Here is a 57671-nt window from a genome sequence, read left to right on the forward strand (position 1 = left end):
AACAAGCAACAAGCAACAAGCAACAAGCAACAAGCAACAAGCAACAAGCAACAAGCAACAAGCAACAAGCAACAAGCAACAAGCAACATGAAAATTACTTTAAACAGACTCAACGACGATTTTTTATTTGAATGTACCAATGCTCAGGGAAATTCAATTTTATTAGATAATACCTCTCAACCTGGTGCAAAAGGAGTTTCTCCTATGGAAAGCGTTTTGATGGCAGTTGCAGGTTGTAGTGGAATTGACGTGGTTTCAATTTTAAAAAAACAAAGGCAGGAAATCACAGGCTTTAAAGCTGAAGTGGAAGGTGAAAGAGTTCAGGTGGATGATGCAAAACCATTCAAATCAATTACGGTAAAGTTTTTATTGGAAGGAAATATCGACCCTAAAAAAGCTTTAAAAGCATCAGAATTATCTTTTGAAAAATACTGTTCGGTTTCAAAAACTTTAGAACCTAATGTAGAAATCGGGTACGAAGTTTTCGTAAACGGAGAGAAAGTTGAGCAATAGAGTGGGAGAGTTTTAGTGTTTGAGAGTTATTGAATAAGAAAATATTTTCAACAACTCTCAAACACTACTTCACTCAAACCCTCCAACTCAATTACGCCAGTCTCGGCTTCATCAGTTTTGCCACAGTTGCAGTCCATCCAGTTTGATGCGAAGCTCCAACTCCACGACCATTATCCCCGTGGAAATATTCATAAAATGTGATGTAATCTTTGAAGTGCGGGTCATAATTAAATTTATAATTCCCGCCGTTAAAAGCGCGTTGTCCGCTTTCATCTTTTAAGAAAATAGAGCAGAGCCTTCCACTGATATTTTGGGCAACTTCATCTAAGTTTTTCTTTTCACCACTTCCAGTAGGTAATTCTACTTTTAAACTATTTCCATAATAAAAATGGAAACGCTGTAGGCTTTCAACAATCAGGAAATTAATCGGAAACCAAATCGGACCGCGCCAATTGCTGTTTCCGCCAAACATTCTGCTGTCACTTTCTGCAGGCGTATAATAAACTACATTTTGGTTACCGTGCACCGTAAACACAAACGGATTTTCTTCATAAACCTTAGACATTGCACGAATTCCGTAAGAACTTAGAAATTCTTTTTCATCCAACATTCTTGTCAAAACTTTTGTAAGTCGGTTTTTACGGAGAATACTCATCAAATGTTTTCTGCCGCTCCCTTCTTCATCCCAGTGAGAAACTAAAGATGTCAGTTCAGGTTTATTTTTTAAAACCCATTCCATTCTCGCACGGAAATTTGGCATTTTGCTTAGCAGATGATGGTCGATAATTTCAACTGCAAATAAAGGAATCAGCCCTACGATACTTCTCAATCTTAAAGAAACACTTTCTCCGTTTGCCAACTGTAAAACATCGTAAAAGAATCCGTCTTCCTCATTCCAAAGACCTTCTTTGCCTTCACCCATGTTTTCCATGGCTTCAGCAATATAAAGATAATGCTCAAAAAATTTGATGGCCATATCTTCGTAAACCTGATAATATTGAGCCAATTCCATAGAAATTCGCATCATATTTAATGCGTACATTGCCATCCAGCTTGTTCCATCGGCTTGCTCAAGATGTTCACCGTCTTTCAGTTCCATATTTCGGTCAAAAGCACCAATGTTATCCAATCCTAAAAATCCGCCGCCAAAAATATTTTTACCGCTTTTATCTTTTCGGTTAACCCACCATGTAAAGTTGAGCAATAGTTTCTGGAAAACTTTTTCAAGGAATAAAAGGTCTGGTTTTCCGTTGGTTTTTTCATCAATTTTAAAAACTCTGAAGCACGACCACGCATGAACAGGCGGATTGACATCACTCAGATTCCATTCATAAGCAGGCATTTGTCCGTTCGGATGCATGTACCATTCTTTAGTAAGCAAAAGCAATTGATTTTTTGCAAAATCAGCATCAATAATTGAAAACGGAACACAGTGGAATGCCAAATCCCAAGTCGCATACCAAGGATATTCCCATTTATCGGGCATTGAGATGATGTCTTTATTGTGAAGATGTTCCCATTCTGTATTTCTTACATAATGATTAAAATCTCTCGGAGCTTCATAATTTGGGTCACCTTTTAACCATTTTCCTACGTTGTAATGATAGAATTGCTTGTTCCAAAGAAGCCCTGCAAAAGCCTGTCGCTGCACATTTTTTTCGTCATCATTAAATATATCCTGCTGAATTTCATCATAAAATTCATTCGCCTCATTCATTCTTGCGTTAAAGATATCATCAAACTGATAAAATGCATCATCCATATCATAAGGTGACAATCTGAATTCAAAAATTTCAGACTGACCTCCTTCGATGACTTCATCAATGATGAAAGCTGCTTTTGTCCCCTTTCTTTCAGGATTTACAGTGTTTTGTTGATGAATAATATAATCGTTGATTCCATCTTTATAGTAAGTATTTTCTACAGACGGAGTGCCATGAAGTTTGGGGTTATTGGTTTCATTTTCACAGAAAACCTGTTCTGCATTTTTATTTTTTGAATAAAACTTTTTAATGGGAAGACTGTCGTGAACCACGTTGATACAGCCTTCTTTTCCGCTTTCTACCTGACCTTTGTATTCATTATAGCCCCATTTCCAGTTATTTCTAAACCAAGTTGTAGGCAAAATAACAATCGGGGCAGCTTGGTTACTTCTGTTGCAGACAGTAACACGAATTAAAATATCGTGAGCGTCAGATTTACAGTATTCTATGAAAATATCAAAATATTCATCCTTATCAAAAATTCCTGTATCGAAAAGTTCATATTCAGGTTCTTTTTTGGTACGTCTTGCATTTTCTGCTACGATATCATCATAAGGAAATTCGGTGATAGGATACTTGTACACCATTTTCATATAGCTGTGAGTTGGTGTATTATCAAGATAGTAGAAAATTTCTTTAATATCTTCTCCGTGATTTCCTTGTGGATTGCTCAGCCCGAAAAGACGTTCTTTTATTCTTTTATCTTTTTTATTCCAAAATGAAAGAGCGAAGCAGAAAAGTTGCTTGGTATCCGAAATTCCAGCGATACCTTCTTCTCCCCAACGATACGTGTGGCTTTCTGCAATGTCGTGGTTGGCAAAATGCCAAGCATTTCCGTTGGGGCTGTAGTCTTCACGTACATTTCCCCATTGTCTGTTGCTTACATAGGGACCCCAGTTTTTCCAGTCTTTATCTTGTAATCTTTGCTTTTCGATATTCATTTTCAGCCATTTTCATTGCTAAGTTAATTTTTTTGATAAATAATTCCAATTTTTTTAATCTGAATAATTCTTAACAATCTTCTCAAAACCCTGCTGTGATTACGTTTTATATTATTTGTTAATTTTTTTTAATTTTTAAAATAAAAAGTTTTATCTTTGCACCATTCGTTCATTTACATATTGAAAATGTTATCAAGAAAGGTTGAGGGATATAGACCCTATGAAACCTTAGCAACCCTTTGCGCAAGCAGAGAAGGTGCTACGTTCTACCAAATAATTTATTTTGGACAGATAACTTACTGAAGTTCTTTTCAGCCATTCTCATGGCATTTTCAAATTTATTTTTAATAATATATAATTTGAAAACAGAACTGCAACATATTAATTTTTTGTACAAAACCGATTCTCTAAGAGAATATCATATCCCGTTAAGCTATCAGCTTTTTGGGAAAGAGCTTTTTTCAGCACCCATTATTTTGTTAAATCATGCCTTAACCGGAAACTCAAACGTTGCCGGAGAAAAAGGCTGGTGGAAACAACTGATTGGTGAAAATCAGGTAATTGATACAAGTAAATATACTGTACTCTGTTTCAATATTCCCGGAAATGGATATGACGATTTTTTTATTGACGAATATTCAGATTTTACTCCTTCAGATATTGCAAATATATTTCTGAAAGGCCTCGAATCTTTAAATATTAAAAACTTATACGCTCTGATTGGAGGATCTTTGGGTGGAGGAATTGGTTGGGAAATGCTTTCAAAAAAAGCAAATTTAGCCGAAATTTTTATTCCGATTGCCTGTGATTCTAAAACTCATGATTGGTTGCATGCTCAATGTCTCGTTCAGAAATTTTTATTAAATGGAAATGATGAACCACTTCAAAAAGCTAGAATCCATGCAATGTTGTGCTACAGAACTCCTCAGTCTTTAAACGAAAGATTTCAAAATAAATTCAACTCAGAAAAACAACAGCTAGAATCTGAAGACTGGCTGACTTATCATGGTAATTCTCTTGCCGAAAGATTTAGTTTAAAATCTTATCAACTGATGAATCATTTACTGATGAATATAAATACAAAGGAAAATATGTTGGAGAAAATTCAGGCACGAATGCACATGATCTCTGTAGATACAGATTTGTTTTTTCCTGCCTCTGAAATCAGAAACGGCTTTGAAAAGCTAAAGGAAAATAAAAGAGATGTTTTCTATCACGAGATCAAATCAGTTCATGGGCACGACGCCTTCTTAATGGAATACAGTCAATTAAATAATATCATAAATAACATTTTGTAGGAAAAAAGGAGTTAAAGGTAACTCTGTCTTATAAAAAAATTAAAAAAGGTTACAGATGAAAAGTAATGCAAACGAAATAAAATTTTTAAAGAACAGATCAATCATCAAATTTGAAGGAGAAGATTTTTTAGGTGAAATAGGGATTGATGGAAGAGTGTTTAAAGCGCTTACATTTGCGCGTATCAGTGTAGGAATAATTTCTCAGCAGGCGGTAGAAAACGGATTGTCAATTTTGGTACACGAAGATGATTCTGAAAAAGCAGTAAACTGTCTTATCGAAGAGTTTGCTACGGAAAGAAGATCAGGAAAAGTTACTCAGATTTACAGCATCAACAATGTTTCTGTCATTGGTTTTGTGGCAGAAGATTTAAATAAAATACTTTCAGAATTAGCAAGAAACAACGTTTTTCCATTGCTTTTAAACCAGAATTCAAGCGAGAAACGTATCAATATTGTTGTGACATCTTCTCAGGATGAGAAAACTAAAAATATCATTGAATCTGAAATTTTCAAAAAACCAAAAACAGTTCACTTGGCAATTATCGGTCACGGAAATGTGGGGAAGACTTTGATAGAGCAGGTTTTACATTCTTCGGAAGAAATTAAAAGAAGAAAAAATATACATCTTAAAGTCGTTGCTGTTGCCAATTCTAGAAAAATTGCTTTCAACAAAAAAGGTTTTGACAACCAATGGAGCAATGAGGTTTTTGCCTCTGAAAAAACTTCTAATGTAGATGAATTAATTAATTTCTCTAAAGAAAACCAGCTTGAAAATCTTATTGTTGTTGATAATACAGCAAGTACAGATTTTGTTAAAAACTACCATGCTTTGGCAGAAAATGGGTTCGATTTAGTTTCTTCAAATAAAATTTTCAACACTTTACCTATTGAAGAATACCGTAAACTAAGATATACGTTGAACAAAAATAACAAACGTTATTTGTATGAAACCAATGTTGGTGCAGGTTTACCGTTAATTGATACCATAAAACTTTTGCATCTTTCTGGTGAAAATATCACAAGAATTAAAGGTGTTTTTTCAGGAACATTAAGTTATGTATTCAACAATTTTTCTTTGAGAGATGATAAGTTTTCAACCATTGTTAATGAAGCCTTAGAAAAAGGTTTCACGGAGCCAGACCCAAGAGAAGATCTATCAGGGAACGATGTGGCGAGAAAATTATTGATCTTGGCGAGAGAATTAGATTTAATTAATGAGTTTAATGATATCAACATTCAAAACCTAGTTCCGGAAGCTTTATTGTCTATCTCAAAACAGGAATTCCTTTCAAGATTGGAAGACTTAGATGAAGAATACGATGAAATTAAGAAAAGCCAAGAGCCTGGCCACGTTTTAAGATATGTAGGAGATTTGCATGGAGATTTACAGAAAGAAAAAGGTAACCTCGATGTAAAACTAATCTCAGTGCCTGCAACTTCGGCTTTAGGACAGTTAAAAGGTTCAGATTCTATTTTTGAAATCTATACCGAAAGTTATGGTGAAAACCCAATTGTCATCATGGGAGCCGGAGCCGGAGCAAAAGTAACGGCAAGAGGAGTTTTCGGAGATATTTTAAGATTAAGTGAAACGAAATAAACACGTAGGATGCTGGAAGATGAAAGTTTGAAGTCTTTCATCGCCGAAAAGTCCCGAAGGGACGATTTAAATCAAGGTAGGATGAAATCCTATCAAAAATAACAAATCAAATTATAACAATATAGTAACATGTCAATTTAAAAATTTAAAAAAATCATAATTAAATTGATGCATTACTAAAAAGATAAATAAGTTTATGAGCGATAATAATCAACCAAAAACTAACAACGAGCAACTGTTAACAAACTTCGAGACTCTTGCCATTCGCTCTCAAACCGAAAGATCTCAGTTTGACGAGCATTCTACACCTTTATATCTTACTTCAAGCTTTGTTTTTGAAGATGCAGAAGATATGAGAGCGAGCTTTGCAGAAGAAAAATCAAAAAACTTGTACAGCCGATTTTCAAATCCGAATGTTACAGAATTTACTGACAAAATCGTTAAAATGGAAGGCGCAGAAGCTGGTTATGCTTTTGCAACGGGAATGGCGGCAATTTATTCAACTTTTGCCACTTTGCTAAATACAGGAGATCATATTGTAAGCTGTCAGTCGGTTTTCGGATCTACGCATACGTTGTTTACCAAGTATTTCCCAAAATGGAATATTGAAACCACTTATTTCAAAGCAGAAGATGCTGAAAATGTAGAACAATACATTCAACCCAATACAAAAATCTTGTACTTGGAAACGCCAACCAATCCGGCGATTGAAGTATTAGATTTAGAATTTTTCGGACAAATTGCAAAGAAACACAATCTAATTTTCATTGTGGATAACTGTTTCGCAACGCCATATTTACAACAGCCAATAAAATACGGTGCAGATATCGTTGTTCACTCGGCTACAAAATTAATTGACGGTCAAGGTCGTGTTTTAGGTGGAGTTGCGGTTGGAAGAGAAGATTTGATTCGCGAGATTTATCTTTTTGCAAGAAATACAGGTCCTGCAATGTCACCTTTCAACGCTTGGGTTTTGTCTAAAAGTTTAGAAACTTTGGCAATCCGAGTAGAAAAACATTGTGAAAATGCTTTAAAAGTTGCAGAATTTTTAGAAAGCCATCCGAATGTAGAACTAACGAAATATCCTTTCTTGCCGTCTCATCCGAGTTATGAAATAGCTAAAAAACAAATGAAACTGGGCGGAAATATTGTAGCATTCGAAATCAAAGGAGGTATCGAAGGGGGAAGAAACTTTTTAGATAAAATAAAAATGTGCTCACTTTCTGCCAATCTTGGCGATACCAGAACGATTGTTACGCATCCCGCATCAACAACGCATTCCAAGTTGTCTGATGAAGAAAGAAATGAAGTGGGAATTACCGCAGGTTTGGTTCGTTGCTCGGTAGGTTTGGAGAACGTGGAAGATATTATTGCAGATTTAAAGCAGGCTTTGGATTAATTCAATAGCAACGGGCTTTAACCCGTTTTAGTGGATGAGTTGAGTATAAGGCTTTAGCCGAAACTTAATTATTTGGGCAGCTTTTCCGCCTTCCACTCCCGCTTTTTTGCCTCCGCTTCGCTCCGGCAAAAAGAGCTCCGCTCAAGTCGGGCCGCAAAGATTCAGCGTAAAAGTCAGCCTTGTCAAGGTTCAAAACCTTGACAAGGCTTAGAAATAAAAAGTTTGAAATAAATAAAAGAGTCCTGCAAGGACGATTTAAATCAGAATAGGATAAAATCCTATTAAAATGAAAAGAACAATTTCAAAAAAAGTAAAATGAAAAATTCAGAACAACTATACAAAGCATTATCCGAAAGAATTTTAATTCTCGATGGAGCAATGGGAACGATGCTTCAGCGATACAAATTTGAAGAAGAAGATTACCGAGGCGAACGTTTCAAAGACTGGGAACACCCGGTAAAAGGAAATAATGACTTACTTTCTTTGACTCAACCCGAAGCCATTGAAGAAGTTCACAGAAAATACCTAGAATCAGGAGCCGATATTTTGGAAACCAATACATTTTCAGGAACTACGATTGCGATGGCAGATTACCACATGGAAGACTTGGTCTACGAACTGAATTACGAGTCTGCAAAAATTGCCAGAAAAGTTTGTGATGAGTTTACCGCTAAAAATCCGGATAAACCAAGATTTGTTGCAGGTTCTATTGGGCCCACCAACAGAACAGCAAGTTTAAGTCCGGATGTAAATGACCCTGGTTTTCGTGCGATTACTTTTGAAGAATTAAGACTAGCTTACAAACAACAGTCTGAAGCTTTATTAGATGGCGGTTCAGACATTCTTTTGGTAGAAACAATTTTCGATACTTTGAATGCAAAAGCCGCATTATTTGCAATTGATGAAATTCAGGAAGAAAGAGGAATTGAAATTCCGATCATGGTTTCGGGAACGATTACGGATGCTTCAGGAAGAACGTTGAGTGGACAAACCGCAGAAGCTTTTTTGATTTCCGTTTCGCATTTAAATTTATTAAGTGTCGGGTTCAATTGTGCTTTGGGAGCAAACCAATTAACGCCTTATTTGGAAACATTAGCGCATAACTCAGACTTTTTTGTTTCGGCATATCCTAACGCAGGTTTACCAAATGCTTTCGGGCAATATGACGAATCTCCCGAATTTATGGCTGAGCAGATTAGAGAATATGTAGAAAAAGGATTAATCAATATTATTGGTGGATGTTGTGGTACAACGCCGGAACATATCAAAGCAATCGCTGATTTAGTAGATAAATACGAACCAAGAAAGTTGTCGGTTGTTAGTTGATGGTTGTCGGTGTAAATATGAAAATAAATATGGAATATACAAGTTTGGAAGTATGGATAGAATCGCGAAAATTAACCAATTTAGTTTACGAAAAAACTAAAAAATTTCCCAAAGAAGAACTTTTTGGATTAACTAATCAAATCAGAAGATGCTCCGTCTCAATACCATCAAATATTGCAGAAGGTTGTGGCAGAAGAACTTCTAATGATACAATACAGTTTTTGCATATTGCAAAAGGTTCTTTATTTGAATTGGAAACACAGATCTACTTATCATTGGATCAAAACTATATTTCTGAATTCGAATTTAATGAAGTTTCAAACCAAGTTTTAGTTTGCAAAAAATTAATCAACGGTTTTATTAACTATTATAAAAAGTTGAACAATGGAAAATAACAGTATAAATCTGACAACCGACAACCAACAACCAACAACCAAATATCTTCGTTTGTCAGGCCTCGAGCCTTTAATTATAACTCCGGAATCAAATTTCATCAACGTTGGTGAAAGAACGAATGTTGCCGGATCTAAAAAGTTTTTAAGATTAATAAAGGAAGAAAAATTTTCTGAAGCTTTAGATATTGCCCGTGATCAGGTCGATGGAGGCGCTCAGATTCTTGATGTTAATTTTGACGACGGTTTGATCGATGGAAAAGCTTCTATGATCAAATTCCTTAACCTGATCGGTTCTGAACCGGATATTTCTAAAATTCCAATCATGGTTGATTCTTCCAAATGGGAGATTTTGGAAGCAGGTCTTCAGGTTGTACAAGGGAAATGTGTAGTCAATTCTATCAGTTTAAAAGAAGGAAAAGAAGAGTTTGTAAAACACGCCAAAGCAATCAAAAGATACGGAGCAGCTGTTATTGTAATGGCTTTTGATGAGATTGGGCAAGCTGATAATTACGAAAGAAGACTTGAGATTACCAAACGTTCTTATGATATTTTGGTTGATGAGGTTAAGTTTCCTGCAGAAGATATTATTTTCGATTTAAATATATTTCCGGTAGCAACCGGGATGGAAGAACACCGAAGAAACGCAATCGATTTCATCGAAGCAACACGTTGGGTTCGTCAAAATCTTCCTTATGCTTCGGTGAGTGGAGGAGTTTCTAATGTTTCGTTTTCTTTCCGAGGAAACGATACAGTGCGAGAAGCGATGCACTCGGTTTTTCTTTATCATGCCATCCAGGCGGGGATGAATATCGGAATTGTAAACCCGGCAATGCTCGAGGTTTATGATCAAATCAATAAAGAACTTTTAGAACTTGTTGAAGATGTAATTCTTGATAAAAGGGATGATGCAACGGAACGTCTTTTAGATTATTCTGAACGAAATAAATCGGTAAAGAAAGAAAAAGTTGAAGAATTAGAATGGCGTACCCATCCATTGCAGGAGAGAATTACACATTCTTTGGTAAAAGGAATCGATCGTTTTATTGAAGAAGATGTAGAAGAGGCAAGGTTAGAATCTGCAAGGCCTCTTCATGTTATCGAAGTTAATCTAATGACGGGAATGGGTGTTGTTGGAGATCTATTTGGTGCCGGAAAAATGTTTCTTCCTCAGGTTGTAAAATCTGCCCGTGTTATGAAAAAAGCGGTGGCTTATCTTCAACCATTTATTGAAGCTGAAAAAGACGAAAAACAAAAAGCTAACGGGAAAATTTTAATGGCGACGGTAAAAGGAGACGTGCATGATATCGGAAAAAATATTGTGAGTGTGGTTTTGGGTTGTAACAATTACGAAATTGTCGATTTAGGTGTAATGGTTCCTGCCGAAAAAATTATACAAGCTGCAATTGAACATAAAGTTGATGTTATTGGTTTAAGTGGATTGATTACACCAAGTTTGGATGAAATGGTATACATCGCATCAGAACTAGAACGTCAGAATCTTAATTTTCCTTTATTGATAGGTGGTGCAACGACTTCAAAAGCGCATACTGCAGTTAAGATTGATTTAAAATATAAAAATGCGGTCGTTCATGTGAATGATGCTTCTCGTGCGGTAAATGTTGTAAGTTCTCTTTTGGGAGACCGAAATAAAGAATATGTAGATGACCTTAAAAATGACTACTCAGATTTTCGTGAAAAGTTTTTGAACAGACAGGTTGATAAAGAGTACGTTTCTCTGGAACAGGCAAGAGCTGATAAATTTAAAATCGATTGGGAAAATGAAGAAATATTCACTCCAAATCAATTAGGAATTCAGGTTTTTGAAAATCAGGATCTAGCAGAATTGATTCCGTTCATCGATTGGTCTCCATTTTTCAGAAGTTGGGATCTGCATGGGAAATATCCGAATATTCTTGAAGATGAGGTGGTAGGTGAGCAAGCCAAAGAACTATTTGCAGACGGACAGAAAATTCTAAAGAAAATTGTTGATGAGAAGTTATTAACAGCAAAAGCAATCTTCGGAATTTTTAAAGCTAATTCAAACGAAACCGATGATATTTTTATTTATGATGAAAATGATCAGGAGCAAGTTAAATTTTTAACGCTAAGACAGCAGGTTCAAAAGTCAAAAGGTAAAGATTACTTGGCATTAAGTGATTTTATTGCCCCAAAAAGTACAGGAAAAACGGATTACATGGGTGCTTTTTGTGTTTGTACAGGCTTTGGAACTGATGAACTATCAGATCAATATGAAAAAGATAATGACGACTACAACGGCATTATGGTAAAAGCTATTGCCGATCGTTTTGCAGAAGCTTATGCTGAATTTTTACATAAAAAAGTGCGTACAGAATATTGGGGCTATACCAATCAGGAAAATTTAAGCAATGAAGAATTGATTGCAGAAAAATATAAAGGAATCCGTCCTGCTCCCGGTTATCCTGCGTGTCCGGATCACTTAGAAAAACATGCGATTTGGAATCTTTTGAAAGTGAAAGAAAATATTGGAGTTTACCTTACCGAAAGTTTAGCGATGTTTCCTACAGCGGCAGTTTCCGGATATTATTTTGGAAGTCCACATGCAAAGTATTTTGGTTTAGGAAAAATCACAGAAGAGCAGGTGAAAGAATATTCAGAAAGAAAAGGAATTTCTTTAAGAGAGGCGAAGAAATGGTTATCTCCAAATTTAGCAGATGGAATTTAATGTTTTAGTTTTTTGGTGGCAACGGTAAAAAACTAAAATTCAATTCAAAAAAATTAAAACTTACTATTATTAAATGAAAATCACAGACCATATAAAAAACGCAAACGGAAAAGCTTTATTTTCCCTGGAAGTTGTTCCGCCTCAAAAAGGAATTGGGATTGAAGATCTATATAAAAATATCGACCCTTTAATGGAATTTAAACCTCCATTTATTGATGTTACAACTTCTCGTGAAGAATATATTTATATCGACAAAGGAAATGGTTTGATGGAGCGCCGAATCACCAGAATGCGCCCGGGAACTTTAGGTATCTGTGCCGCTATTCAGCATAAATATAATGTAGATACTGTTCCACATCTGCTTTGTGGAGGTTTTACGAAAGAAGAAACAGAATATCTTCTGGTCGACTGTATGTACTTAGGAATTGATAATATTATGGCGCTTCGTGGCGATGCCATGAAAGGACATCAGTATTTTGAACCAACATTGGGTGGTCATGCAAGTGCAATGGATTTAGTAGGTCAAATCAATAATTTAGGACGTGGGAAATATCTTCATAATGATGAGCAGATTTGTGACGAGCACAATAAGTTTTGCATTGGTGTTGCCGGTTATCCTGAAAAACATATGGAAGCCCCTTCAATGAACTATGATTTGAAATGGTTGAAACAAAAAGTAGATGCAGGAGCAGATTATATCGTTACCCAAATGTTTTTTGATAATAAAAAGTATATCGAGTTTGTTACTAAAGCTCGTGAAATGGGTATCACAGTTCCTATTATTCCTGGTATCAAACCTATTGCAACAAAGAATCACCTGAAGCTTTTACCACAAGTTTTTAAAATAGATTTGCCTGAAGATTTAATTAATGCTGTTGAAGGTGCAAAAAATAATGAAGCCGTAAAACAAATTGGGATTGAATGGGCGATCAGTCAATGTCGAGAATTATTAGATTTTCAAGTGCCTGTCCTACATTTTTATTCAATGGGGAAAAGTGATAATATTAAGAAAGTGGCGGGAGAGCTGTTTTAAATAAAGTAATATTTGATTTGAAGCCTTGTTAAAAAAAAACAAGGCTTTCTTGTTTGTAGTTTTGGGTTTTAATTGAAATATAAAACTACAATTCCGGATGCCTTTCAAATTCTTTATTCCTATCAAACAAATACCGATAAGTTGCCAATTTTCGAGTAACTGTAGTATCAAGATTTTCTGCAATTTTTATCATTTTAGGATTAAAATCACCGATCCATTGCAGCTCAGTGGTTTTGAAGTCGGTATGTTTTCTTAAATGTTGAGTACCTTCCCAGATCATGTATCCTTCAAGACCTTTTTTCTGCCATTCTGGGACAACACCGAAAACGAGACCTACCATTTTCTCATTCTTTTTGAACTTTTTAACCCACAAAAATTTTAATTTTTCAATAATCCCGAATTTTCCGTTCAGATATTTGAACCATTGATTAAGGTCAGGAATATTCATCCACATGGCAACAGGTTTTTCATTTTCATACACAAACCATGAGATATGTTCATTGATAATGGGCTTCATTGTCTTAAACATTTTTATGGTTTTAGATTCGTCTAAACATTTTCCTTGACCGTGTGAAGCCCAGGCTTTATTGTAAACCTCAGTAAAATCCTTTGCAAATTTCTCCAGATTATTCTTCTTCATGGGTTTTGCCGAAATCTCAGGATTTTTGCTGTGCTTTGCATGCATCACGGTGAAAACTCTCGAAACTTCTGCAAAAATAGGTCTCGAAAAACAAAGCTGTTCAAAATATATTTTAAATCCATAATTTACAAAAAGCTCTTTGTAATAAGGAAAATTGTAATTCATGCAATATAAAGGTTCAATAAAACCTTCTGTCAGAAGTCCCCAGAATTTATCACGCTCTCCGAAGTTAATTGGGCCATCCATCGCTTCGATTTCTCTTTCCTGAAGCCAGTTTTTACAGTAATCAAAAATGAAATTGGCAGTTTCCTGATTGTCGATGCAATCAAAAAATCCAATTCCGCCAGTGGGCTGGTCTTGTTCGTAAGATTTGTTAATAAAAACGGCAATTTTTCCAACGGTTTCAGATTTTTTTTTAAATAAAAGTCTTACACATTCTCCGTTTTTATAGAATTTATTTTTTTCAGAATTAAAAACTTCGTTGATGTCTTTGTCTAAAGGTCTGATGTAATTTTTGTCATGTTGATAAAGTCTTGCCGGGAAATCGAGAAACTCCTTTTTTTGTTGGGTATTTTGTACTTCTTCAACCGTGATCATAACTTTTTAGCAGAATAAAACCGAAAGGTAATATTTTTAAGGATAAATTGAAATAGCCGAAAAGATTTTATCCGTATTTTTGTTGAAAAATTATTTAAAATGGTTGATTTTACCGATAACGATGATGATATTTTTACAGGGAAAGAGCATACGCCGATCCGTGAAGATGCTTTTGAGAAATCGCCACAGGAAAAAATAGAAAAAATTACCGAGCTTTTTGGTGAGATTATGGAAACTTTAGGTCTTGATATGACCGACGATTCTTTAAAAGATTCTCCAAAAAGAGTTGCGAAAATGTATGTGAACGAAATTTTCGGAGGACTTCTTCCTGAAAATAAACCTGGAATTTCTACCTTTTCAAATAAATATAAATACCGCCAAATGTTGGTGGAAAAAGATATTACGGTGTACTCATTCTGTGAACATCATTTTTTACCGATCATAGGAAGAGCACACGTTGCTTATATTTCTAGCGGTGAAGTAATAGGTCTTTCAAAAATCAACAGAATTGTTGATTATTATGCAAAAAGACCGCAGGTACAGGAAAGACTGACCATGCAAATCGTGGATGCACTAAAAGATGCACTGGGAACACAGAATGTGGCCTGTATTATTGATGCAAAACATCTTTGCGTAAACTGCAGAGGAATAAAAGATACCGCAAGTTCTACGATCACAGCAGAATTGAGCGGAATTTTCAGAACCAATCCTATTACAAGACAAGAGTTTCTACATTATGTAGGAAGTCATGCGAAATTGGATTATTAAAATGGAAAAAAATGGAATTATTCTTTATGAAAAAGCTAATAACTTTATATTTGATTTCCTAGTTAAAGAAATTTTAAATCCTTATAAAGGGGTTTTAATTGAGAAGATAGACGACGGTTTCGATACAAAATATTATGATTTTAGTATAGATAAATATTTTTTTACTTTACATCAGACTCCAATGTTAGGAATTTTATTTTTCCCAACGGAGAACAAAAGTTTGAAAGAAGATTTTAGTTTTTACGAGGAGCTTTCATCTTTACTTAAAAATAGATTAAATGATAAAATTTAGAAAAGTTTCAACACAGATTTTCATCACAACAATTATTTGTTGTGGATAGTTTTTATCATGAAGAAATCTCAAATTTCAAACCTCAAACCTCAAACCTCAAATTTCAAATCAAATTATGCAACTAAAAATATACAACTCGCTTGCGGGAGAAAAAGAAATATTTAAACCAATTTTAGAAGGAAATGTAGGAATGTACGTTTGTGGACCAACTGTTTACAGCAATGTGCATTTGGGAAATGTGCGAACTTTTCTTTCTTTCGATTTTATTTACAGAAGTTTAACGCATCTTGGGTATAAGGTAAGATATGTAAGAAATATTACCGATGCAGGTCACCTTACCGATGATGGAGATGTAAATAACGACCGTTTTGTAAAGCAAACCCGTCTTGAAAAGTTAGAACCTATGGAAATTGTGCAGAAATATACTGTAGATTTTCACAAGGTTTTAGATATGTTCAATCTATTACCTCCAAATATTGAACCTACTGCAACTGGTCACATCGTTGAGCAGATTGAGCTGACTCAAAAATTAATTGAAACAGGTTTCGCTTACGAAAGCAATGGTTCTGTTTATTTTGATGTTTTGGAATATAATGCAAGAGGTTTAAATTACGGTGAACTTTCAAAACGTAATATTGAAGAGCTTTTTGCCAACACAAGAGATTTAGACGGACAAGGAGAAAAGAAGAATCCTCAGGATTTTGCATTGTGGAAAAAAGCTTCTCCTGCACACATTATGCGTTGGAATTCGCCTTGGGGAGAAGGTTTCCCGGGATGGCATCTTGAATGTACTGCAATGAGCACGAAATATTTAGGTGAAACTTTCGATATTCACGGTGGCGGAATGGATTTGAAATTTCCGCATCACGAGTGTGAAATTGCACAGGGAAAAGCTTGCAACGGAGCTTCTCCGGTAAATTACTGGATGCATGCTAATATGTTGACAATGAATGCTCAGCGTATGAGTAAGTCAACAGGGAATTATATTTTACCAATGCAATTGGTTTCTGGTGAGAATGATTTTTTTGAAAAACCTTTCCATCCTGCTATCGTTCGTTTTTGCTTTTTACAGGCACATTACAGAAGTGTTTTAGATATTTCTAATGATGCAATGTTGGCGAGCGAAAAAGGATTCAGCCGCTTAATGGAAGCATTAAAAATATTAAATTCAATCACTCCGAATGACGAAAAACAATCTGGTTTTAGTTTGGAAGATTGGAAAACAAAATGTTATGATGCTTTAACGGATGATTTTAATTCACCTGTTCTGATTGCTCATTTATTTGAAGCAGTAAAGTTTATTTTTGCTTTAAAAGACGAAAAAGAAACGATTTCTGCTAAAGATCTGGAAGATTTAAAATCTATACTAAATGCTTTTGTTTTTGATGTTTTAGGATTGCAGAATATCGAAGAAAATAATAATGAAAAACTTGATCAGACGTTACAGGTTTTAATTGAATTGAGAAATCAGGCAAGAAAATCTAAGAACTTCGACCTATCAGACCAGATCAGAGATAAACTTTTAGCAGAAGGAATTGAGCTAAAAGACGGAAGAGAAGGCACAACGTACTCTATTTCTTGATCTTATTATTCATAAAATTTACATCCCTTTCAAATTAATCATTTGAAAGGGATTTTTTATTAACTTTGAAAACATCCATTAAAACTATTAACTATGATAAAAAAACTATCTTCTTTTATTCTTGTGTTCTTTTCATATCTGGTATTGTTTTCTCAATTTAGTTGGTCAAAAATGAACACATTATATCCTTCGAGTGTCGATAATGTTTCTATTCATTACAGTATTGTTAACGAGCAGGTTATTTGGGCTAATTATTGGAATACTAATGGTAGGGTAGCTTTCACAAAAAGTACGAATGGAGGAACTACATGGAATATGATACCCACGGTATTTCAATACAATGACTATAATTTTTCAGTTACAGATTTTTTTGCAGCTTCAGAAAATGTTGCCTTTTTAGCAACCACTTATCAAAATAACATTGGAAGAGGGCGTTTGTACAAAACCACAGATGGTGGTAATACTTGGAATTCAATAAAAGATTTTACCACAGGTTTAAGTTACGTTCATTTTTGGGATACAAATGTTGGGATTGTTGTTTGCTATCCAGATATGAGCAACAGCGGGCCAAAAAAAATCGAGATATTTAAAACTACAGATGGTGGAGCGACATGGATTCCGAAAGGAGGTGCTTTGCTTACGAATTCAAAACCTAATCAAATTCCTAGATATATAAAAGATGAATTGGGTGATTCTTTTTGGTTTGGTTCTAGTGATGGAGAGATTATTAAAACTAATGATAAGGGTACGACTTGGACGGTAACACAAAGTCCTTACACTACATCTCATTATGAGCTTGACAGCAAAAGTTTAGGACATTTTGCAATTATTAATTCTAATACGGCATATTTTACAGACTATAATACTGGAAAACTATATAAAACGACGGATGGTTTTTTAACAGAGCAATATGTAAGTGATCCAGGGTTTGGTAGACAAACCTTTATAGAAAAAATACCAAATACTGATATTTTAATTGCTGTATCTGGAAGCTACAATCCGGGAAGTTCAAGAGGTTCAAAATTCAGTAAGGATGGTGGTCTTACTTGGGTTCTTATTAATAATGTAGGTAGAGCACTTGTGAAGTCTAAAGGAATTGATGCTACCTTTGCATTTGGATGGGATGGTTTAGGAGGAGATGGTGATTATTGGAGAATCGTAAAATTAGCTGGAAGACCAATTGAACCTCAGAATCCTCAGAATCCGGGGACTCCCCAAAATCCGGGCAATCCTCAAACGGGGTCAGGAAGTGATTCTGATATTTTTGCAATTTATCCTATTCCTACAGGTGATTATCTGCATATTAAATCAAAAGTACTACTAGATTCTTTTTCTATTTGGGATTTTTCCGGAAGATTGATTTGGAAGGGAAAAAGTGCAGATAATAGAATAAATGTTTCAGGACTTAGCAAAGGCGTTTATTCAGTTTCTGTATTGCATCAAGGGATGCATCATTATAGAAAATTTATCAAAGAATAAATATCTTCATCAAAAAAAACACTCTCATTACTTTTGTTTTGAGAGTGTTTTTTTTATTTACTTATTCAAGAAAATTATTTAACTTAGTAAGACTAAAACAATTACAAATAAAAATTAACACATGAAAAAACATTTATTCCCTATTATCTTATTATTACTTGGAAATACAGTTAGTGCACAGCAGGATTTTTTTGCATTGGCAGGAAAAGATTCTCCAAGAATTGAGTTCAATGATTTCCGTGCGATGAATTCAGACGGAACTTCCGGTGAAAGTATTTTTACGGTTTCTTCGGAAGCAAAAGTAATTTCTCAATCAAGAAAAGCCTCGATTACTGAAGACAAAAACTCTTACAATCATGCTCAGTCTATGACTTTGGCTGCATTAGCGTATGATCCTTCAGGTAATAATCTGGTGTATATGCCTATGTTTTCATCTAATATTTATGTTTTAAATCAGAAAACAAAAGAAATCACTTTAGTTGAAAATACCGTTGCAAGAGTTACATCTTGTGATATCAATTCGCATATTACAAGAATGACAACTGGTTATGATGGAAATATTTACGCCATTAACAATGCAGGAACACAATTTATTCAAATCAGTAAAAAAAATAATCAGTACGTTGTAAATGATCTTGGCATCATTAAAGACGATGCTTCAAACAGTAAAAATTCGTTCACTGCAATGGAAACTGGTTTTGGTGGCGATATGATTGCTGATGCAGATAATAATTTCTACGTTTTTGCAGCTTCTGGAAATGTATTTAAAATTTCAACGAAAGAATTAAAGGCAAAATTTTTAGGTAAAATCACAGGTTTACCCGATAATTATTCTGTAAATGGAGCAGCGGTAAATTCTAAAGGAAAAGTAGTAATTGCAAGCGCAAAAGGAGCTGCTTTGTATGAATTGAATCTTAATAATCTGGAAGCAAAACAACTTCCTGGTGAACAGAATCTGCATATTTATGATTTGGCAAGTAAATATTTTGCGAATGACAGAGTTGCTGTTGCAAACACATTGGCAAATATTGACGTTTATCCAACAAAAGTTGATGAGCAGACAATTACCGTAAATGTAAATGATAAAGCTATTAAAGGAAATATTAAAGTGAATGTTTTCGATGCTTCTGGGAAATCAGTGATGTCAACAACTTTATCTGTAAAAGACGGAAATCTTAATCAGCAGATTCAACTTAGAAATCTGGTAACCGGAACTTATGTGGTGAGCGTCGCAGAAGAATCTGGAAAAAACTTATTGTCTAAGAAAATTTTGGTTACTAAATAAATTGACTTTTTTATAATATTTAAAGACCTTTTCTCTGTATTGAGGAAAGGTTTTTTAACGAATATTTGACATTGCAACAGCTTGTTTTTCAATTTTTAAGCGTATTTTTAAAGAAAATAGACATCGATGAAATTATATTTTAATATTGAATATCATGCAAGATCCGGCGAAAAACTAGAGTTGCTTATTGATGAAAAAGATTCTGCCAATCGAAGTTACATGATGTTTTACTCTGACAACTTATGGAAATGTGAGGTAGATTTTTTTTCTAAAACAATAGCTTACAAATATCAGCTTAAAGATGAGAGAGGAAATGTTTTGCGTGAAGAATTTGTTAAGCATCATTTAAATTTCTCTCATAATTATAAAGAGTTTTTAATTTTTGATGAATGGAACAGTAAAAATTTTCCTGAAAACTATCTGAACAATAAAATTCTCAGAAACAAACTTTCTCAATTAGTTCCAAGGAAAATTTCGGTCTTAAAAAAACATACTCATTTATTTAGAATTGAAGCACCGGTTTATAATCCGGACTGGGAAATTGTTTTAATAGGAAATACCCCTTCTTTAGGGAATTGGAGTTCTGATAATTCAATTCCTTTATCTCAGACTGATTTCGGAATTTGGGAAGCTTCTGTTGATATTCCGGAAATCCAGCTTATTCAATATAAATACGCAATTTTTGATACAATTGAAGGAAAAGTAATTGATATAGAAAGTGGTGAAAATAGGTCGACAATGCCTAATCAACAAAAAGATGTTTTGCAAATCATAGCAAATCATTATTTCAGGTTTAGATCTTACCAAATGTATCATGATGCAGGGGTTGCGGTTCCTGTTTTTTCTTTAAGAACTGAAGATGGTTTTGGTGTAGGAGAATTTTCTGATTTAAAAAAGCTGGCAGATTGGGCAGATAAAGCTTCATTAGGAATTATTCAGATCTTACCAATCAATGATACTTCTGCCAATTATTCATGGACAGATTCTTATCCTTATGCGACAATTTCGGTGTATGCTTTACATCCCCAATATATTTCTATAGAAAATCTTGATTTTGAATTACCGAAAGAATTAGTTGAAGGGTTTCTTGCGGAAAAATCAGAATTAAATTCTTTAGAGTTAATTGATTACGAAAAGATGATTTCTGCAAAATGGAAATACTTAAAAGCTATTTTCAATACCGAAAAAGAGAAGATTTATAAAGACAGAAGCTTCAAAAAATTCATTAAAGATAATGAAGAATGGCTTTTACCGTATTCTGCATTTTGTGTTTTGAGAGACAAATACAAAACACCAAATTTCAACGAGTGGAAAGCCCATAAAAAATATATTGCAGGTAAGATTGCACCTTTTTTCTCAGCAAAAAATAAAGACTATGATGCTTCGATGCTTCATGCATGGGTACAGTTTCAGCTTCATAAACAATTGAAAGATGCCGTTGATTATACTCATGGTTTAGGGATTTCGTTGAAAGGAGATTTACCGATTGGAATTTATAGGCATTCTGTTGAAGCATGGGCGGAACCAGATCTATTTGGAATGGATTTTCAGGCAGGTGCACCTCCTGATCAGTTTACAGAGATCGGGCAGAATTGGGAATTTCCAACTTACAACTGGGAAGCGATGAAAGCAGATGATTACAGGTGGTGGAAAAACAGGTTTAAAGCATTAGAACAGTATTTTGATGCAATGAGGATCGATCATATTTTAGGATTTTTCAGGATCTGGAGAATGCCGATTTCGGCAACTCAGGGTATTTTAGGATATTTTTATCCTGCAGTTCCGGTAGTTTTGGATGAATTTAAAGCGAGACATATCCCTTTTGATTTTGAAAGATATTGCAAGCCTTTTATTAATGATGAAATTCTATGGAAATATTTTGGGGAAGAAACTTTTAACGCTTTACAGTTTATCAATAAAAATTCAGACGGAACTTATCAATTTAAAGAAGAATTCAATACGCAAAGAAAGATTGCTAATCATTTTAAAGATAAACCTGTGGATATTTCTAAAAAATTAATTTCGCTTTGTGCGAATGTTTTGTTCTTGACTGAAGAAAAAAACGACGAAACGGTTTATCATCCGAGATTTAACATTTTTAAAACTGAATCTTACCAATATCTTTCTGATTGGGAAAGGAAATCTATTTACGAGCTTTATCAGGATTATTTCTTTAAAAGGCAGGATGAATTGTGGAAAGAAAACGCAATAGAAAAGCTTCCGGTAATTTTAAATGCCACAAATATGTTGATCTGCGGTGAAGATTTGGGGATGATTCCTGATTGTGTACCTGAAGTGATGGATGAATTGGCGATTGTCGCATTGAAAGTTCAACGTATGCCTTCCGGAAATATTTCTTTCTATAACCCTAAAAAAGCAGATTATATGAATGTGGTGACGGCTTCTTCGCACGACAGTTCAACGCTTCGTCAATGGTGGAAAGAAGATCCTCAGTTAACGCAAACTTATTTTAATCAACAATTGAATCAAAATGGAAAAGCGCCCAATAATTTAGAACCTTATTTAGCCGAAATTATAATGAAACAGCATCTTTACAACGATGCAATGTTAGCAATTTTCCCTATTCAGGATTTCTTTGCAATCGATAAAAATTTAGTCAATTCGAAGATTGAGAATGAGAGAATTAATAATCCTGCAGTGTTTCCGCACTATTGGTGTTATAGAATGCATGTAAACATTGAAAATTTAACAGAAAATGTAGAATTTAATCAAAAGATTTCAAAATGGATTAATGAAAGTGGTAGAAGTTGATTAAAATTATTGTGTTGAAAATCAATTATTTAAAAATATTTATGAAGAAGTTTTATCTGTTGATTTAACTTCTTTTTTTTATCTACATCCAAAAGACAAGAATGAAAGTTCTGGATTAACCAATTAACGATCAATAAAATGAAAAATATATTTATAGGATTTGCATTAAGTTTAGCAACGTTATCTTTTGCTCAGCAATATCCAAATAACGGAGGATATAATGATGGGTATTATGGAAATAATGACGGCTACTACAGTGATGATGATGACAGGAATTATTTTCCGGATGATTATTACTACAATTATCCACAAGATTATTATCCTACAGATTATTACCAGAGTTATTACAATGATTACAGACAGAGTATCATCAATGTCAACTGGAACGGATTTTTTGCTCAGCATAGATTAAACCGTTGGCAAATTGATCAGATTATGTACCTGAATAATTTATACTCAAGTTTTGCTTCGTGGAATAATTTCTACCGTTACAACCCAGACAGATGGTATTACGATAGATTTTATGCAATGGAAAGAATTTTAGGACCAAGAGTATTTGTAGTTTTCCAAAACAACTATTATCACGGTTCTAGCCCGATTGTCTATTTCCAGAATTACAGAAGAACACATTATGTTCCGACATACCGAGTAATGCCTCGATATAGAAATGTGAATATCAATATTTATAGAGTTGACAGAAACAGCTTCCGTAGAAATGATAACCCAACTTTAAATGTTGTAAGATCTTCACGAGCGGGAAGTATTAGAAATGGAAATTCTTCCGGTGGTTTTAGAAATTCAGATTCCAATAATGGCATAAGAAATAACAACGGAAATAACGGGATCAGAAACAATAACGGAAATGGTGGAGTAAGAAGTAATAATGGAGGATTCAGAAATGATAATGGACGAAATGAAGGTGGACAAAGACAGAGAGAAGCTACTCCAAGACCTGAGAACAATACTCCAAGAAATAACGGAAATGGAGGTTTCAGATCACAACCGAGAAACGAAAATTCTAGTCCGAGACAACAAAATAATGCTCCAAGACAGCAGAATAATTCTAATGAAGGAAGAAATTCTGGCTTCAGAGGGAATTTAGTAAGAAATTAATTTTCATATATTATATTTGAGTGGTGTTGAGAGTAGATTTCTTATCTACTCTCTTTTTTATTTTAAAAAGTGTTGAGATATTAATAATTAAATTTAACATTATTTATGAATTTCATTTTTAACTTATTGTGGAATTCAGTATCAAAAAGATATAACAAAACAATTAATTAATTTAAGCACATGAAAAAATTAGTATTAGCCGCAGCCTTTATCGTAACAGGAAGTTTTGCAATGGCACAGCAGGTAAATCCTCAAGATAAAAAGATCAACAGAGAGGAAATGCATAAAAAAATGGAACTGAAGCAGCAGGAAAGAATTTCTGAAATGCAGAAAGAATTAAATCTGAATGAAGCTCAGGTTGCAAAAATAAAAAATCTTCAAGAAAAGCGTAAAGCTGATATGAAAGCAGAGTTTGAAAAAAACAAAGGCGAAAGACAGGCGAAAATGGAGAAAATGAAAGCCAAAAGACAGCAAATGGATAATGAGATGAAAAGCATCCTGACTCCGGAACAGTATGATAAATGGCAGGTTTCTAGAAAAGCTAAAATGGAAGAAAGAAAAGCGATGATGAAAGAAAGAGGGATGAAGCATGATAGAAAAATGATGGCAAAACCTCAGTCTGGAACCTCAATATAAGCTGATATAGAAGTTTATAATTTTGATTTTTAATGTTAGAAGGGCAGAAGTAATTTTGCCCTTTTTTATATTCAATCTAAATCTAAATTTTGTGAAAACTTTTCAATTCGCCTTTTAATCCGTAATTTTGAATATAAATTTTTTATTATGGTAAGTGAAAAAATTGCACAGCTAATAAACGAACAAATCGCTCACGAGCAATATGCGGCTCAATATTATCTTTCTATGTCTGCTTGGTTTTCAGCAAAAGATCTTGACGGAATTGCCAATTACTTCAGAGTTCAAAGCAAAGAAGAATTGATGCATGCCGACAAAATGTTTGATTACTTAAACGATGTGGGTGGCGAAATTATCTTAGGGGAAATTGCAAAACCACCACATGAGTTTGAGAATGCAACAGATATTTTTGAAAAAGCTTTGGCACACGAAAAGACGGTAACCAAAAGTATTTTCAACATTGTGAAAAATGCAAATGAAGAAGGAGATTTTGCAACAACTTCATTCTTGCAATGGTTCATAATTGAGCAGGTAGAAGAGGAAGCGAGTGCTTCTCAGTACGTAACAAAAATCAAAATGGTTTGTGATAACCCTTCGGCATTATATCTTTTTGACCAAGAATTGGCGAAGAGAGTTTTTGTAGCAGATCCTACAGCTTAAAAATATTTTTTTAAATAGTAAATTTCGGCGGTACCTTTGGTGTCGCCGAAGTTTTTTTAACTTTATAAATTCTCAGGAATATAAATCAACTGTGTTTTAATAACTCTCATTCCGAGATGCTCTAAAACAGATTGATAGGTTTCAATTTGTTGATCGTTCTTTTCGGTTTCCATTCCGGTTTTAAAATCAACAATGATATAACCTTCATCACCTTTTAAAATTCTGTCGGGACGATACATTTTACTGATTCCTCTTTCGGAGATCATGATGTCTTTTTCGTTGATGACCTTCCATTTTTCATCAAAAAACTCTGAATATTGATGAATAATCTTTTGGAGGTCGTCTTTAATATTCGCTTTTTCTTCTAGCGTAATCTGACCTTCCAAAACATACGTTTCCAAAACCTTATCAATATCTTTTTCGGTATTGATCTTTGAAAGCAATTCGTGTACAAATAAACCGATTCTCACTTTCTCGTTTCGCACCTGATAGTTTTTTGAAGGCGTCGCGATCTTTATCGAGCTTGTATTTTCATGCTCGTTTCTCAGGTTCTGAATATTTTCAGTTTTAAATTCAGATTTTTTGTGAATAATTTGTTTTTTCAGCATTTCAGGATGGGTTTCATACAAATCAAACTCATCAAGGTCTTGCAGGTTTTTAGACTGTACAAATTCTAAAATTTCTAGATTATTCGAAGTCTTATTCTGTTTCTGAAGATAAAAAAACAATTGTTCTACGGGTCTTGTTGTCGCCACATATTGCAAACAAAGTCTATCAACAAAATTTTTGTAAGAGTTTTCTTGATTAAACTTTTCTATTCCTTCATCGTACACTTCAAGGTTTTTATTGAACTGATTAATGTTGACCGATTTTAAAACTGATTTTTCATCTGTTTCAAACCAGTTGCTAAATTCAGAATCACGGTTTTTATTCATCATTGGAATGAAAACAACCGGAAATTCAAGACCTTTTGCTTTGTGAATGGTCATGATCTGGATCGCGTCAATATTTTCAGAAGCCTGAATGGTATAGGTTGATGCTTCTTCGTCCCAATATTTCAAAAATTCTTTGGTACTTGCTCCTGCATTTTGGGTGAAATTGAAAAGCATTTCCAAAAAGTTGAGAAGGAAATCTGTTTCTTTATGCTCAATCGAAAACTCGTTGATATAATATTCAATAAAATTATAAAGATTAAATTTCGGAAAATGATCCTGCTTTAGCTTTAAAAAATATTTTTCTTCGATAAACTGAATAATAGTTTCATGTTGTTCTAAAGCTAGAATTTCTTTCATATCTAAAGTAAAATCTGGCATGCTGATTCTTCCGAGTCTGTTGAGGTAAAACATCATCATAATAAGATGAGGTTTGTTTTTCGGATTGGTTTCCCATTTCAAAAACTCAACAACGGCTTTTAAAGTATTCGATAATTCTAAGGTTAAACCTTTATCCGAAATCGTTTTGATGTTGGTTTCTTCTCCGTGATAATTGACTTTTAAATTCCCCAATTTTTGTGAATACGAGAAAATATCAAAATTTCCACGACAGAGAATGGTAATGTCAGAAAATTTGAATCCATTATCCAAGCATTCCTGAATGTCTTTCTGCATTTTTTCAGAAACATCATTGTAGAAATCCTCATTGGTTAAATTTTCAATCAGATTTACCTTTACCCTTCCATCAATTTTTGCTTTTGGGTTTTGTTCGCCATCCACTCCAAAAATATGTTGGTGTTCTTCTTCAAGGTTTAAAGAATGAAAATGATACAGCTCATTATTAAACTGTACAATATTTTTAGCACTTCGCCAATTGTCTTTTAAAACTAACAATTCTGCTTCTTTAGGTGCAAATTCTTTTTTGTTGATAATATCCAACATCAGTTTACTTTCACCCCCACGAAAGCGATAAATACTCTGTTTGGGGTCTCCCACCAAAGTAAAAGAAGTATTTTCTGTCGAAATACTGTGGTCTCTTAACGGAACAAAATTTTGCCATTGTAATTCTGAAGTATCCTGAAATTCATCAAAAAAATAATGCTGAAACTGCGCTCCTACTTTTTCATAAATAAAAGCAGAAGGCTCATTTTTAAGATTTTCATTAATGAGAATATTAAATTTTGAAAGCAAAACCAGATCATTTTCTTCCTCAATTTTTCTTAGTTCATCCTGAATATCTTTGTTGACTTTTAAAGGCAATAAAGCGGAAAGTATTTTTTCTTTTTTCTGAGTTTCGATAAACAGAAGAATGAGTTTCATTCTGTTTTCAAGAAGTGGCTCCAGAATTTCTGAAATTTCTGCGTCTTTATGTTTGGATTTTGCTGCGGCTCCTTTTCTGTATTTTTCAACCACAGATTCTTCTGTCGAGCTTGGAAAAGGAAATCCTGGTCTTTTTTTCTGATAAAAATCAACTACTTTTGGAAAAAATCCACCAATTCCATTTTTCCCCTGCGCAAAATCTTCGATCTCAATATTTCTCGATTTAAATAATTCAATTGATTGTAAAGCTAATTCTAAAGACTGCTTTTTGTTGGATGTAATTTCTTTCCTTAACGTGTTTTTGATGTTTTCATAATTCTCATCATCAAATTCTTTATTGTCTTTCAGATGTTCATAATGAATGTCTTTTACAAATTCTTTCGCAGAATCGTAAAGGTTTTTATTCAGATTAATTCTTTCATTATTTTCTAAACTGTAATCTACATAATCCATAAATGAATTAGAAATATTTTCATTTTCTCCAATCTGGTCAAGCATTTTGTCGACAGCTTCAATTAAAAATGGTTCTGCATCAATTTCAAGATTAAAATTTTTAGCTAAACCCAATTCATAAGAAAAACTTCGCACCAATCGAGAATTAAAACGGTCAATCGTTCCGATATTTAAGGTAGAATAATTATGAAGAATATAGTCTAAAAGCTTTTTAGAACGGTTGTGAAGTTCATCAATCGTTATTTTCGGACCTTCGTTTTCAAATGCTTTCTGAATGTTTTTGAGGTCATTATTATCTCTGTAATTTTCTGCTGTAAACTTTTCCAGCCATGAAAGAATTCTTTCCTTCATTTCGTTGGCTGCTTTGTTGGTAAACGTTAATGCCAAAATATTTCTGATTGATTGATGTTGGTTGGGATATCTCAGACAAATCATCAAAAGCCTTTGTACAAGAGCATAAGTTTTCCCTGAACCGGCAGATGCATTGATTACAGTATATGAATTTGACATTTTTTACGAAATATTTTATGCAATTTAGATAAATTTTATTTGAAAATTTAACAAAATGAAGTCGATATTTTAACAGTTTTGAAGTTTAAATTCAAAAAAAATATTAAAACCCGTTAAGTCTGGTTAAACTTGCTGGGTTAATGAAAAATAACTTTAGTTTTGCTTAATAAAACCATAATCTGTGAAATTTAAATTACTCTTTATTTTATCTCTTATTTCTTTCGTTCAAATGAATGCTCAAAACTATATTTTTGGGAAGATTTCATCTGAAGATTTATCTGAAGTTCCCAATGTAACCGTTATTAATATGCGTACTAATGAGCAAGCTCTTACCAACAGAGATGGTCATTTTATGGTTTCGGGAAGAGAGGGTGATATTCTTCGTTTTTTTAAAAACGGATTTGAAAGAACAGATCGAAAAGTTTCCAAAGAAAATGTAGAATCTCCAATGAACGTAAAGTTGTTGAGAGCTGCAGAATTAATCGCCGAAGTGGAAATCAAAAAAGGACTCAGTGGAGACTTGAAGATTGATTCTAAAATGATGAATCCTCCAAAAAAAGTTGAGAAACTGAAAGCCGATATTAATAATTATCTTAAACAAAAATCTGACCCTAGAATTTTAGCGGCAAGACCCGGTGAATTTGTGCAGCCAAAAGGACAGGGGTTCTCTATTGGAAAGGTGAAAAATAAATGGGATGACCTTGATCTTGCAAATTATCTGGCATATGCTTTAGGAGACCAGTATTTTAAAGATTTGAAAATTGAAAAACCTTTTATCAATCATTTTATCAATTACGTTCTTGCTGGTGGATTTGAAAGGGCGAAAATTTTGAAATATGGTTTTGTAAGCGATGCGGATTTGATGAGATTTCAAAGGGCGATTTTAATGAAAATTGATTCCTATCGAGCGCCGCAAACTCAAAAATAAACATAAATGATGAGAAAAAATCTTGCTGTATTTTTCTTTTTTCTTACAATATATTTCTTTGGTCAGCACAAAATAACGGGAAAAACCTTGAGTGAAAACGATATGATTGTCGCCTCAGTTTTGGTCGTCAATATTTCGAATGATCAAAAGGTCTACAGTAATTCTTTAGGTGAATTTTCTATCGAAGGTTCAGAAAAAGATGAAATCAGGTTTGTCAAAAAAGGATACGAAAGAGCTTCAAGAAAAGTTGTGGATGTAGAATCCTCAATGAATGTTGTTCTGGTGAGAATTCCGGAAGAGATAGAAGAAGTAGAAATAATTTCTACAACCGGAGATTTAGCAAAAGATTCTAAAAGGCTGACTAAAATAGACAAAAAAGAGCAGCTTCAAAAAGATATTGGTCTTCCGAAACCTCCTGAAAAGCCTCGTGAAGTTCCGGCGGAAGTAAAGAAAGTCTTATTGGCCGCAGCTTTTGGAAACGTTAATGTGCAGGCTGTTTATGATTTGATAAGCGGAAAATCCAGAAGGCAGAAAAGATGGTATAAATATGAAGATGTGCAAGACGATATTCTTTGGATAAGAAAAAGAATTGATGATGACGATTTTGTGAAAGATGGAATTCCTGTAGAAAGAATTTCAGAATTTTTAGAATTCAGTTTCATCATCAAACCAGAAATAAGGTCTTATGTGAAAGCTAAAAATATTTCCAGAGTAATGTTTAATTTGGATGAAGTTATTCCTGTTTATGTAGATAGGCTCAAAGAAAATAATACGAAATATAAAGAATGAAAATGAAGGTTGCTTTTCATAAATTGGTAACTGTAGTTGCTTTATTAACGATAATTTTCACATTTTCACAGCAACAAATTTTAGGTAAAATTGTTGATGAAGACCACAATGATATGAATGCTGTTTTGATCTTTAATACCACGCAAAATATAAAAACATACAGCAATATTTCTGGTGAATTTTCAATTGAGGCAAAAGAAAATGATGAAGTGAAGTTTATAAAAGAAGGCTTTTACAGGATCGATAAAATTATTAAAAAAGAAACATTCAATTCTCAATTGCAAATACAGCTCGTAAGAGCCGAAGCGTTGATTCAGGAAGTGGAAATTGATTATAAACCTTCAGGAGATTTTGCGAAAGACAGTAAACGTTTAGATGATTCTAAGAAAGTGGCTTCCTTGAAATCTGAGCTGAATGATTACATGAAATCTGAATTAAATGAGCCACTTCCTAAAAATGAGATTTCAAAAACTTTTAAAGGGCATGATTTTCAGGCAGGACATTTAAGTTTAGATATTTTAGAAACTATTGCAACGATAATTTTTTTGACTAAAAAAGGCTCTATAACAAAAATTACCACTCCCAATTATATAGAAACTCAGAATTTTCTTGCTAAAGTGAAAGCTGAAGTAGATCTAACAATGTTTGAAAAATACGGAATGGATGAGGAAAAAATAGACTATTTCCTGGCCTATGCTGAGAAAGTAAATCATCTTTCGAAAAAATATCGCAAAGATTTTAATGCGGCTGCCATTCTGAGTGAACTTCAGAATGCGTTTGTAGAATACTCTAAATTAAATAAACTAAGCGAGTAATTTTTATTCAAATAAAATGTATGAATATTTTAAATAGTTATCCACAAATTTCTTAGTTATCCACATATTTTATTTTAATATGTATAAAAAAGATATGCACAATCCTTTGTGGAAATCAACGTAATCTGTTTGTAAAAAAAATCCAAAGCAGATAACTTTGGATTTTATATTTTTTAATGATAAACGATATCGTAGATTTCGTCTTTTACATCTTTTAAATTTTCTGGAGAATAATTCGCAAGAAGCCACATTGGAAGGCTTTTTTTTCCTTCGCCATAGCTTGGCTGTACGTAAGTGTCGTCAATCAGAGTAAAGCCGTTTCTTTGATAAAACGAAAAGCGTCGTTTAGCATCTTCGTTTAAATGTTCAGGCTCAATCTCTAAAATAATTCTTGGGTAATTTGTAAATAAATAATCAGTAATGTGTGACCCCAGTTTTTGATTTCTGAATTGGGAGAAAACTTCAAAATGCTCTACAAAAACAAAGTTGCTTAATTCCCAAATGATAAGATATCCAATGTTTTCTGAATCGTGCAAAACAGAAATTACTTTTACTTTCTGATGCCCGAATAATTGTAAAAATTTATGCCAATCTCTTCTTTCGTCTTCCGGAAAAGAGGTTGAGTATGAGTTGTAAATCTGTTGCACGCGATAATCATCGGGTGCAGTAATCTGTAAAAATTCCATAGTTAAAGGTCAAAAACGCTTGGTCGTCTGGTGATAAAAATGTCTTTTATCCAAAGAATAAAAGCCAAACCAAGATAAATTAGAAAGAAAAATCCTGCCGTTGCAAAGGTAGAATAGATAAAGAAAATTCTCAGTTTAGAAACCGGAATTCCCAGTTTAGCACCCATTCTTGTGAGTACACCAAACCATTCGCGTTCCATTTTGTGGCGTAGATTATCAAACATTTTTTTAAGATTCTTTTAAAATTTTAAATCCGATACTGCAATTTAAGCAATTTTTTTCTTTACAATAGTTTTTAAAATGATAAATCAGGCTTTGACTTTCTATAGAGGTTTTCGTTTTTAAACCTAATTTCTTCCATTCTTTAATAATAGAATTTTTTTCTGATTGAATCTCACTGTAAAAAGATAAGATTTCGTCACCGATATTTTCATTCTGATGTTTGTGATAGGCATATTTTACAGGAAGAATAGTATTCAAAATAATCAGTTCAATGAAATCTTTTGTTAAAACTTTGGGATGATGGATAGAAGATATTTTACCAAAATTAAAATGGTCAGTCCAATAGTCTGAAGCCTGAATTTCTTTGAAAATTTCAAACAAACTATTTGTGTTTTGTGCTGAAATAATTTTTGAAAATAAATTCTGATGCTGAAAATAGAGGTCTGCAAACTGTGACAAACGTATTGTCGGAAAATTGGGTGGTCTCAGTCGAAGAAACTTTGGGCGAATCGTGATTTCAGGGATGTTATATTTAGCTTTAAGAAAATCAAATTCTCTTTTCCAGATTTTCATTTGTGAATCTTGTGGATTTTCAAGCCAGCCTGAAACTCCGAAAAACAATGCTTCAAGCTGTGTTTTATTTTGCCGTATTTTATTGATAATCGTAAAATCAATGCTTTCCGCAATCTGTTTAAATAGCAAAGCATTTACAGTTAAGCCAAAAGAGTAGGCGAGATGATGAAACATAACGGCTTCATAATTGTTTTTGTGACGTTGTAAATCGTCTTCTATTTCTAAAGATTTTTCCTCTAGCTTTTTAAGCAAATTTTCTTCATGAAAGTTAATGGGGATTTTCTTGATACTGAAAATCTTTTCACATGGTATAAATTGGTTTTCCTTTAAAAGATTTTCATATTTCTGAAAAACATTTCTGTCGATATAGTCTTTCAGTTCAAGAGTAGGGATATTCTGGTCTGCGAAATCTTTGATATCGACATCATTCTGAAAAACGACATGCAAAATAATATTCTGATAGGCAGGGTCTTTTGAATGTTGATGAAAAATCCAGTCGGAAGATTTTACATGAAGCTCGATGTTGCCGGCAAGGATAATGTTTTTGGTTTTGATTTTTGCCATTAAAAAATCGGGCCCGGAATCGGTATTCCATCGTCCAAAATCTAAAATTTCAACAGAATCTCCGTTGGTGTCTGTAAAATCGAAATGGGTGAATACTTTAAAATTCCAAAGATATTGAAGCAATTTCTCGTTCATCAGTTGTGATTTTGTATTACAACTAATGTAGCGAAAATATTCATCGATTTATCAATTATTTTTTTTATAAAAAGTTGCTTCAATGGAGTTTAGGTTGCAATGAAGTAATTATTTCCGAAAATATGCTGCAGCTCTACAGGAAGCTTTCAGGTTCTTCCGAAAGGTTCATGCAGGGCTGCAGGGGACTTTCGGGGACTATGGAAACCTTCTCGCACCCTAGTAAGAAGCTTTCGGCAAGTTCCGAAAGTCTGTCGCAGCCCTGCAACAAACTTTCGAGAAAAATCTAGTTTCAAAAAAAAATCAGAGCAATTTGCTCTGATTTTATAATCTATTTTCAATGAATTTAAGCTTTGGTGAGTTCGCCTTTAAAATTCTCAATCGTTGTTTTGTACATCTCCTCATAAATGGGAAGAATATTTTTTAAGTCAAATTTTACCGCTTGTTCTTTAGCGTTAATCTTCATTTGTGCTAAAAGCTCATCGTTGCTCAATAATTTGATACAGTAATTGCTCATTGCTTCTACGTTACCGATTTCAGCTAAAAAGCCTGTTTCGCCCTGAATGTTTACTTCAGGAATTCCACCTGCGTTTGAACTGATTACAGGAGTATATGCTGCCATCGCTTCTAAAGCTGCCAAACCAAAACTTTCTTGCTCGGAAGGCAATAAAAAGACATCTGAAAGCTGTAAAACTCTATACAAATCATTTACTTTCCCTAATAATCTTATTTTTGAAATTAAATCAGGGTTTTCTTCTAAGAATTGATTTACTTTTTCCATATCGGGACCTTCGCCGATGATAATGAGTTTAGATTTTACTTTCTTTTCAACGTTTTTAAAGATTTGTAAAACTTCATCCACACGTTTTACCGGACGTAAATTGGAAACGTGAATCAGTATTTTTTCGTCGGGACTTGCAAACTGTGTTCTCTGACATTCATTAAGTTCATCAAATTCAGAATTGTCAATGAAATTGGTGATGACCTGAATTTCTTTTTTAATATTGAAAAACTGCAGCGTATCTTTTTTCAGACTTTCAGAAACAGAAGTAATGGCATCCGATTTATTAATAGAAAATTCTACTGCATGTTTGTAACTTGGATGTTGCCCTACCAAAGTAATATCTGTTCCGTGCAATGTGGTTACCAAAGGAACATCGTTATTGTCTTCCTTCAACATTTGCTTCGCTGTAAAAGCTGCATAAGCATAAGGAATGGCATAATGAGCGTGAAGCAAATCTAGTTTATAAAGATTCACAACACGGTAAATCATTGAGCTCAATGCAATATCATAAGGTTGATATTGGAAAAGAGGATAGGTCTGAACATTTACTTTATGAAAGAAAATATTCGGATTGGTGATATCTAATCTTGCAGGAAGTGCCGAGCTGATGAAATGTACTTCATAGCCTTTGTTGGCAAGAGACATCCCTAGTTCTGTTGCCACAATTCCGCTTCCGCCGTATGTTGGGTAGCAAAGTATGCCTATTTTCATTGTACTGTTGTTATTTTGAAGTGGTGAATTCTGTTGATTTTGAATATTTAAATGGGTCTAAAGTTATTCCCATTCCTGGTTTTAATTCGTCATTAACCAAAACAGGAAGTTTTCCCGGAATTATAGTCTTTCCACGAAATGCATCTGCAGTTGCCGTCATAGAATCATCATTGTTTTCGTAAGAAACCAGAACGGTGGAAACTTTAGAAATATCAATATCCTTCAAAGCATATGCGCTTCCAAAAACATTTAGAATAACATTTTGGCTTTTAGTTAAATCTGCCAATATTTTTTTAGATTCTGCTGAAATTTTGTAAGGTTTGTAAGCGGTAGAGTTGTCTTTATGAAACCCAACAATTACCGTTGAGTTTGCCGGAATTGTATTGATTTCTGAAGCTTTTTTAATAATAACTTTAACATCTAGTTTTAACCTGTTTTCAAAAGTCTGATAAGGAGCTTCTTCTAACGGAATATAGTAATAAGTTGAGTTATAATTTAACGGCAGTAATTTCTTTTCATCTTTCAATAATGTTAAAGCATTTGAATAAAGATTTTGAACCAATTTTGTATGCGAATCATTATTGAGGTCGTAGTTTACATTTTCAGGATTTTTCGGAGTGTATTGATTTAAGCCTAAAAAATATTTAGTTAAAAGAATTTTCTTTACACTTTCTTCCACTCTCGATTGTGAAATTTCTCCTTTATCAATTGCTTTCTGAATAAGTTTTTTACCTTCTGCAACACCTTGGGAAAAAAGCATGATGTCATTTCCTGCTTTAAAAGCTAAAGCATCTAGTTCTCCTGGTTTGTATTTATTAGCTACAGCACCCATGTTTAAAGCATCTGTGATGATTAAACCCTTGTAGCCCCATTTGTCTTTTAGTAAATCTGTGATAATCTTTTTTGAAACAGAAGCAGGGATTCCTTTTCCTGACTCCAGACTAGGAACGTATAAATGCGCAACCATGACGCCGCCAATTCCTTTATTCATTAAAGCTTTGAAAGGTGCTAATTCTATTTTATTTAATCTTTCCAAATTGTGAGAAACGACTGGAAGGTCGAGATGAGAGTCTGTACTGGTATCACCATGTCCCGGAAAATGTTTAATCGCCGCAAGAATATTGTGGTCTTGTAATCCGTTGGCATAAGATAAAGCGGATTGAGTAACATTAGAAACTTCTGAGCCAAAGCTTCTGTTCCCAATAATCGGATTATTTGGATTGGTATTGACATCAACCACAGGTGCGAAATCCCAATTGATGCCCATTCTTTTGCAGTCTTCGGCGATTTTCGCAGCCATTTTATAAATGAGATCTTTATCCTGAATAGCACCCAATGTCATCGCCCATGGAAACTTGTGAGCGGTGTTGATTCTTTGATATAGTCCCCATTCAGCATCCATTCCAATCATCAAGGGAACTTTTGATTTTTGCTGAAATTCATTCACCAGATTGATTTCTTTTGCCGCATCATCTTGCATCAGAATTAATCCGCCAATTTTATCATTTATAACAATATTTCTTACCTGATTGATATGGTTTTCGTCTTTATTGGTATAAAGCGCCACAATAAAAAGCTGACCCAGTTTTTCATCCTGTGAAAGACTGTTGTAAGTTTGGTTTACCCATTCTTTTGCTTTTTTTAAATCTTGCTTTGAAATATCTTTGGGCTGATATTGTGCCGAAAGATTTAAACTGAATAAAATGGTAATTAAGAGAAAATTAAAAACTAATTTCTTCATGATTTTTGAATATGAACAAAAATACGATTAAAAAAATGATGAATACTAAAGTTTTTGTGATTTTTGGTATATGTTTTGATTCCGCCTTTAGTAATATTAAAACTTATTTAAAATGAAAAAAATTATTCCATTTTTAATGCTTGCATTTGTCAGTATATTTACCGTTAGTTGTGATAATAATGATGATGTGGTTCAAGTACCTGTAGACTATGATACTTATTCTACAGCATATGATATAGCCCCTAATTTTGCTAGAGTTAATAGCTCATTATATGAATATGTCAATACTTTTAAAAGTCCTTTAGTTGAATCTGATGTGGTACTTGTTTATATGCAAATTGACACAACAAATAATGGATCTCCTGTTTGGAAATTATTACCATATACCTTCTTTACTAATAATGCAAATAATGATGAGGTTGATTATGGTTTTGATTTCAGTAAATTTGATTTTAGCATCACTGTTAATGCAACATTGAATCTTGATAGCAATTCTAATTCTGTTTATTATACGAACAAAAGATTTAGATTAGTAATTGTACCAGCTAAAACTGGGAAAAATGGAGGAGTAGATTACAATGATTACAACAGTGTTGTTAAGTTCTATAACATTGATGAATCAAAAATTAAGCTTCAAAACTAAAGAGTATCTTTTCAAATTTTTATAATAAAAAAAGCGCCGAAAAATTATTTTTCGGCGCTTTTGATTTATTTGATTTAGATTATTTCTGGTCATCTAAAAAATGACCGAAGAAATCTTTTTTTGTCTGTAAATATTCTTTACTATTTTCATTTGCAGGGATTTGCAACGGAACTCTCGAGTTGAGATTGATGTTGCTTTCCTGTACAAATTTTACCTTTTCAGGATTATTGGTTAAAAGGTTGATGTTTTCAATTTTCAGCTGATTCAGAATTTCGATGGCTACACCAAAATTTCGGTCATCGGCAGGTAAGCCTAGTTCCAGATTTGCCTGTACTGTATCAAAGCCTTTTTCCTGAAGAGAATATGCTTTAAGTTTATTAATAATTCCGATATTTCTGCCTTCCTGACGGAGATAAATGATGAGTCCGCCATTTTCGTGCATATATTTCATTGCTGCATCAAGCTGTTGCCCGCATTCACATTTTTTTGAATGGAAAACTTCTCCGGTAATGCATTCAGAATGAAAACGTACATTGACAGGTTGAGAAAAATCTGTATTTTCTGCGACTACCGCCATGTGTGGCATCCAATCACTTTCATCTTCCGAAAAAGCAATCATTCGGAAATTACCGTGCTCTGTAGGAACATTAGCTTCCGCCTGAATTTTAATCATTGAATTGTTTTGTTTATTTTTTTCCGTTCACAGAATCTTCTATTACGGTAATGTTTGTTTTAAGTCTTACCAAATATCTATTTAATACTTCATCTTCATCTTTCTTCAGATATTTTCTTAGTTTCTGAATGTTTTTGTAAGATTTTTCCAGATTTCTGATGGTCTTATTTTTACCTGAATTATTTCCTGCAGCTACAGCATATAAGTAATTTTGAAGAGTATATTTCAAATTACTGACTTCGTCATTTACGGCAGTGTTAGAAAACTTAGGAAATGTAGAAATTAGATTAGTGATTTCTGAGGCATTTACATTTTCGGTAATATTGATGCTTATACTTTTTGAGTTTTCAGGGTCAATAGATTTTGAATCACTTGAAAACGTGTTTGATAAAGGTGATAAATTCAGCTTTTCGGTGGCACAAGAAGAAGTGATTAATATCAGTATTCCTAAAAAAAGTAGTCGTTTCATTTTTGCTCCTTTTGGTAAAGGATTGGGTTAAGACTTTCATCGTTGTACATTTTCATTTGTTTGTACACTTTCATCTTAACATCACCGTTTTCAATATCTGTAAGTAATTGAATAATTGAAGTTGACAAATCTTCTTTTTGAGTAAGCAGTACGTCTAATTTTGCCTGGCAATTTATACGATGCTCCTCTGAAGCAGATTCTCTGTTGGCTTCCAATGACATATGATAAACCTTTAATGCTAAAATAGATAATCTGTCAACAGCCCAAGCCGGAGTTTCAGTATTTATTTTCGCATTAAATTTAGGAGTAATATTTTTGTATTTATCTAAAAACCAACTGTCTATAAATTCTACCAAATCAGTCCTTTTTTGATTTGAAGAATCTATTGTTCTCTTTAATTGAAGAGCCTCAACAGGGTCTATGTTTTCATCTCTAATAATATCCTCTAAATGCCATTGAACGGTATCAATCCAGTTTTTAGCATACAAAATCCGTTCCAAACTCTCTGTTTCAAAAGGATTTGTCACAGGTGTCTCAACGCTGTCAAATACATGATAATCTTCAATTGATTGGTTGAAGGTCTTCCAGGCAGTATCGGTGAAATTCATAGAAATGAAGAATTATTTAGTTGCTTTTTGAGGTGTCGTTTGAAGTAGTGTTTTCGGTGGTTTTTGTCTCCGGTTTATCTTCTTCTTTAATAGCATCTTTAAATTCTTTAATTCCAGAACCCATACCTCTCATCAATTCAGGGATTTTTTTACCTCCGAAAAGTAATAAAAGGATGATGGCAACGATAAGGATGTGCTGCCAAGATAACGCAAGTATTGTTAATGTGTACATTTCTTAATTTTTTTGCAAAGTTAATCTTTTTTTAATATGAAACCCAACCTAAAGGGTCAACTGCATTGTTTCCATTCCAGATCTGGAAATCAAGCGTATACGTTCCGTCAAAATCCTGAGCAACTGCTCCTACCACCGTTCCTGCAGAAACCTGTTGGTTCTTAGAAACTGTTGTGCTGCTAAGATTTGAATAGATGGTAAAATAATCACCATGTTTTATCATTACCGTTCTTGTTCCGTCTGCAGAAGGAATTACCTGAGATACAACTCCTGGGAAAACTGCTCTTGCAGAAGTTACTTTAGCTACAGATATTTTGATTCCGTTATTTTCTTCCCAAATCGATTTAAAAACAGGATGTTGCTGTCTTCCGAATCTGTGAGTGATTGTTCCTTGAGCAGGCATAGAAATTCTTCCTTTACTTGATGCAAAATTACTTCCTGCAGCTGGAGCAGATACCCCATAATTGGTCATTGCTTTTGTTTCTGCCGCTTTCTTGTCACTTTCTTTTTTCTTTTCTAAAGCTTCTTCAGCAGCTTTTGCTGCGTTTAGTTTTGCAGTGGCTTCTTTAGACCTTAATTCAGCATCTTCAGATGCTTTTTTAGCTGCAATCTTTCTAGCCTCGTCTTTTGCACTGGCCTCACTTTTTGCGGCTTCTTCATTTCTTTTTCTCTCTTCTTCAGCTCTTTTAGCAACTAAATCTGCTGCTTTTTTTGCTTCCGCTTCTGCTAGTTTTCTTTCTTTTTCTAAGGCTTCAGCACGTGCTTTTGCTTCAGCTTCAATTCTTGCTTTTTCTCTGTCTGCCGCGATTTTTGCTAAACGAATTTTTTCAGCTTCAGCTTTTCTTCTGCTTTCTTCTTCAGCTTTTGCAATTCTTATTTCTTCAGCAATAATGGCTCTTATTTGACCTTCTAAAGCTTTAGATTGAGTTTGTTTTTGTCTAAGGTCAGCGGTAAGTTTGGTTTCGTTTTTCTTGAAATCTGTTACCAATTGTTCTTTTTGGGTACGCTCAACACTAATTGTTGTTAAATCTTTTTTCTGATTAACCAAAAGGTTTTCTTTTTCGTTGGCTGATTTCTTTTTCTGTTCAACAGATTTTTTCAACGCAACTGCAGCAGCTGTTATTTCTGCCGCTTTCTTATCTTGATTATCAGAATACTTTTTAAGATATTGTACTCTTCTTAAAGCTTCTCCTAAACTTTTTGATGAAAGGATAAAAGTCACTTTATTTTGTACTCCTTTGTTTTTATATGCATTCACCAAAACATGAGCAAAGTTTTTTCTTAAAACAGCAAGCTCTCTATTTTGACGATTAATTTCAAGTTGACGAAGATAAATCTCATCTTCAATAAATCTTTTTTCTTTTTGAGTATTGTTGTAAACCTTTTCTCTAAGCGCTAATTTCTGATTAACGCTGTTCAAATAAGATATAGACAATTTAGATTCGTTTCTAGTCTTTGCCAAATCTGAATTTATCTGAGATATCTGTTTTTTTAGGTCAGCATTTTGCTTTTGCAACTGTTCTTTGGTTTGTTGAGCATATTGTAAACCAAACAGCAAAATGCCTATTAAAAAGCTAATTTTTTTAATCATTTAATATCAATTTTCTTATAATTGGCTGGAACAGAATAAGGTGTTTCCATCCTCGAAAAGTCAAATTTCGTGTTTTCCATCAAAATTTGACTTGTTTTGGAACCTTTTATAATTATTTTAACATTTTTTGGTAGCTTTACTTCATTAGGAAAGGTCTCCCAGTTTTCATATACGATTTCAATAGCATCATTGGATTTTACATCCTGTAATTTTACCCAATTTAAATTAAAATCTTCAGTATACTGCATTTCTACTTTGTATTCTCGTGTAATCTCGTTGCTTACAATTTTTTGATTGGTAATTGAAGTCAGTTGATATCCCTGAGAATTTTTTACAATTTTAGAATTACTGTTGGTAATTTGCATAAATGTACGTCCCATCAACAGTTTTTCTAAAGTTGTATAATTAATAAAATTTACATTCAAAAGATTATTAAGATAGTCAAAGTCTGAATCGATATAATTTTTATTATATTTATCCATAGCTTTGATGCCTTCGGGAGTAATAATTGCTCTGGCTGCAGGAATTATCAAAAATGAAATATTAGACCATATTTTTTTATCACTTTCGATATAAATAGTCGCATCAAGCGGACTTACTCTCAAATCGCTTGCTGTAATCTTACTATTTATTTTTACGTGTTCAAATTTAGGATGAATTAATATATTCTGGTAAAAAGCTATACGATCCTGAATGTTTTTGGCATCTTTGGAATCATTTTGATCTGAATTTTGAATCTGGATGCTGTCGTTCTCAGAAGAATTCTGATGAAGTGCTTTTCTGCTTTTACAGGAAAGTACTGTGAGTGTTATAATCAGTAAGATAGCCCAGTTTTTCATATAAAGGTTTTATAGTTTTTGGCAAATGTGCTCATTTTGATTTCATCTGCAATGTATAATAATCTTTTTACAATATTAACGCCAAACCACACAAAATGTTTTTGTGTGGTTTTTCTCAACGTTATTTTATTTAAATTTATTTTGATAAAAAATCCAAAACTGAAAAATCTCCTAAAGAAATTTCTCTGGCGACACCATAATAATGAGCCGAGCTTCCAATCATGGAGTTGGAAAGATTTCCGTGATCAATGATGGTCTTCTCCTGAATCAATGAGTTGTCAATATTAGAGTTGATTACTTTCGTTCCTTTTCCTAATGAAACGTAAGGGCCGATTTTTGAATTTGAAATTTCTACTCCTTCTCCAATATAGCAAGGCTGAATAATCAAAGAATTTTGAATATTCGCTGATTCAGGGTATTCTGTAAATTCATCTTTTTCATATTCTAAAATTTTACCGTTTGTTTCAACAGTTGCATTCTTGTTTCCACAATCCATCCAGTCATCTACTTTTCCTAAAGAAAATTTAGCGCCGGCTTGACGAAGGTTTTCTAATGCAGTTGTCAGTTGATATTCTCCACTTACTTTAATGTTATTATCCATGATGTGGTTAATCTCAGACATCAGTTTTTCTGCTGAATTAAAGTAGTAAATACCAATGATAGCCAAATCTGAAACAAAAGTTGCCGGTTTTTCAACAAAATCTGTGATAAAACCGTAGTCATCTAATTTTACAACGCCAAAAGCAGAAGGGTCATCTACTTTTTTCACCCAGATTACTCCGTCAGAATTGGTGTCTAAAGTGAAATCTGCTCTGAAAAGTGTGTCTGCATAAGCGATTACAATATTTCCCTGCATAGATTCTTCAGCACATTTTATTGAGTGAGCTGTCCCAAGAGGTTCTAGCTGATGATAAATAGTTCCTTTTGCGCCAAGTTTTTCGGCTATTTTAAGTAATGATGCTTCAACCTCAGCTCCAAAATCTCCGATAATAAATGCTACTTCTTCAATTTTTTCACCTGCCACTTTAGCGATATCTTCTACCAATCTCTGTACAATCGGTTTTCCTGCAATCGGAATCAATGGTTTTGGAACAGTTAATGTATGTGGTCTCAATCTTGAGCCCTTTCCAGCCATTGGAACAATAATTTTCATATGGGAATATTTGTTTTGTTTATAAGTTTATTTAAGGTCTTCTCAGTATTTTATTGATCATTGTTCTTTCGTTGTATGCTAAAAATGCAATGAAGAAAAGAAACAATCCGTTTCCAATTAAATAATTGTGACGGAAATAATAAAATGATATCATCGAAATAGCAATAGATAACGAGAGATAAATTGCTATTTTGGATGTATTATAATGAATGGGATATTGCGATTTCCCCCAAAGGTATGAAATAATCATCATACTTGTATAGGTGATTAATGCTGCAAAAGCACTTGCCCAATATCCATATGTAGGAATAAATGTGAAGTTGATGAAAATGGTAATGGCTGCTCCGATTAAAGAGATATACAAACCAACTCTTGTTTGATCTGAAAGTTTATACCAAATCGATAGATTTAAATAAATACCTAAAAATAATGCACCTAACATTACAAACGGAATGATCTCAATTCCTTCAAAGTATTCTGGATTACCAAGATATTTTTCAGCAATCCATTGAAGATTTACCATTAATCCCATGTAAATTAAGCAATTGCAAATCACAAAAATATCCATTAAAACTGCATAAGTTTTATGGTTGTTTTTATCTTTAAAACTTGAAAAAAAGTAGGGTTCAATCCCTAATTGATAGGCCTGTCTGAAAACCGTTATGAACGTCGCAATCTTATAAACAGCACCATAAACTCCAATTTGATGCTTTGCTTCTTCTTTTGGAAGCCAAAATTTTAAAAACTGACGGTCTAAAGTTTGATTGATAATTCCTGCTAATCCTGCAATCATTACCGGCCAGGAATAATTCATGATTCTTTTCCAAAGTTTAAAGTCAAATTTTTTAAAGCTAAAATTTACAAACTCTTTTCCCACAATCAGTAAAGTTATGATGCTTTGAACTAAATTAGCTATAAAAACATATCCGACACCAAATTTTGCATTGTATTTAATTCCTAAAATTCCATTAGGGTAATTGGGAAGCCATTTGATGAAAAATACAACAAGAAAATAATACGCTAAAGCTCCAATAACTTTTGAAAGCATATATTGTATAGGCTTTCCTTCTAATCTCAAAATTGCTGAAGGTATTGTCGCAAAAGCATCAATGGAAAGCATAAAAAGAAATATAACCAGATAATTAACCTGATCAGGAGTTTCAAAAGCATTTGCAAGATCTTGCCTGAAAACATATCCTAAAATCAAATAAATAAAACCAGCTCCCAAAATACTTAGAGCACAGGTAGAAACCAAAGTTTTCTTATCAATATCACCTTCCTGTGCAAAACGGAAAAATGAAGTTTCCATCCCATGGGTAAGAAAAACAGTAATTACTCCAGCAATAGAATACCAATCTACGAAAGGTGACGAAGCAGAAGGTCCGAAAGCTTTTGTTACGATGGGTGCAATAAGAAAAGGGAAGATTCTTACCAATACAGAACTGAGCCCGTAAACAGCGGTTTGTCCAAATAGTTTCTTATACAATTTTAGGTTTTTAAAATGCAAATGTAAATATTAGAATTCACAATTTTCTGATTGATGTTTAAAAATCACTTTGGAAAATATTAAATTTGTGCAATATCAATCTTATATCTAAAAGTAAAAATGAAAATTCTTATAAAAAATGCTCAAATCGTCAACGAAGGAAAAATTATTAAAAGTGATATTCTGATTGAAAACGATTTGATTTCTAAAATCGATTCTCAAATTTCTGAAGATGCCGACCAAATCATTGATGCTTCCGGAAAATATCTTTTGCCAGGAGTAATTGATGATCAGGTCCATTTCCGTGAACCGGGTTTGACCCATAAAGGCGATATCGAATCTGAATCTCGTTCAGCCATTGCAGGAGGAACAACCAGTTTTATTGAGCAGCCAAACACAGTTCCTAATGCGGTTACGCAGGAATTGTTAGCTGACAAATATGAAATTGCTTCTCAAAAAGCCTACGCAAATTACGGTTTCATGATGGGTGGAACGAATGATAATTTGGAAGAAGTTTTAAAAACAAACCCAAGAAATGTTCCCGGAATTAAATTATTTCTTGGTTCTTCTACAGGGAATATGTTGGTTGATAATCCTGAAACTTTAGAAAATATTTTCAGCAATACAAAAATGCTGATTGCCGTTCATTGTGAAGATGAGGCAACGATTCGTGAAAACACTCAAAAATATCTAGATGAATATGGTGAAGATATTCCTGTGAAATTTCATCATTTGATCAGAAGCGAAGAAGCTTGTTATAAATCTTCTTCAAAAGCAGTTGAACTGGCGAAAAAAACAGGAGCAAGACTTCACGTTTTTCACCTTTCCACGGCAAAAGAAATGGAACTTTTCAGAAATGATATTCCTTTAAAAGATAAAAAAATCACTGCGGAAGTTTGTGTTCATCATTTAACTTTTACAAATGAAGATTATGATACAAAAGGCGGATTAATCAAATGGAATCCTGCGGTAAAAACTCAAAATGACAAAGATGCACTTTGGGAAGCGTTGTTGGATGACAGAATTGATGTGATTGCAACAGATCATGCGCCTCACACTTGGGAAGAAAAGCAGAATGTGTATACAAAATGTCCTTCCGGGGCGCCGTTGGTACAACATTCTTTGGTGGTGATGCTTGAAAATTATATTAACGGAAAAATTTCTTTAGAGAGAATTGTTGAGAAAATGTCTCATAATCCTGCGATTTTGTTCAGAATTGAAAAAAGAGGGTTCATTAAAGAGGGTTACAAAGCAGATCTAGTTTTGGTTGATTTAAATGAAAAATGGACGGTCGAAAAAGAAAATATCCTGTACAAGTGCGGTTGGAGCCCGTTGGAAGGGATGAGTTTCCATTCTAAAGTGACTCACACTTTCGTTAATGGAAATCTGGTTTATGAAAATGGTAAAGTCAACGAAGAAAAATTCGGCGAACGTTTGCTTTTTGAAGTTCAAGAATAAATTACAAAAACTAATTATATCAATAGAGTAGGCTTTAGCTTAAGCATAATTTTTTGCTCAAGTCGTGCTGCGATTATACTGCATCACCAAACCTCACAGGTTTCTAAAACCTGTGAGGTTTTAAAATTCATTTTTAAAAATTTCTTTAGCAAATCTATGACCATTTACTTGTAAAAAATAAATCGTATGCTCAGGTTAATACTATAAATGCTATTGGGAAAAAATAGAAACGGAGAATGTTCGTTTTGGTTAATTACAAAGAACAATTGATGTCATTTTAAAAGTAATTTCCAAAAAGTGGAGCTTAAGAATTGTGGTAAAAGACTAGTGTATAGTGAGAAAATGCCAGTTGTTGTAGAATATATTTTTGGTGATTACAGCAGAACACTGAAAACTGTGATTGCATCATTTTCGACTTAGGAAGAAATCGCAGAAAATATTAGGAAAGATTTTTTTGCTTAATTTTAAGAAGCTAATATCAAAAAAAGAAATTAGTCAATTACCAATCGGTGCTTTTTTCGAAATATAAAATACCGTTTTTAGTTTTAAGTATATCACCGTCATTTTCAAGGTTTTTTAATATACGGCTCACTACTTCTCGGGAGGTACCTAAATTATTGGCAATTTCTTGATGGGTTATTCTTAAAGGGTTTCCGTGATTAATCTGTACTTGGTCTTTAATAAAGTTTAAAATTCTTTTATCAAGTTTATAATACATCGCATTATTTACCTTAGAAACAATATCCGAAAGTCTGTTTTTGTATTCCAAATAAAAAACTTTGTTGATTTCAGGGTATTTCACCAGCCATTGGTGCAGTTTTTCTACAGGGATGAGTATAAGCTGAGAATCTTTTACAGCCACAGAATAAACGCTGCTTATATAGTTGCTGAAAATAGATGAAAATGTCATAGAGCAACTTTCGCATGGTTTTACATAATAATGGATAAATTCGTTTCCATCATTCAGAGAAAACACTTTTAGTGATCCTTTAGATAAGATAGGAACAAACCTGTTTCTTTGTCCTTCTCTCAGAATTTCGTCTTTAGCAACTACATTTTGTATGAGGACATTATATTCAAACTCATTGAGAAAATCCTTTCCAAGAAAGCCAAACTTTTTTACAATAGTTTTTCGGTACATTAAATTTATTTCAAGTATTATTAAATAATAGCCTCCATTTTAAAAATTATCAAAAAAGCTTTAAGGCGTAGTTTGATATGTTTACCTATCCGTTTTTTTTGTGTCTTTTTTTGAAGATAAGCTTCGCAGAAAGAAAAAATCTATGTAAGCAGATTTAAAATGATGCTGAAGCAACGATTAAAAACTTGGCCGAAGCGTATTCAGTCTTTAATAGAATTAATTTTATAACATCTTAAAAGACGATTCTAAAAAAATCGAAATAAATGAAAACATATAATGTGTTTTTGTATTTTTAAATGATCAGTTTGCAAATTAGCTTCCGTAATTAGCCAAAATTTGGCTATACATTCTATTCATTAAAAATTGAATGTCATCAAGAAAACTTCATCAGGCTTTGATGATGTTCGTACAGCCCGTCCAATAAAAGAGATTGCACTTTATTTACAGCAAACTGTCTTAATACAGTTAAGTTTTTTTCGGAATAATCTTTAAATCTGTCTGGGTGAAAACCAACAGGATCCTGTAACAAATTTGTGACGATAAAATCTTTGTCAATAAAGAGATGATTAAACCTCATTTTAATAGTTTCGGAGAATTCGTGAGTGAAAAATTCATTAAAACCAATATGCACGACGGTAGATTTTTCATTAAGGATATCGATTGCACTTAAATCTTTTGCAAAAATAATTTTTTTTGGCTGTAATATTAATTCTCTTTTTTTATTAATTAATATTAAAGTGTGTTCATAGGTGATGATAATATTGTAAAAATAATCGAAACAATTTTTATTCAAGCTCAAAACAGCTACTTTGAAATCTTTCATATTATTCATTTTGTACTAGTATGTGGTGTTAAAAATTAAGTGCTTTTTAAAGAACAGGATGGTCTTTAATCAGACATTTTTTTTCTGAACAAAAAGACAGAATAGTTTTTAATTTAAAATTGTAATTATTCATTTAAAAAAAAAGCAAATACAGAAGTTTTAAACGTAATAATTAATTATTTCGACTAAATAAGAATTATTATGAATAACAAAAATGATAAATAGGAAGATTACGAAACGGTGATAAAAGTCACAAAATTTTCTTTTTTTAGTTAAATAGATGGGGTACAGTAAAAGAAAAATGCCTTCAAAACAGAAAAGGCATTTATAAAATTGTAATAAACGGAAAAAAACAATATTTTCGAATTCAGAAAAGACAGAAAATAATATCAATAAAGACAGTATCAAAAATAGTTTAGGAAGATGATTAATAAGAATGGGCTTTAGTCAAAACATAATTTTCTCTCGCAAATCAAGCAAATTTTGCAGATAATTGAATAGAAAAAAATCTGCATAATCAGCCAAATCTGCGAGAGAAAAAAACAATCATTTGTGAAAATCTGAGGAATCTGTGGGAGAGTTAATTAAAAGACTGTCTAAATTCCAACGGTGACATATTTGTCTTCTTTTTAAAAAGTGTAGAAAAAGACTGCGAATGCTCAAAGCCTAGTTCATACGCAATTTCGCTTATCGAAAGCTCAGTCGTCGAAAGCTTTTCTTTTGCTTTATTAATGAGTTTTTCATGAATGTGTTGCTGAGTATTTTGTCCGGTATGAACGCGCAAAAGATCACTCAAGTAATTTGGAGAAAGATTCATCGCTTCTGCAATTTGATGAACCGTTAAAAGTCCTTTTTCAGAAGATTCCTGATTAAAATAATCATTCAAAAAAGTTTCGAATTTCGTTAAAAGTTGATGTGTTCCACTTTTTCTGGTGATGAATTGTCGCTCATAAAAACGCTTCGAATAATTCAAAAGCAATTCAATCTGCGACAAGATAATTTCTTGCGTATGATAATCAATATGCAGACATTCTTTATCGATTTTGTACATGATCTCAAGAAGGTCATTCTCTTCATCCTCAGATAAATGTAACGCTTCATTCACAGCATAAGAGAAAAATCCATAAGAAGAAATGGTCTTTGCTAAATTATGTTTCAACAGAAGATCTTCATGAAAGATTAACAAATAACCCGTATTTTCACACTCCATTGTCTTTAGATCCAGATACTGCACCTGATTCGGAGCCGTAAAACTCAAAACCCCTTTGTCATAATCGTAATGTTGCTGTCCGTATTTTATTTTTCCGGTTGCATTTCGTTTCAGAGCAACACAATAATATCTGCTTACAAAACCCTTCCACGTATCATCTTCAATAAAAACAGTTTCAGAAAGATCGATAACGCTTACCATCGGATGCTTCGGTTCAGGAAGCGAAAGCAGTCTGTGAAAAGCAGAAATAGATTTTATAGTGTTCATAATTTTCAAGTTTTTTTAATGATAATTTGGGCAGCTTTATCCGCCTTCCGCTCCCAATCTTTTGTTCGTCGTTCCTCCTCACAAAAGGATTTCCGCTCAAGTCGGGCTGCAATCATATTGCGTTTCATATATAAACCTCATAGGTTTCAAAAACCTATGAGGTTTGAGTTATTTTTAAGAATTAAAGGTACAGATTAATAATCCAAAAGTCCCATGCCGAATTCGTCATACGTTGCTCCGGTATCTGTTCCTAAAGGTACGATACTTTCCAGTTTCTGAAGTTCCGTTTCGGATAATTTGATTGTAGCTGCTTCGATATTTTGTTCAAGATACTTTCTGCGTTTCGTTCCCGGAATAGGAAGAATTCCTTTGCTAATGATCCACGCCAAAGCCAATTGTGATGAGGTGATATTTTTTTCTTGTGCAAGGTTTTCAATTGCTTCCACCAACTCGATATTTTTTTTGAAATGCTCCCCTTGAAAACGAGGAATTCCTCTTCTGAAATCATTTTCAGGCAAGTCATCAATTGTACGAATCTGTCCGGATAAAAATCCTCTTCCAAGCGGAGAATACGCCACAAAACCAATTCCCAATTCGTTCAAAGTTTTGATAACACCTTTTTCTTCAACGGTTCTTTCAAAAAGAGAAAACTCACTTTGCACTGCCGAAATCGGATGAATTGCATGAGCTTTTTTCACCGTTTCAGAAGAAACTTCCGACAAACCAATGTAACCAATCTTACCTTCTTTTACTAATTCGCTCATTGCTCCGACCGTTTCCTCGATAGGTGTGTTTTTATCAAGACGATGCATATAATAAAGGTCAATGTAATCTGTTTTTAAATTTTTCAACGAACGTTCGACAGACTTTTTTACATAATCTTTTGTTCCGTTGATTTTCCAGGTTACCTGTTCGTTATCATCAATTTCCCAACCGAATTTTGTAGCGATAATATACTCGTCGCGATTGCCCTCGATAGCTTTTGCAATTAATTGCTCGTTTTTGAAAGGGCCGTATAAATCGGCAGTGTCCAGAAAGTTTCCACCCAATTCTAGTGAGCGATGAATGGTTGCTATAGCTTCTTTTTCATCCGTTTTGCCATACATATCTGCATCGCCAAAACCTGTCATTCCCATACATCCCAAACCAATATTTGGAACGATTAAACCTTGGTTTCCTAATTTTACTTGATTCAATTTCATATTGTTGATTTTTATTGATACAAAATTCAGCAGAAATTAGAAACCGAATGTATGCAAAACCATGGTTGTCGTATGCAAATTACAGATTGTATTTTTTTAATTTAAAAAAGATATAACACAATCATCTGTGAAAATCTGTGAAATCCGTGGGAGAAAAGTCGTAGCAGCTTTTGTCATTTCGAGGAACGAGAAATCTTTAATTTAAAATGGAAAATAGATTCTTCACTTCGCTCTCGCTCCATTCAGAATGACAAATGTTAAATAAATATTTGTGAAAATTAGTGTAAAATATTAGCGCAATTAGTGTTTAAAAATATTTAAATAAAAAACTATTTTCTAGGTTTAGAAGACATATAAAAGCTCAATTTTCCACCATTCATAATATCAGAATGTTTCAAAGTAAAGTTTTTAATTTCCTTTCCATTCAATAGAATTTTTTCAACATAGACATTCTTTGCACTTTGGTTGATAGCTTCAATTTCAAAAGTTTTTCCGTTTTCTAAATTCAAAATTGCGTTATCAATTGCGGGGCTTCCAATAGCATAATCTTCCGAACCCGGAGCAACAGGATAAAATCCGAGCGAGCTCAAAATATACCAGGCACTCATTTGTCCTGCGTCATCATTTCCGCCCAATCCATCAGGTGTGGCTTTGTACTGCATTTCCAAAATTCGTCTGATTTGCGCCTGAGTTTTCCAAGGTTGACCTGCCCAATTATAAAAATAAGCAACATGATGAGCCGGTTCGTTCCCGTGAACATATCCTCCGATAATTCCTTCTCGTGTAATGTCTTCAGTATCTGCGAAAAACTCGTCTGGTAAATGCATCGTGAACAATTCATCCAATTTTGAAGCAAATTTTTTCTTGCCGCCCATCAATTGAATTAATTCATCCGGATTTTGGGGAACGAAGAAACTGTAATTCCAAGAATTCCCTTCAATGAAACCTTGTCCGTGCGTGCTTAATGCATTAAAATCTTTCTTAAAACTTCCGTCTGCTAAGCGAGGACGCATAAATCCAACGGTTTTATCAAAATTATTTTTCCAGTTTTCAGAACGTTTGATGAATTGATCATAAATTTCCGTTTCACCCAAATGTTTCGCCAGTTGAGCAATTGCCCAATCGTCGTAGGCATATTCTAGAGTATTTGAAACTGAAGTCCCACTTTTTTCGGCAGGAATGTATCCTTTATCTATATAATATCCGATTCCTTCATAATCTCTTTTATTGGCTGTTTCTACACAGGCTTTTAATGCAGCTTTTGCATCACCGTTATAATTTCCTTTAATAATCGCATCTGCAACAACGCTTACGCTGTGGTATCCGCTCATACACCAATTATCATTCGCGTAATGCGACCAAATTGGTAACATCTTCATCGAAAACTGATTGTAATGTGCCATCATCGATTTTACCATATCACCGTTTCTTTTGGTTTGAATGATATTAAAGAAAGGGTGTAATGCACGATAGGTATCCCAAAGTGAGAACGTTGTGTAATTGGTAAAACCTTCTGCTTTATGAATATTTTGGTCTAAACCTTTATATTCTCCGTTTACATCCGTATAAGTTGTCGGATTGATAAAAGTATGATACATTGCCGTATAAAAGTTTGTTTTCTCTGTTTCAGAGCCTTTAATAACGATTTTATTTAATTCTTTATTCCAAATTTCCTGTGTTTGTGCTTTTACCTGGTCAAAAGATAAGTTTCCAGTCTCTTTTTCTAAATTTTCTAAAGCATTTGCTTGACTTACCGGTGAAATTGCAAGCTTAACTTCAATTGCTTCATTTTCATTCGTATCGAAATCAAAATACATTTTCAGATTTTTTCCTGCGATTTCCGGAAAGTTTTTCGTCTGGTCAAATTTTCTCCAAAATCCGCCATACACTTGTTTCCCGTCATAATTTTTCTGGCCGTAAGATTTAAATGGCTTTGAAAATGTCATCGCAAAATAAACCGTTCGTGTTCTTGCCCAGCCGTTGGTCTGTCGATAACCTGTGATGGTATTTCCGTTTTTTACACGAACGTAAGTCCAAACATTTTTACCATCATAATTATAAATACCGGCCATCAAGTCTAAAATAATATGTGCCTGGTCAGATTTTGGGAAAGTGTAGCGATGAACACCGACTCTTGTCGTAGAAGTTAATTCGGCTAAAATATTGTGGTCGTCTAACTTTACTTTGTAATATCCAGCTTCTGCGGTTTCATTTGAGTGTGAAAATCTGCTTCTGTAACCACTTTCAGGATTTGTTGCTGTTCCGGGATTCAATTGTAATTTTCCAACAGTGGGCATTACCAGAAAATCTCCCAAATCAGAATGTCCTGTACCGCTAAAATGGGTTGAGCTGAAACCTACTATTGTTTTATCTTCATAGCGATATCCTGCACAATATTTATAAACATCACCGTTGTATTTTCCATTCATTTCATAAGAAATAGTGTCTGTTTCAGGGCTGAGCTGAATGGCTCCAAAAGGTGCGGTGGCTCCGGGATATGTATGTCCCATTTTTTCTGTCCCGATCAAGGGGTTGACATATTGATGCAATTTTTCAAATTTTTGAGCTTTATTTAAACCAAAAATTAAAAGAAATATAAAAATAGGAGCTCCGGAATTTTTCATAAGATCTAAATAATGAAGTTATGTTAAATATAAAAAAAATGTTTGCTAATAAATTACAGTATTGAATCTAATCTATTTTATAAAAAAAGCGATTTAAAAAACCATAAACAAGATTTTTATCCTGCTTTTTAAAGTTATCGTCAATCATGATGGAGCCTTTTGGCTGAAATCTAATAATTGGTAGGTGATCATCAGCAATTTTTATTTTTTGATAGGGTATTCCGTGTTCTTCGAGTCTGTCGAGATTGCTAGAAAAATACCCTGCGTCAATTTTTACTGTTTTCCCGGAGTTCTTAAGCATGTCTAAAATATAATAGGTCTTTTCTGTCCCATAAATATTTAAGACAGCAACTGATGAAAAGAAAAATAAAATATTAACAATTAAAATTCCTTTTAAAATAAAGAGGTTCTTGATCTTAGTATTATTGACCTCCAATATAAACAGCAATATCAGTGGGATCAGATAGAATTGTGGAATATATCTTATCCACCAAGGGTCAGAAATGATCAATACTGAAGCTAAGATTGGAAGAATGCTAATAAAAAGTATTTTTTGCTGATGAGTGAGATTTTTCAGACGTTTATAATTGACTATAAAAAATAATAATAGAACGATCAAAAAACCACCATAAAATATTCCAAATCCTCCTACACCAATATCTGCATCAGCCAACCGATTCAGCTCTTTTTGAGAAACACTGAATGGAATTTTATAAGACATGTTATCTTTATCAAAAGAACCTGTTTTGGTAAATAATGTAAATGCGAGTTTTTCTATCCTATTATTATTTCTTACAAATCCTTCTGGTGCAAAGCGCTCAAGAATATCAATTGAGCCTTCTCCTCTTAAGGGATAAAATACATGTTTTCCTTCTTTTAAATTTGTAATATATGGGTTGTAATTGCAGAATATTAACAAAAAAGAAGCGCATAGTAATGGCAATACTAAGGCTTTAAGTGATGATATTTTTTTCAAAAACAATAAAATAACCAATATACAGACAGTCAGTACGCCCAATGTTGGCATTGAAGTAAATTTTAAACTTCCACCTATCGTTAAAGTTGCTATGATCAATGCTATATAAATTCTTTCTTTTGTTTTGATAAAAAGAAAAAGAGAACTCAAAAAGCAAATGATAAACGAATAGCTAAGGCCGTCTACATAAAAAGTTAAAATTTGTGAAATTACAACTGGATTGGCAGCTATGAGAAAAGCAAAGACCCATTGTCGTTTAAGATCAATACTAAGGAATTCCAAAACTTTTTTTGTGATCAGCAATGAAGCGATAAAAAGAAAAATATTTATGGCTTTCGCCGTTTCTATTTTACCCCAAAAATAATATATACAAGACTGTATGACCTCGGCTCCTTTTGGATAATGCTCCGTCCATATCTTCATCGTACGAGAATGAGATTCAAAGTAAATAGGATCCCAGCCATTTTTCAACTGAATGATACTTTCCTGATGATAGCTTTGCCCGTCTGCAGAGAGATCAAAAAAATAACCGCTGATCAAAAAACCAAATAATAAAATGAGCGCTGTAATAAACCCAGAAATAAAATTAACTCTACAAATCAAGAAAGAAATGATGACCGCTAGTGGGTAATACAACCTCGTGATTGGAAAGTTTAAAAATAGGCCAAGTTGAGAAATAAGCAAGCAAATGAAAAGATGGAAAATAACAATAAATACTATTTTTTCGAGATAAATTTTATTCATATTCTGCATTTATACAAATATAAAATATTGTAAGAATAAAAGATCAATTTAAAAAAATGAAATTGGAGATAAGATTATTATTCAGAAAAGCGAAAACCAATTCCGTGAATGTTTTCTATCGTAACAGTATTTTCATCGGCAAAAACTTTTCGCAATCTTGAAATAAAAACATCAAGACTTCGTCCCATAAAATAATCATCATCGCCCCAGATTGCCTTCAAAATATCCTGTCTTTTGAGGACGGTATTTTTATGACGAATAAAATACAAAAGCAAATCAGATTCTCTTTGAGTAAGCGTTATTGTATTTTGAGTGTCGTTTAAAGTATAGTTTTTAGGGTCAAAATTGTACTTTCCGACTTTATATTTTTGTGGAAAGGCTTCCGTTTTCTTGGAACGTTTTAGGAAAATTTCAATTTTTAAAATCAATTCTTCGATGCTGAAAGGTTTTACCAAATAATCATCTGCACCGATTTTCAAACCTTTAATTCGGTCTTCTTTTAAAGCTTTAGCAGAAGTGAAAATGATTGGAATTTCGGCATTTTTATCTCTTATTTTTTGTGCTAAATCGAAACCGTTCATTTCGGGCATCATAATATCGAGCAAACAAATATCAAAATCTTTGGTGTTGAACGCTTCAAATGCTGATTTTCCGTTGGAGCAATGCTCTATTTCATAATAATTTTCCAAGCTGTCCTGAATCAGGAAAGCTATGGTTTCATCATCTTCTGCGTATAGAATTTTAGATTTATCCATCATTACACAAATTTAAATTAAAACGGAAAAAACAGAGTAATGGTGATGCCTTTATCTACATTGTTTTCAACTGATATTTTCCAGTTATGCTGCTGAACGATTTTTTTTACATAAAATAATCCCAGCCCAAACCCGTTGATTTCCTCACTATTATTGGCAGGAACTCTGTAAAATTTATCAAAAATATGATTAATGTTTTTAGCAGGAATGCCCATTCCGTTGTCTTTAAACTTTAAATATAAGCCTTTTGAATCTTTCACCGAAGAAATAAGAATTTCAGGTTTTGTTTCGCAGTATTTGATTGAGTTGTCTAAAAGGTTGTAAACGATATTGGTAAAGTGAAATTCATCTGCTAAAATTGAAATGTCATTTTCAATATTTATCTGAATGGAAATATTTTCATTTTTCTGTTTAATAGTTTCTGCAATCTCCTCAATAAACGGTTGCAAAATAATTTTTTGAGGTTTTAATGATAATCCTGAAGCATCGTTTTTCGCAATATTCAGTATTTTTTCAATATGATTATTCAGTTTATAACTTTGATTAATGATAATTGATGTGTATGTTTTCAACTTAGAATTTTCTTGCACGACTTCTTGTTTGTTGAGCGCCTCCGAAGCTAATAATATTGATGATAACGGAGTTTTAAACTCATGCGTCATATTGTTGATAAAATCACGCTGCAATTCTGAAAATTTCTTCTGCTGAATAATCGTATAAATAGAATAAACATAAACCAAAAGAATGATAATCAGTGCGAAAGTAAGCAGATACCAAAAGCGTAATGAGCTGATGAGGTAAGTGGTTTTGTCGGGGAAACGTATTGAAAAGTAATAGGTAAGATTTTTATGTTTCGGAAACTGAATTACCTTTTCATTGGGCTCTTCCTGATGGCTCGTCATATATTTCCCATAAATCATTTGATCGCTGTGGCAATTGTATAAAGCGTAAACATAATCTGTATTAATTTGAAATCTTGTAAATTCTGTTTTCAAATAATGCTCAAGAACAGCCGGATGGAATTCATTATTGATATTCACAACGTAATAATCATTCGCAATAATCTGAACAGGATTTTCGGTAAAAGAGGATTTTCCTTCAGACATTTTGTCGACAACCTCCATTAAAGCGATGTTTACTTTCTGATTAAATTTTCTATCCTCAAGATTATACGCTTGTTTGGTCCACAACAGTTGGGCTATCAAAATTCCGATGATAGCAACCAATCCGAGGCTTATAATAATATTGAGTTTCTTAATTCTCATTTTCAAAAGCAATATTATCCAAAAATATCTATAATTTTTTGATCATTAACAACTCGTTAACAAATGTTTGATAACGGTTAACAACTTACAATCGTTTTCAGCTCTACATTTGTTACAACAAAAAATAATTAATTAATATTTGATTTCATAACTACTAAAAATTTATACACATGAAAAATTTAAAAATTACAGCGCTTCTTGCGGTTTTGGCATTCTCTCCGTTTTATGCAAACGTATTTCCGGTAACTCCGGCTTCAATTGTTAAAAAAGTAGCAGAAGCTGCAAAATGGAAAGCAGAAATTATCGATGTAGGAAATATTCCTCAAGGGAAACCAAAAATCATCAGATTTGAATTTACCAATACTTCATCACAGCCAATTATGATTGATAAAGTTGCGCCATCATGCGGATGTACAACAGCTGATTACACAAAAACTAAAATTTTACCTGGAAAAACAGGATTTGTGGAAGCAAGCTACAATGCTGCAGCGGAAGGTCCATTTACAAAATCAGTTACGGTTAATCTGAGTGACAGTCAAAATCCGAAAATACTTTCTTTTAAAGGAACTGTTGTTAAGTAATTAATTTAATCTTGTTCAATATAAAAAACAGCCTGTCAATTATTTGACAGGCTGTTTTTGTTTTTTGGAAAATCGTAAAGGTGCAAATTAAATCCAAAATATTATTTCTAAGGCGCAAGGATTTTTTTCTACAAAAAAATAAAAGTTTATTGAAAATCTTTGATTTTTCTGCGCCTTATAACAATATGAAGAGCAAATATTTGCGTCTTTGCGATTCTTCAACAATCTATTGTTTTAAAAAGAGCTATTTGTAGCATCATTTATCAATCTATTTTAAGGGATTACATTCTAATATTTATTATTTTTAAGAAAAAATAAAACGTATGAATCTTTATACACAACCGATGTTGCGTGAAGACGCTCTAAAAGATAAAGTTGCTATTGTTACAGGAGGCGGAAGCGGTCTTGGAAAAGCAATGACCAAATATTTCCTGCAATTAGGAGCAAAAGTGGTGATTACTTCCAGAAATTTAGAAAAACTTCAGGTTACTGCGAAAGAATTGGAAGATGAGACGGGTGGAAAAGTTCTTTGTGTAGCTTGTGATGTAAGAAATTGGGATGAGGTTGAAGCGATGAAAGAAGCCACTTTAAAAGAATTCGGGAAAATTGATATTCTTTTGAATAATGCTGCCGGAAATTTTATTTCACCTACAGAAAGATTAACGCACTCTGCATTCGATTCTATTTTAGATATTGTTTTAAAAGGAACAAAAAACTGTACACTTTCTATCGGAAAACACTGGATTGATTCAAAAACTCCGGGAACAGTTTTAAATATTGTAACGACTTATGCTTGGACGGGTTCGGCTTACGTTGTTCCATCAGCTTGTGCAAAAGCGGGAGTTTTAGCAATGACAAGAAGTTTAGCAGTTGAGTGGGCAAAATACGGAATTCGTTTTAATGCGATTGCTCCTGGACCGTTTCCTACAAAAGGAGCTTGGGACAGATTGCTTCCGGGAGATCTGCAGGAGAAATTTGATA

The 57671-nt window shown here is 33.4% G+C and carries 48 protein-coding genes and 1 riboswitch (1 of these 49 running past the window's edge); of the genes, 24 read left to right on the forward strand and 24 right to left on the reverse strand.

Features of this window, described 5'->3' with window-relative positions:
- Positions 1-87: 87 nt before the first annotated feature.
- Positions 88-513 carry an OsmC family protein gene (locus tag AB671_RS09500; protein ID WP_066678507.1) on the forward strand — a complete coding sequence of 142 codons (426 nt, stop codon included), beginning with the start codon at positions 88-90 and terminating at the stop codon, positions 511-513.
- Positions 514-604: 91 nt separating this feature from the next.
- Here AB671_RS09500 and AB671_RS09505 read toward each other — a convergent pair whose 3' ends face one another.
- Entirely contained in the window at positions 605-3217 is a 2613-nt protein-coding gene (locus AB671_RS09505) for an MGH1-like glycoside hydrolase domain-containing protein (protein ID WP_066678397.1), read from the reverse strand.
- Between the two features lie 186 nt (positions 3218-3403).
- Positions 3404-3515, forward strand: a riboswitch (SAM riboswitch).
- Between the two features lie 61 nt (positions 3516-3576).
- Here AB671_RS09505 and AB671_RS23050 point away from each other — a divergent pair.
- The 7 genes from AB671_RS23050 (at position 3577) to metF (ending at position 12969) form a co-directional block, all read left to right on the forward strand.
- Positions 3577-4515 carry an alpha/beta fold hydrolase gene (locus AB671_RS23050; RefSeq protein ID WP_228390938.1) on the forward strand — a complete coding sequence of 313 codons (939 nt, stop codon included), beginning with the start codon at positions 3577-3579 and terminating at the stop codon, positions 4513-4515.
- Between the two features lie 55 nt (positions 4516-4570).
- Positions 4571-6112, forward strand: a complete 1542-nt coding sequence (locus AB671_RS23055; RefSeq protein ID WP_066678401.1) for an ACT domain-containing protein — start codon at positions 4571-4573, stop codon at positions 6110-6112.
- Between the two features lie 196 nt (positions 6113-6308).
- Positions 6309-7511 carry an O-succinylhomoserine sulfhydrylase gene (locus AB671_RS09520; RefSeq protein ID WP_066678403.1) on the forward strand — a complete coding sequence of 401 codons (1203 nt, stop codon included), beginning with the start codon at positions 6309-6311 and terminating at the stop codon, positions 7509-7511.
- 315 nt (positions 7512-7826) lie between these two features.
- Positions 7827-8837: a homocysteine S-methyltransferase family protein gene (locus tag AB671_RS09525; RefSeq protein WP_066678405.1), complete on the forward strand. Its 1011-nt coding sequence runs from the start codon at positions 7827-7829 to the stop codon at positions 8835-8837.
- A 29-nt stretch (positions 8838-8866) separates the two neighbouring features.
- Positions 8867-9232, forward strand: coding sequence for a four helix bundle protein (locus AB671_RS09530; protein WP_066678509.1), 366 nt, complete (start codon positions 8867-8869; stop codon positions 9230-9232).
- The gene (gene metH, locus AB671_RS09535; RefSeq protein WP_066678409.1) at positions 9222-11936 is read left to right on the forward strand and encodes a methionine synthase; all 2715 of its coding nucleotides are present in this window, start codon (positions 9222-9224) and stop codon (positions 11934-11936) included. Before AB671_RS09530 ends, metH begins: the two co-directional genes overlap by 11 nt.
- A 73-nt stretch (positions 11937-12009) precedes the next feature.
- A complete protein-coding gene (gene metF, locus AB671_RS09540) occupies positions 12010-12969 on the forward strand; it encodes a methylenetetrahydrofolate reductase [NAD(P)H] (RefSeq protein ID WP_066678411.1) in 960 nt (319 codons plus the stop codon).
- Between the two features lie 85 nt (positions 12970-13054).
- Here metF and AB671_RS09545 read toward each other — a convergent pair whose 3' ends face one another.
- Positions 13055-14206: a hypothetical protein gene (locus AB671_RS09545; protein ID WP_066678413.1), complete on the reverse strand. Its 1152-nt coding sequence runs from the start codon at positions 14204-14206 to the stop codon at positions 13055-13057.
- A gap of 99 nt (positions 14207-14305) precedes the next feature.
- Between AB671_RS09545 and folE the strand changes: the two genes are divergently transcribed.
- The 9 genes from folE to AB671_RS09590 all read left to right on the forward strand — a co-directional run bounded on the left by folE (position 14306) and on the right by AB671_RS09590 (position 24790).
- Positions 14306-14974 carry a GTP cyclohydrolase I FolE gene (gene folE / locus AB671_RS09550; RefSeq protein WP_066678416.1) on the forward strand — a complete coding sequence of 223 codons (669 nt, stop codon included), beginning with the start codon at positions 14306-14308 and terminating at the stop codon, positions 14972-14974.
- A 1-nt stretch (position 14975) separates the two neighbouring features.
- Positions 14976-15266, forward strand: coding sequence for a hypothetical protein (locus AB671_RS09555; RefSeq protein ID WP_157444172.1), 291 nt, complete (start codon positions 14976-14978; stop codon positions 15264-15266).
- Between the two features lie 115 nt (positions 15267-15381).
- Positions 15382-16848, forward strand: a complete 1467-nt coding sequence (gene cysS, locus AB671_RS09560; RefSeq protein ID WP_066678420.1) for a cysteine--tRNA ligase — start codon at positions 15382-15384, stop codon at positions 16846-16848.
- A 171-nt stretch (positions 16849-17019) separates the two neighbouring features.
- Positions 17020-18327, forward strand: coding sequence for a T9SS type A sorting domain-containing protein (locus AB671_RS09565; RefSeq protein WP_185114091.1), 1308 nt, complete (start codon positions 17020-17022; stop codon positions 18325-18327).
- A gap of 121 nt (positions 18328-18448) precedes the next feature.
- Positions 18449-19612 carry a T9SS type A sorting domain-containing protein gene (locus tag AB671_RS09570; protein WP_066678423.1) on the forward strand — a complete coding sequence of 388 codons (1164 nt, stop codon included), beginning with the start codon at positions 18449-18451 and terminating at the stop codon, positions 19610-19612.
- Between the two features lie 126 nt (positions 19613-19738).
- Positions 19739-22384 carry a 4-alpha-glucanotransferase gene (locus tag AB671_RS09575; RefSeq protein WP_066678424.1) on the forward strand — a complete coding sequence of 882 codons (2646 nt, stop codon included), beginning with the start codon at positions 19739-19741 and terminating at the stop codon, positions 22382-22384.
- 138 nt (positions 22385-22522) lie between these two features.
- A complete protein-coding gene (locus AB671_RS09580; RefSeq protein WP_066678426.1) occupies positions 22523-23497 on the forward strand; it encodes a hypothetical protein in 975 nt (324 codons plus the stop codon).
- Between the two features lie 180 nt (positions 23498-23677).
- Positions 23678-24133 carry a hypothetical protein gene (locus AB671_RS09585; protein WP_066678428.1) on the forward strand — a complete coding sequence of 152 codons (456 nt, stop codon included), beginning with the start codon at positions 23678-23680 and terminating at the stop codon, positions 24131-24133.
- Positions 24134-24280: 147 nt separating this feature from the next.
- Positions 24281-24790 carry a ferritin gene (locus AB671_RS09590; protein ID WP_066678431.1) on the forward strand — a complete coding sequence of 170 codons (510 nt, stop codon included), beginning with the start codon at positions 24281-24283 and terminating at the stop codon, positions 24788-24790.
- 62 nt (positions 24791-24852) lie between these two features.
- Here AB671_RS09590 and AB671_RS09595 read toward each other — a convergent pair whose 3' ends face one another.
- Positions 24853-28005 carry a UvrD-helicase domain-containing protein gene (locus tag AB671_RS09595; RefSeq protein WP_066678433.1) on the reverse strand — a complete coding sequence of 1051 codons (3153 nt, stop codon included), beginning with the start codon at positions 28003-28005 and terminating at the stop codon, positions 24853-24855.
- Positions 28006-28186: 181 nt separating this feature from the next.
- Here AB671_RS09595 and AB671_RS09600 point away from each other — a divergent pair, with 181 nt between their 5' ends.
- The 3 genes from AB671_RS09600 to AB671_RS09610 are packed head-to-tail and all read left to right on the forward strand — an operon-like array spanning position 28187 to position 30537.
- Positions 28187-28933 carry a hypothetical protein gene (locus tag AB671_RS09600; protein WP_066678438.1) on the forward strand — a complete coding sequence of 249 codons (747 nt, stop codon included), beginning with the start codon at positions 28187-28189 and terminating at the stop codon, positions 28931-28933.
- Between the two features lie 6 nt (positions 28934-28939).
- Positions 28940-29722: a carboxypeptidase regulatory-like domain-containing protein gene (locus AB671_RS09605; RefSeq protein ID WP_157444173.1), complete on the forward strand. Its 783-nt coding sequence runs from the start codon at positions 28940-28942 to the stop codon at positions 29720-29722.
- Positions 29719-30537 (forward strand): hypothetical protein, encoded by an 819-nt coding sequence (locus AB671_RS09610; protein ID WP_082987274.1) that lies wholly within the window; start codon positions 29719-29721, stop codon positions 30535-30537. The genes AB671_RS09605 and AB671_RS09610 overlap by 4 nt, the downstream gene beginning before the upstream one ends.
- Before the next feature lie 173 nt (positions 30538-30710).
- Here AB671_RS09610 and AB671_RS09615 read toward each other — a convergent pair whose 3' ends face one another.
- The 5 genes from AB671_RS09615 to AB671_RS09635 form a co-directional block, all read right to left on the reverse strand.
- Positions 30711-31223 (reverse strand): GNAT family N-acetyltransferase, encoded by a 513-nt coding sequence (locus AB671_RS09615; RefSeq protein ID WP_066678440.1) that lies wholly within the window; start codon positions 31221-31223, stop codon positions 30711-30713.
- A 2-nt stretch (positions 31224-31225) separates the two neighbouring features.
- Positions 31226-31447, reverse strand: a complete 222-nt coding sequence (locus AB671_RS09620; protein WP_066678441.1) for a PspC family transcriptional regulator — start codon at positions 31445-31447, stop codon at positions 31226-31228.
- Between the two features lie 4 nt (positions 31448-31451).
- A complete protein-coding gene (locus AB671_RS09625) occupies positions 31452-32717 on the reverse strand; it encodes a DUF2851 family protein (protein ID WP_066678443.1) in 1266 nt (421 codons plus the stop codon).
- Between the two features lie 343 nt (positions 32718-33060).
- Positions 33061-34209, reverse strand: coding sequence for an N-acetyl-alpha-D-glucosaminyl L-malate synthase BshA (bshA, locus tag AB671_RS09630; protein WP_066678447.1), 1149 nt, complete (start codon positions 34207-34209; stop codon positions 33061-33063).
- Between the two features lie 10 nt (positions 34210-34219).
- A complete protein-coding gene (locus AB671_RS09635) occupies positions 34220-35950 on the reverse strand; it encodes a glycoside hydrolase family 3 protein (RefSeq protein ID WP_066678450.1) in 1731 nt (576 codons plus the stop codon).
- A gap of 112 nt (positions 35951-36062) precedes the next feature.
- Between AB671_RS09635 and AB671_RS09640 the strand changes: the two genes are divergently transcribed.
- Positions 36063-36593 carry a hypothetical protein gene (locus tag AB671_RS09640; RefSeq protein ID WP_066678451.1) on the forward strand — a complete coding sequence of 177 codons (531 nt, stop codon included), beginning with the start codon at positions 36063-36065 and terminating at the stop codon, positions 36591-36593.
- Between the two features lie 79 nt (positions 36594-36672).
- Here AB671_RS09640 and ribA read toward each other — a convergent pair whose 3' ends face one another.
- The 8 genes from ribA to AB671_RS09680 form a co-directional block, all read right to left on the reverse strand.
- Complete coding sequence (gene ribA / locus AB671_RS09645; protein ID WP_066678452.1) at positions 36673-37266, reverse strand: GTP cyclohydrolase II; 594 nt, start codon at positions 37264-37266, stop codon at positions 36673-36675.
- A 13-nt stretch (positions 37267-37279) separates the two neighbouring features.
- The gene (locus AB671_RS09650; RefSeq protein ID WP_066678454.1) at positions 37280-37735 is read right to left on the reverse strand and encodes a hypothetical protein; all 456 of its coding nucleotides are present in this window, start codon (positions 37733-37735) and stop codon (positions 37280-37282) included.
- Positions 37732-38343, reverse strand: coding sequence for a DUF4254 domain-containing protein (locus tag AB671_RS09655; protein ID WP_066678455.1), 612 nt, complete (start codon positions 38341-38343; stop codon positions 37732-37734). Before AB671_RS09655 ends, AB671_RS09650 begins: the two co-directional genes overlap by 4 nt.
- A 16-nt stretch (positions 38344-38359) precedes the next feature.
- Positions 38360-38575, reverse strand: a complete 216-nt coding sequence (locus AB671_RS09660; RefSeq protein ID WP_066678456.1) for a twin-arginine translocase TatA/TatE family subunit — start codon at positions 38573-38575, stop codon at positions 38360-38362.
- Positions 38576-38606: 31 nt separating this feature from the next.
- A complete protein-coding gene (locus AB671_RS09665; RefSeq protein WP_066678457.1) occupies positions 38607-40166 on the reverse strand; it encodes a murein hydrolase activator EnvC family protein in 1560 nt (519 codons plus the stop codon).
- Positions 40163-41005, reverse strand: a complete 843-nt coding sequence (locus AB671_RS09670) for a DUF4292 domain-containing protein (RefSeq protein WP_066678459.1) — start codon at positions 41003-41005, stop codon at positions 40163-40165. The genes AB671_RS09665 and AB671_RS09670 overlap by 4 nt, the downstream gene beginning before the upstream one ends.
- Positions 41006-41141: 136 nt before the next feature.
- Positions 41142-42158: a sugar phosphate nucleotidyltransferase gene (locus AB671_RS09675; protein ID WP_066678461.1), complete on the reverse strand. Its 1017-nt coding sequence runs from the start codon at positions 42156-42158 to the stop codon at positions 41142-41144.
- A 31-nt stretch (positions 42159-42189) separates the two neighbouring features.
- Positions 42190-43644, reverse strand: a complete 1455-nt coding sequence (locus AB671_RS09680; protein WP_066678463.1) for a lipopolysaccharide biosynthesis protein — start codon at positions 43642-43644, stop codon at positions 42190-42192.
- Between the two features lie 120 nt (positions 43645-43764).
- On the opposite strand from AB671_RS09680, the gene AB671_RS09685 reads away from it, so the two are divergent.
- Complete coding sequence (locus AB671_RS09685) at positions 43765-45102, forward strand: dihydroorotase (RefSeq protein WP_066678465.1); 1338 nt, start codon at positions 43765-43767, stop codon at positions 45100-45102.
- A 499-nt stretch (positions 45103-45601) separates the two neighbouring features.
- On the opposite strand, the gene AB671_RS09690 is transcribed toward AB671_RS09685, so the two are convergent.
- From AB671_RS09690 to AB671_RS09725, 8 genes are all read right to left on the reverse strand, one after another.
- Positions 45602-46243 (reverse strand): Crp/Fnr family transcriptional regulator, encoded by a 642-nt coding sequence (locus AB671_RS09690; RefSeq protein ID WP_066678467.1) that lies wholly within the window; start codon positions 46241-46243, stop codon positions 45602-45604.
- A gap of 373 nt (positions 46244-46616) precedes the next feature.
- Positions 46617-47066, reverse strand: coding sequence for a hypothetical protein (locus AB671_RS09695; protein ID WP_157444174.1), 450 nt, complete (start codon positions 47064-47066; stop codon positions 46617-46619).
- Positions 47067-47646: 580 nt separating this feature from the next.
- Positions 47647-48543, reverse strand: a complete 897-nt coding sequence (locus AB671_RS09700) for a helix-turn-helix domain-containing protein (protein WP_066678471.1) — start codon at positions 48541-48543, stop codon at positions 47647-47649.
- Positions 48544-48737: 194 nt separating this feature from the next.
- Positions 48738-49745, reverse strand: a complete 1008-nt coding sequence (locus tag AB671_RS09705; protein ID WP_066678474.1) for an aldo/keto reductase — start codon at positions 49743-49745, stop codon at positions 48738-48740.
- 329 nt (positions 49746-50074) lie between these two features.
- Positions 50075-52369, reverse strand: coding sequence for a GH92 family glycosyl hydrolase (locus AB671_RS09710; protein WP_082987275.1), 2295 nt, complete (start codon positions 52367-52369; stop codon positions 50075-50077).
- A gap of 67 nt (positions 52370-52436) precedes the next feature.
- The gene (locus AB671_RS09715) at positions 52437-53981 is read right to left on the reverse strand and encodes a hypothetical protein (protein ID WP_157444175.1); all 1545 of its coding nucleotides are present in this window, start codon (positions 53979-53981) and stop codon (positions 52437-52439) included.
- Between the two features lie 185 nt (positions 53982-54166).
- A complete protein-coding gene (locus AB671_RS09720) occupies positions 54167-54844 on the reverse strand; it encodes a response regulator transcription factor (RefSeq protein ID WP_066678514.1) in 678 nt (225 codons plus the stop codon).
- Between the two features lie 17 nt (positions 54845-54861).
- A complete protein-coding gene (locus AB671_RS09725) occupies positions 54862-56109 on the reverse strand; it encodes a sensor histidine kinase (protein ID WP_066678478.1) in 1248 nt (415 codons plus the stop codon).
- A 170-nt stretch (positions 56110-56279) separates the two neighbouring features.
- Between AB671_RS09725 and AB671_RS09730 the strand changes: the two genes are divergently transcribed.
- The gene (locus AB671_RS09730; RefSeq protein WP_066678480.1) at positions 56280-56690 is read left to right on the forward strand and encodes a DUF1573 domain-containing protein; all 411 of its coding nucleotides are present in this window, start codon (positions 56280-56282) and stop codon (positions 56688-56690) included.
- A 323-nt stretch (positions 56691-57013) separates the two neighbouring features.
- Positions 57014-57671, forward strand: the 5' portion of a protein-coding gene (locus tag AB671_RS09735; protein ID WP_066678484.1) for an SDR family oxidoreductase. It continues 224 nt past the right edge of the window; only the first 658 of its 882 coding nucleotides appear in the window; the start codon lies at positions 57014-57016; its stop codon lies beyond the right edge, outside the window.

The sequence above is a fragment of the Chryseobacterium sp. BGARF1 genome (assembly GCF_001677955.1).
GTDB lineage: Bacteria > Bacteroidota > Bacteroidia > Flavobacteriales > Weeksellaceae > Chryseobacterium.

What these genes read in the sequence shown, in the direction of transcription:
- AB671_RS09500 (WP_066678507.1), top strand. Translation starts at nt 88, where the DNA reads ATGAAAATTACTTTAAACAGACTCAACGACGATTTTTTATTTGAATGT.
- AB671_RS09505 (WP_066678397.1), bottom strand. Translation starts at nt 3,217, where the DNA reads ATGAATATCGAAAAGCAAAGATTACAAGATAAAGACTGGAAAAACTGG.
- AB671_RS23055 (WP_066678401.1), top strand. Translation starts at nt 4,571, where the DNA reads ATGAAAAGTAATGCAAACGAAATAAAATTTTTAAAGAACAGATCAATC.
- AB671_RS09520 (WP_066678403.1), top strand. Translation starts at nt 6,309, where the DNA reads ATGAGCGATAATAATCAACCAAAAACTAACAACGAGCAACTGTTAACA.
- AB671_RS09525 (WP_066678405.1), top strand. Translation starts at nt 7,827, where the DNA reads ATGAAAAATTCAGAACAACTATACAAAGCATTATCCGAAAGAATTTTA.
- AB671_RS09530 (WP_066678509.1), top strand. Translation starts at nt 8,867, where the DNA reads ATGGAATATACAAGTTTGGAAGTATGGATAGAATCGCGAAAATTAACC.
- metH (WP_066678409.1), top strand. Translation starts at nt 9,222, where the DNA reads ATGGAAAATAACAGTATAAATCTGACAACCGACAACCAACAACCAACA.
- metF (WP_066678411.1), top strand. Translation starts at nt 12,010, where the DNA reads ATGAAAATCACAGACCATATAAAAAACGCAAACGGAAAAGCTTTATTT.
- AB671_RS09545 (WP_066678413.1), bottom strand. Translation starts at nt 14,206, where the DNA reads ATGATCACGGTTGAAGAAGTACAAAATACCCAACAAAAAAAGGAGTTT.
- folE (WP_066678416.1), top strand. Translation starts at nt 14,306, where the DNA reads ATGGTTGATTTTACCGATAACGATGATGATATTTTTACAGGGAAAGAG.
- AB671_RS09555 (WP_157444172.1), top strand. Translation starts at nt 14,976, where the DNA reads ATGGAAAAAAATGGAATTATTCTTTATGAAAAAGCTAATAACTTTATA.
- cysS (WP_066678420.1), top strand. Translation starts at nt 15,382, where the DNA reads ATGCAACTAAAAATATACAACTCGCTTGCGGGAGAAAAAGAAATATTT.
- AB671_RS09565 (WP_185114091.1), top strand. Translation starts at nt 17,020, where the DNA reads ATGAACACATTATATCCTTCGAGTGTCGATAATGTTTCTATTCATTAC.
- AB671_RS09570 (WP_066678423.1), top strand. Translation starts at nt 18,449, where the DNA reads ATGAAAAAACATTTATTCCCTATTATCTTATTATTACTTGGAAATACA.
- AB671_RS09575 (WP_066678424.1), top strand. Translation starts at nt 19,739, where the DNA reads ATGAAATTATATTTTAATATTGAATATCATGCAAGATCCGGCGAAAAA.
- AB671_RS09580 (WP_066678426.1), top strand. Translation starts at nt 22,523, where the DNA reads ATGAAAAATATATTTATAGGATTTGCATTAAGTTTAGCAACGTTATCT.
- AB671_RS09585 (WP_066678428.1), top strand. Translation starts at nt 23,678, where the DNA reads ATGAAAAAATTAGTATTAGCCGCAGCCTTTATCGTAACAGGAAGTTTT.
- AB671_RS09590 (WP_066678431.1), top strand. Translation starts at nt 24,281, where the DNA reads ATGGTAAGTGAAAAAATTGCACAGCTAATAAACGAACAAATCGCTCAC.
- AB671_RS09595 (WP_066678433.1), bottom strand. Translation starts at nt 28,005, where the DNA reads ATGTCAAATTCATATACTGTAATCAATGCATCTGCCGGTTCAGGGAAA.
- AB671_RS09605 (WP_157444173.1), top strand. Translation starts at nt 28,940, where the DNA reads ATGATGAGAAAAAATCTTGCTGTATTTTTCTTTTTTCTTACAATATAT.
- AB671_RS09610 (WP_082987274.1), top strand. Translation starts at nt 29,719, where the DNA reads ATGAAAATGAAGGTTGCTTTTCATAAATTGGTAACTGTAGTTGCTTTA.
- AB671_RS09615 (WP_066678440.1), bottom strand. Translation starts at nt 31,223, where the DNA reads ATGGAATTTTTACAGATTACTGCACCCGATGATTATCGCGTGCAACAG.
- AB671_RS09620 (WP_066678441.1), bottom strand. Translation starts at nt 31,447, where the DNA reads ATGTTTGATAATCTACGCCACAAAATGGAACGCGAATGGTTTGGTGTA.
- AB671_RS09625 (WP_066678443.1), bottom strand. Translation starts at nt 32,717, where the DNA reads ATGAACGAGAAATTGCTTCAATATCTTTGGAATTTTAAAGTATTCACC.
- bshA (WP_066678447.1), bottom strand. Translation starts at nt 34,209, where the DNA reads ATGAAAATAGGCATACTTTGCTACCCAACATACGGCGGAAGCGGAATT.
- AB671_RS09635 (WP_066678450.1), bottom strand. Translation starts at nt 35,950, where the DNA reads ATGAAGAAATTAGTTTTTAATTTTCTCTTAATTACCATTTTATTCAGT.
- AB671_RS09640 (WP_066678451.1), top strand. Translation starts at nt 36,063, where the DNA reads ATGAAAAAAATTATTCCATTTTTAATGCTTGCATTTGTCAGTATATTT.
- ribA (WP_066678452.1), bottom strand. Translation starts at nt 37,266, where the DNA reads ATGATTAAAATTCAGGCGGAAGCTAATGTTCCTACAGAGCACGGTAAT.
- AB671_RS09650 (WP_066678454.1), bottom strand. Translation starts at nt 37,735, where the DNA reads ATGAAACGACTACTTTTTTTAGGAATACTGATATTAATCACTTCTTCT.
- AB671_RS09655 (WP_066678455.1), bottom strand. Translation starts at nt 38,343, where the DNA reads ATGAATTTCACCGATACTGCCTGGAAGACCTTCAACCAATCAATTGAA.
- AB671_RS09660 (WP_066678456.1), bottom strand. Translation starts at nt 38,575, where the DNA reads ATGTACACATTAACAATACTTGCGTTATCTTGGCAGCACATCCTTATC.
- AB671_RS09665 (WP_066678457.1), bottom strand. Translation starts at nt 40,166, where the DNA reads ATGATTAAAAAAATTAGCTTTTTAATAGGCATTTTGCTGTTTGGTTTA.
- AB671_RS09670 (WP_066678459.1), bottom strand. Translation starts at nt 41,005, where the DNA reads ATGAAAAACTGGGCTATCTTACTGATTATAACACTCACAGTACTTTCC.
- AB671_RS09675 (WP_066678461.1), bottom strand. Translation starts at nt 42,158, where the DNA reads ATGAAAATTATTGTTCCAATGGCTGGAAAGGGCTCAAGATTGAGACCA.
- AB671_RS09685 (WP_066678465.1), top strand. Translation starts at nt 43,765, where the DNA reads ATGAAAATTCTTATAAAAAATGCTCAAATCGTCAACGAAGGAAAAATT.
- AB671_RS09690 (WP_066678467.1), bottom strand. Translation starts at nt 46,243, where the DNA reads ATGTACCGAAAAACTATTGTAAAAAAGTTTGGCTTTCTTGGAAAGGAT.
- AB671_RS09695 (WP_157444174.1), bottom strand. Translation starts at nt 47,066, where the DNA reads ATGAAAGATTTCAAAGTAGCTGTTTTGAGCTTGAATAAAAATTGTTTC.
- AB671_RS09700 (WP_066678471.1), bottom strand. Translation starts at nt 48,543, where the DNA reads ATGAACACTATAAAATCTATTTCTGCTTTTCACAGACTGCTTTCGCTT.
- AB671_RS09705 (WP_066678474.1), bottom strand. Translation starts at nt 49,745, where the DNA reads ATGAAATTGAATCAAGTAAAATTAGGAAACCAAGGTTTAATCGTTCCA.
- AB671_RS09710 (WP_082987275.1), bottom strand. Translation starts at nt 52,369, where the DNA reads ATGAAAAATTCCGGAGCTCCTATTTTTATATTTCTTTTAATTTTTGGT.
- AB671_RS09720 (WP_066678514.1), bottom strand. Translation starts at nt 54,844, where the DNA reads ATGGATAAATCTAAAATTCTATACGCAGAAGATGATGAAACCATAGCT.
- AB671_RS09725 (WP_066678478.1), bottom strand. Translation starts at nt 56,109, where the DNA reads ATGAGAATTAAGAAACTCAATATTATTATAAGCCTCGGATTGGTTGCT.
- AB671_RS09730 (WP_066678480.1), top strand. Translation starts at nt 56,280, where the DNA reads ATGAAAAATTTAAAAATTACAGCGCTTCTTGCGGTTTTGGCATTCTCT.